Source organism: Massilia sp. CT11-137 (assembly GCF_047302885.1).
GTDB classification, from domain to species: domain Bacteria; phylum Pseudomonadota; class Gammaproteobacteria; order Burkholderiales; family Burkholderiaceae_D; genus Telluria; species Telluria orientalis.
In genome coordinates, this window is the sequence record NZ_JBKYMP010000002.1 from 2,966,737 (window position 1) to 3,024,407 (window position 57,671).

The window sequence follows — 57,671 nt, forward strand, 5'->3', positions numbered from 1 at the left end:
GAGCACGACCCCCATACATACCGCGTGATGTCGATGGCGTCGATGCGCAAGGACATCGAGCTGATGAAGCGGGCCAATGTGAACGCCGTGCGCGCGTCGCATTATCCGAACGATCCGCGCTGGTACGACCTGGCCGACGAATACGGCCTGTACATCATGGACGAGGCGGACCTCGAGTCGCACGGCTACATGGAGAAGGGCGACCAGGCGGGCGACCCGCAGAAGCGCGCCGCGATCCAGCTGGGCTACAAGCCGCACTGGCGCATCGCCCACCTTGACCGCATCTCGCGCATGGTGGAACGCGACAAGAATTCGCCGTCGGTCATCTTCTGGTCGCTGGGGAACGAGGCCGGCACGGGGCCGAACTTCGAGAACGCGGCCGCCTGGATCCGCAAGAACGATCCGACGCGTTTGATCAGCTACCTCGGCCACGGCACCATCGGCGAGGAACACCTGCCGAACGCCTACGTCGACATCTACGCGCCCATGTACGACGACATCGAGAAGATGGCGGACTACGCGCTCGACCCGAACTTCCGCCAGCCGATGATCCAGTGCGAATACGCCCATGCGATGGGCAATTCGCTGGGCAACCTGGAGGACTACTGGCAGGTCATCCGCGCGCACCGCAAGCTGCAGGGCGGCTTCGTGTGGGACTGGGTCGACCAGAGCATCATCGCGAAGGACGACAAGGGCCGCACGTACTGGGCGTCCGGCTTCGACCTGAACCCGGAGCGGGGCGACAACAGCGTCGTCGGCGACGGCGTCGTGCGCTCGGACCGCACGCCGGATCCGGAATACTATGAACTGCAGAAGGTCTATTCGCCCGTCGTGTTCGAAGGCGACCCGGCAGCAGGCAGCATCGAGGTCGTGAACCGCTACGATTTCCGCGACCTGTCGCATCTCGCGTTCGACTGGGAGCTGGCGCGCGACGGCGTCGTCGTCGCCCGCGGCACGCTGGCCGATGCGGCCACGCCGGCCGGCGCCCGCCAGAAACTGGCGCTGGCATTGCCCGATGTCGCACCCGGCGGCGAGCGTGTACTGACCGTGCGGGCGAAGAGCCGTGCGGCGCTGCCGGGCGTGGAGCAGGGCGCCGTCGTCGGCTGGTCGCAGTTCGTGCTGGCGTCGCCGCGCGCCCCGCAGAAACAGCTCGCCACCGTACCGCCCGTCCGCACGGACGGCGCGGTGGAGCTGCGCGCCGCCGACGCCGTACTGCGCGTCGCGCCGGACACGGGACTCGTGACCTACGCGGTGGCCGGCCGCACGGTCCTGAAGGGCGGTTCGCCGAACTTCTGGCGCGGCCTGACGGACAATGACGAAGGCTCCGGCGTGGACAAGAGCCACGGGGTGTGGCGGACGTTCACCGACCAGCGCAAGGTGCGCGACGTGACCGCGACGGCCGATGGCGTGCGCGTGCTGTTCAGCTTCGGCGCCGGCGCGGCGCACTGGGAAAACGTCTACCGCATGCGCGCCGACGGCAGCGTCGACGTGCAGGCCAGCTTCACGCCGCTGCGTGACGACCTGCCGGATCCGCTGCGCCTGGGCCTGCGCTTCGACAGCCTGCCGGCGCTCGATGCGCTGTCATGGTACGGCCGTGGCCCGTACGAATCGTACGCGGACCGCAAGACCGGATCCGCGCTGGGCCTGTACGCCGGCAAGGTGGCGGACCAGTACCACGGCTACATCCGCCCGCAGGAAAGCGGCAACAAGACGGACGTGCGCTGGTTCCAGCTGCAGGACGGCGCCGGCACCGGCATCCGCGTGGACTTTGATGCGCCGAGCGCGTTCAATGCGCTCGCGTTCCCGTACGAGGACCTGTACCTGCGGCCGCGCGGCACGTGGAAGAGTTCCGAGATCGCGCCGCATGGCGACGGCTCGGTGCTCGTCGACATGGCCCAGGCGGGCGTGGGCGGCGACACCGGCTGGAGCCTGGACGGACGGCCGCACGTGAAGTACCGCATCCCGCTCGCACCCGCAAGCTATCGCTTCGTGCTCGCCCCCGTGCGTGCCCAGCGGGTGGCGGAGGAGTGATCGATAACCGGGGCATTCGCGTCCCGGACCACGACGCCGGCCGCCCGTCAAGCGGCGGCGTCGTGTAAATACCACATCAACAATGATATTTCGCAAAGGTATTACCACGAGGAAGGACGCGGCCTATAATTCAACCTAGATTTGTTATCGATACCTAAAACGCCGGCCGTACAGAGCCGGGGAAAACCATGCCAAATCGGATTACAGAGGAGAACCAAATGAAGCACAATCACCGCAATTTCGGACCGAAGATGTCGGTCGTCGCCGTGGCGCTCGCCCAGGCCTTCGCAGGCCACGCCTGGGCGCAGCAGGCGGACGCCAACACCGTCGTCGTGACGGGCATCCGCGCCAGCGCGCAGTCGTCGCTGGCGATCAAGCGCGACACGATGGAAGTCGTGGACTCGATCACCGCCGACGACATCGGCAAGCTGCCGGACCCGAACGTCACCGAGACCATGACGCGCATCCCGGGCGTGCAGGGCTACCGCTACGGCGGCGAGGGCGCATCGCCCGTGGGCACCGGCTCCGGCGTGACGATCCGCGGCCTGTCCGGCCAGACGGCGTCGGAAGTGAACGGCCGCGCCTATTTCACGGCCGGCAGCCGCGAATTCAACCTGGAAGGCGCCATCCCCGGCATGGTGGCCGGCATCGACGTCTACAAGAACCCGTCGGCGGAACACATCGAAGGCGCGATCGGCGGCCTGGTCAACATCCGCACTCGCAATCCGAGCGACTTCAAGGGCCTGACGGGCGCCCTGAACATCGGCGGCCGCTACAACGACCTGGCCAAGAAGGGCAACCCGGAACTGTTCGGCATGATCGCCAACCGCTGGAACCTGCAGGGCGGCGGCCGCATCGGCGTGATGGCGGCGGCCGTGTTCCAGCAGAGCACCGGCCGTTCGGACAACAACCCTGCCAACGGCGGCGCCAACTACAAGCGCGCCGTCCGTGCCGACAGCGCCGAATACGCGACCCTGGCCGGCGCCAACACGGCGAACGACCCGTCCAAGCCGATGTCGCAGTACATCGGCCGCACGGATGTCTCGTACCTGGCCGGCGTGCCGACGCTGCCGACGTCGACGACCGCCGGCGCCTACATGCCGAACCTGGCGGGCCTGACTCCGGAACAGGTCAGCAACGTGATGGCGGCGCCTGCGCTCACCAATAACGTGTTCCAGGAAACGATCATGCGTACCCGGCGCGGCCTGAACCTGGCTGCGGACTGGCGCGTCGACAACACGCTGCGCTTCTACGTCGACGGCAACTACACCTATTACCTGTATCACCAGAACTACCGCGGCCTGAACTCGTCGGACAACAACAACCAGGCCAACAACGTCCAGAACCTGCAGACGGCGCCGTTCAACCTGACCGAACAGCTGGCCAACGGCAACCTCAACGGCGGCAGCAACGACGTCCTCGCCACCAAGCGTTTCCTCAGCGGCAATTTCCTGAACACGAGGATGACCACGACCGGCGGCGACGAGCACCGTCCGTACACGACGTGGATCGCCGCGACCGGTGCCGAATGGCACCCGACGCCGGCCCTGTTCCTGAAGGCCGACATCAACTTCATCAAGGCCGACCAGACCCAGGACAACCGCTCCGTGACCTTGCTGTCCAATCCGGGCCTGTACTGGACGGCCAACCGGATCAGCGATGGCGCACCGCACCAGTTGACGTTCACCGGGCCGAACCTGTCCGATCCGTCCAACTTCATGTACCAGGCGTACAGCAACGGCACGCACCAGAGTTACCACGACACCGGCGGCGCGGTGGCCCTGGATGGTACGTACTCGCTGGACGACGGCTGGTTCTTCAGCCGCTTCAAGTTCGGCACCCGCGCCGCGCGCCAGTCGAGCAGTTACAACAACTTCGCATTCGGCGGCCGTCCGCTGACGAGCGACGGCCTCGCGCTGGCTGCCGACGGCAGCAACGGCATCTCGGCGGCGACCGGCGGCCATACGCAATCGTCGCCGACCAACTTCATGGACGGCCTGGCCGGCTATTCGGGCGGCTACGTCGTCTACAACCCGGACCAGCTGCTGGGCAACCAGGTGAGCGGCGCCTTCCCGAAAGCCGGGATCCTGCCGGAGAACGGACTGACGGAACAACTCCTGTCCCGCCGCTATACGAACGAGAAGACCAAGGCGATCTACCTCGTGGGCGAGTTCGCACTGCTGGATGACCGTCTCAAGGGTAACGTCGGCGTGCGCGTCGTCCGCACCAATGGCGAATTCGTGGCGCAGGTGGCGGACCCGATCACCGGGGCCATCGGACCGTACCGCCGCACGACGTCCTACACGAACGCACTACCTTCGTTCAACCTGACCTACGACCTGGCGAAAGACTTCCTGGCGCGCTTCGGTTACGGACGCGGCATGACCCGTCCGGGACTCGACCAGCTCAATCCATCCCTCACCGTCAACTCGACACAGGGCACGTTACAGATCGGTAATCCAGATCTGCGTCCGCTGACCGCGAACAGCTTCGACTTCTCGCTGGAGCGCTACTTCAGCAAGACGAACTACCTGGCAGCGGGTCTGTTCGACAAGGAAATCAACGGCTTCTTCAACGACGTCCAGAATTGCGAGACCGTCTCGATCGCGACGGGCTATAGCGGCGCCGTTTCGAACGGTTGCCCGAGCGGCCAGCTGTTGGTGTCGAAGACGCTGAATTCCGAGAAGGGTTATGCGCGCGGCCTCGAGCTGTCGGGCCAGTACTTCTTCGACAGCGCTCCCGGCATCCTGAAGAACTTCGGCGTGTCCGGTTCGTACACCTACGTGAAGACGGATAATCCGTTCAACGTGGGGACGAAGGCCGCGCCGAACATCATCTCGACGCCGCAACCGTTCGCCTCGAAGAACAGCTACAGCGTGAGCGCCCTGTACGAGGACAACAAGGCGTCCGCGCGCCTGGTCTACACGTGGCGTTCTCCGTCGGTGCTGTTCGGCTTCTCGCCGAACCCGATCGACGGCCGCTACATCGATGCCTACGGTATCCTGGACGGCTCGTTCAACTACCAGCTGACCGACAACCTGGCGCTGTCGCTGATCGCGTCGAACATCACGAACAAGACGCTCAATCGTAACGTCGGCGGCCTCGGGAACGAGAGCGGCATCGAACGCCAGCACTACGAGAACGGCCGCTTCTTCGGTTTCAGCTTGCGCTACAAGTTCGGCAACCTGTAATCTTCTCTCTCGTCGCGGGCCGCGTGCCCGCTTTCGCCCCGCCGCCGGTGTTTGCCGGCGGCGTTTTTTTTACGAAAGGCTGTTCGATGTCGTTCACCCGCCGTTCGATGCTCAAAGCCACCCTCGCGGCATTCCCGGCGCATGGTGTCGCCCGCGACCTTGGCCCGCTTGCGCCACCCGTGCCCGTCGATGCGGCGCGTGCTTTCCTGGCCAATCAGGTGCGCCTGCTGCCGGGAAGTCCGTTCCACGTACGGCAGGAGCTGCATCGCACAGGGGTGCTCGCGTCCTATGATCCCGACAAACTGCTTTACCACTACCGGGCGTTGGCGAAACTTCCCCAGAAAGCAGGCATCGAGAAGGGTTACGACGGCTGGGACAGTGAATTCCTTCGTGGGCACATGACCGGGCACTATCTGTCCGCCGCGTCGCGCATGGCGGCGGCGACCGGCAGCCTGCTGTTTCGCGACCGGGTCGACTACCTCGTGGCCGAGCTCGCGGCATGTCAGAAGAGCCTGAATCAGGATGGCTACCTGGCCGCGTTTTCCACGGCCGCCTTCGACCAGCTCGAAGGCAAGCCCAGGACCGACGCCGGGGGCATCGGAGTGCCTTACTACACAATCCAGAAGATCATGTCAGGCCTCATCGACGCCCATGCCTATGTCGGCAACCGGCAGGCACTCGACGTGGCCACCCGGATGGCCGACTACTTCGGCAAACGGCTCGCGCGGCTCGATGCCGCGCAGGTCGACCGGATCTTCCGCACGGACGGCAGCCGCAATCCGCAAAACGAATTCGGTGCGATGAGCGACGTGCTGACGGAACTCTACAAGATCGACAAGAATCCCCGGCACCTCGACACCGCCCGCATGTTCCACCGCGCGTGGTTCGTCGGCCCGCTTGCCGACGGCGAGGACCGGCTGGGCGGCTTGCACGCCAATACGCATATCGCGCAGGTGGTGGGCCTGGCCAACGCCGCCAACGTCGATGGCGACCCGCTGGAACTGAAGGCGTCCGAGAATTTCTGGCGGCTGGTCGTGCACAGGCATTCGTTCGCCAACGGCGGCACGTCGGTGAACGAATGGTTCGACCAACCCGGCGTGGAGGCCGGCCCGTCGATCGACAACCAGAAGGTATTGCCGCCGACGACCGCCGAGACGTGCAACACCCACAACATGCTCAAGCTGACGACAAGGCTGTTCGAGCGCAACCGCCGTGCGGACCTTGCCGACTACTACGAGCGTGCGCTGTACAACCACGTGCTGGCGTCGGTGGCGCCCGATTCCGGCGCGATGACGTATTTCACGCCGTTCCATGGGGACTTTCGCACCTATCTCAACGGCAGCTTTTGCTGTACCGGCTCCGGTATCGAAAACACCGCACGCTACAACGAAGGCATTTACTTCCACAAGGACGATACGCTCTGGGTGAACCTGTATATTCCGTCCGAGCTCGGTTGGCGGCAAGCCGGGATCGTATTGCGGCAGCAAGGGGACATCACGCGCGGCGACCCGGTGCGCCTGACGGTGGTGAAGCCGGGAGCCCGCGCCGTCACGGTGAATCTGCGCGTTCCCGCATGGGTCGCCGGACCGGTCACGGTCAGGATCAACGGCAAGCCGCAAGGTGTGGACGCTCAGCCCTCAACCTATATCGCGTTGCGGCGGCAATGGAAGGCCGGTGACGTGATCGACCTGACGCTGCCGGCGGGGCTGCGGCTGGAGCACGCCATGGACGACGCCTCGACGGTCTCCCTGTTCCATGGTCCCGTCTTGCTGGCCGGAGAACTCGGCAGGGACAACATGCCCGCCAGCGACGTGGGCGACAAGGATGCCTGGCTGAAGATCGCGGCCGTGCCGGTTCCGGATATCGTCGGCAACTCCGGCAATCCCGCCGATTGGCTCGCGCCGATCCCCGGCGATCCGTCCGCGTTCAGGTTCAAGGATGCAGGTCCGGCCAGCGGCATCGTCGTCCGGCCGCTGTTCGACCTGCACCATCAGCGCTATGCCGTGTATTGGCGCCTGAACGCGGCCGGTCAGTACGGCCCGGGCCCCGGCGCAGTCACGTTGAAATAATCGGCTTCGAGGTACGACGGCTGCGTGCGCGCCCGCGCACCGACGCTGAACAGGCCCACCTGCGCGCCCACCCACGTGCCGCGCGTGACCGGGAACGGATCGCCGGCCGGCTTGAACGCGCGGCCGTCCACGCTGTACGAAAAGCCGACGAACGCCGTTTCGTACATCGACATGCGCAGGACCACCTCGTCCGGCGCGTCCGGCAGCACGACGGTGGACTCCTCGCGGCAGCGCGGTCCGAACGGTCCGCACACGGTGCGCACGAGTTCCGTCTTTCCGCCGCTGCGGCGCAGGCCCACCCAGCCATACTGCATGGCGTTGACGATCAGGCCGGCCCGGTCGCCGTCGACGGCACCCTTGAGGCGCACGCGGGTCTCCACGACGAAGCGCGACGCGGGCACCTTCTGCGTGAGGATCGCGCCCGCGGCGCGCACAAAGCCGTCGGCTTCCGGCACCACCTGCGTGGCGAGGCGCAGGTGGCCGGGGTTGTCCGTCAGCGAGTACCAGCCGGGCGCCGGATTCGCGCCCCATTGCCATTGCAGGCCGAGGGCAGGGCCATCGAACGCATCGCTTGTCGCCGGCGCCGCCGGGCCGAAGCCTTGCACCGGTTTCGCGTACGTGTTCACGGGTTCGCCGACGCCCGGCGTGCGGCCCGGTGCGCCGATGACGGGCCAGCCGTCCTGCCAGCGCATCGGCTGCAGGTGCACGACGCGGCCATACGCCCCCTTGTCCTGGAAGTGCACGAACCAGTCCTTGCCGTCCGGGGCATCCACCCACGCGCCCTGGTGCGGCCCGTTGATCGGGGTGTCGCCCTGGTCCATCACGCGGCGCGCCTCGTACGGTCCGTCGATCGAGCGCGAACGGAACACGGCCTGCCAGCCCATCTCGACGCCACCGGCGGGGGCGAACACGTAGTAATAGCCGTTCGCCTTGTACACCTTCGGCCCTTCGACCGTGTGGTAGCCGGGGTAGCGGCCGCCGTCGATGATGATCTTGCCGCCTTCGTCCAGCAGGCGGGTCGCCTGCGGATCCATGCGGCGCAAGGTCAGCACGTTGTTGATGCCGGCGCGGCTCTTCGCCCACGCGTGCACCAGGTACGCCTTGCCGTCGTCGTCCCACAGCGGCGCGGGGTCGATGATGCCGCGCCCGGCCAGGAGCAGCCGCGGCGGCGTCCACGGGCCCGCGAAATGCTCGGCCGTCGTCACGTAGACGCCGTAGTCCGGGTCGGGGTAGAAGATCCAGAAACGGCCGTCGTGCCAGCGCAGCGTCGGCGCCCACACGCCCTTGCCGTATTGCGGACGGTCGAACACGTTGGCCGGTTCCAGCCGGGGCAGGGCGTGGCCGACGAGCGTCCAGTTCACCAGGTCCGGGGACTCCAGCAGCGGCAGGCCGGGCGCGTTGTTGAAGCTGGACGCCGTCATGTAGAAGGTGTTACCGACGCGGATCACGTCCGGATCGGAATAATCCGCATGCAGGATGGGGTTGCGGTAGCGGCCGTCGCCGAGGTCCGCGCTCCAGGGCGCGGCGGCGAGGCCCGCGGCCGCTTGCTGCTGGGCGGGCGCGGCCATGGTGCGGCAACCCGCGACGGCCGCGGCGGCGAGCAGCACGGCGATGGTGAGGCGAGAGGCAGGCAAGACAGTCTCCTTGTTCATTCGGTGAAGCTTGGGGTTGTTATCGATCTCATGGTAGCATTGTTGAATTGATGCAATCAAGGCATCCTTGCTGCATGATGAGCCGCAAGACGGGCTGCCATGCCGCGTTGTCAGAAGTGGCATTTCCCCTGGCGCGGCGGTATCATGTGACATCGTGTGCCGGGAATGAAATCGATAACAAAGCCAGGCCATCAGACTACAGGACAATAATTCAATGGGTAGTGAAACCAAGCAGGGCGACCGCCCGGCCGCCGGTGCGACCGTCTGGGACGTGGCGCAGAAAGCCGGCGTGTCCGCGATGACCGTGTCGCGCGTCATCAACGGCAACGCCAGCGTCAGCGACAAGACGCGCGAAAAGGTCAACCGCGCCATCCAGGAACTGAACTACCAGGTCAACGTGGCGGCGCGCGCGGCGCGCATCGGTACGTTGCGCGTCGGCCTGTTGTACAGCAATCCCAGCGCGGCGTTCCTCAGCGCCTTCCTCGTCGGGGCCCTGGGCGAGTGCAGCCAGACGGGCGCGCACCTGATCCTCGAGAACTGCGACAACCTGCGCAGCCAGCGCAAGGCAATCGACCGCCTGATCGCGGACGGCGCCGACGGCATCCTCGTGCCGCCGCCGCTGTGCGACTCCAAGGCCGCGCTCAAGCAGCTGGCCGAGATGGGCATTCCGTCCGTCGCGGTCGCGCCCGCGAAGCCGTCGCCGCAGATGTCGGCCGTGCGCATCGACGACTACGAAGGCGCGCTGACGATGACCAGGCACCTGCTGGCCCTGGGCCACACGGACATCGGCTTCATCAAGGGCGACCCGGAACACACGCCGGCCCAGCTGCGCTACCAGGCGTTCATCGACGCGATGCGCGACGCCGGCCACCACGTCCCCGCCGAGCGGGTGGCGCAGGGCATGTTCACCTACCGTTCCGGCCTGCTCGCCGCGCGCGAACTGCTGGCGCAGCCGACGCGGCCGACCGCGATCTTCGCCAGTAACGACGACATGGCGGCTGCCGTCATCGCGGTGGCGCACGGGCTGCACATGCAGGTGCCGGACGACATCGCCGTCTGCGGCTTCGACGACACGCCCGTCGCGACGACCGTGTGGCCCGAGCTCACGACGGTCCACCAGCCGATCACGGAAATGGCGCGCAGCGCCGTCGCCCTGCTGGTGGAACACATCCGCGCGCGCCGCGCCGGCCAGTCGTACATGCCGCAGCACCGGCTGATGCCGTTTACGCTGGTCGAGCGCGAATCGACGGAAGCCCACGAGTAATTACCAATAGGGGCGCCACGTGCGGGTCAACCTCACGAGGGCCTCGAGGTAGAAGTAATCGCCCCAGATGCAGGCCTCGTCCACGCCGACGCCGTTCGGCTTGTGGTACACGCCGTGCTTCAGGAGGCCCGCGCCCGGCGTGCCGCTCGTGTCGGCGTAATCGCCCGCGAGCGTCAGTACGGTGCCGGCCGCGGCGCGTTCGTAGGCCGGGCGCAGCGGATCGGCCAGCGGCAGGTTGCGCGCCAGTTCCAGCAGGCCGCAGGCGGCGATGGCGGCGCCCGAGCTGTCGCGCGGCTCCGGTCCGGACGTGAACACGAGATCCCAGTAGCAGATGCCGTCCGCCGGCAGGCGGTTCAGGTAGTAGTTGGCCAGCACCTTCGCCAGGTCGACGAGGCGGCCGTCGCCGTTGTGGCGGTACACGAGCGGGAAGCCGGAGATACCCCACGCCTGGCCCCGCGCCCAGCACGAATCGTCCGCGTAGCCCTGGTGCGTCTTGCCGTGCAGCGGCGCGCCGCTGCCCGGGTCGAAGAAGAACGTGTGGAACGTGGAGCCGTCGGGACGCACGATATGGCGCGCGGCCGCCTCGATGTGGCGGTCGGCCGCCGTGCGGAACGCCGGGTCGCCCGTGAAATCGCTGGCCCAGTACAGCAGCGGCAGGTTCAGGTTGCAGTCGATGATCATGCGGCCGCGCTGGGCCGGGTCGGACAATTCCCCCCACGCCTGGATGATGCCGGCGCCCGGCAGGTAGCGCTCCAGCAGCATGCGCGCGGCGCCCAGTGCCGCTTCGGCCGCGAGCGGTTCGCCCGTCAGCTGGTAGCCGGACACGCACGAGAGGCTGTACAGGAAGCCGAGGTCATGGTGGTTGACGTTGATGCGGTCGCGCTGGCGCGCGTGGAAGCTCGCCACGTGGCGCAGGCCCGCGTCGCGGTAGCGGGCGGCGCCCGTCAGCTCGTAGGCGAGCCACAGCATGCCGGTCCAGAAGCCGTTCGTCCATTCCGTGTTGTCCATCGCCTCATAGACGCCGCCCTTCGACGACGGCATCGGGAAGGCGTCGCCGAAGTGCGCCAGGTTGCGGTCGACGGCGTCCAGCGCGCGCGCGATCGCGCGGTCGATGGCGGCCTTGTCGATGGCGCGGTTCCAGTGGGCCGGCAGCGCGCCGGTGTTCAGCGGCTCCAGTGCCGCCGCGTTCAGGGGTGGGGTCATGCTTGCTCCTTGTTGGATCATTTGGCAGGTTCGGCGAGCGGCGCGGCCTGCTCGCCGGACGTTTCCGCCGGCGTCGGCAGCAGGAACACGGCGGACAGGATCAGGAAGACGAGGCCGAGGCCCGCCAGGATCAGGTAGGTCGCGGAAAAACCGATGCGGTCGTAGCCGATGCCGGCCAGCGACGACAGCGCGAAGATGCCGATCGAGTGGCCGAAGCTCACGCCGACCATGTAGACGGTCGAGGCGAGGCGGTTGTCGAAATGGCGCGCGATGTAGCGGAACAGCGAGACGGCGAGGATCGGCAGTTCCACCGAGTGCAGCAGCTTCATCGCCGAGATCGAGACGGGACCGACGGCGAGGCCGGAACCGGCGATCCGCACGAGCATGATGGAACCGGCCAGCAGCAGGCCGTTCTTCGCGCCGATGCGGCGCACGAGCAGCGGCGCGAGGAACAGGCCGCCCGCCTCCAGGAAGATCTGCGCGGAGTTCAGGTAGCCGAACATCGCGACGCCCGTCTTCGGGTCCGGGAACAGCGACGCGAAATAACGTGAGAACTGCTGGTCGAACACGAGGTACAGGTTCGTCACGCCCAGCACGAACACCATGAAGCGCCAGAAGCCCGGCATGCGCAGCAGCGCGAAGGCGTCGGCCAGCTTGACGCCGTCCTTGCCGCGCACGCCCGGTTCGGCCGGGCCGCCACGCGTGACGGCCAGCAGCGCGAGCATCACGCCGCCCGCCAGCGACGCGAGCGCGAAATTGATGCCCGGGTCGACGTTGTAGATGCGGCCACTGAACGCGGCGGCGCTGGCGAAGCCCAGCGAGCCCCACAGCCTCACGCGGCTGTATTCGAAGCCGTCGCGGCGGCCGATGCGGTCCACGTACGATTCGATCGCGTAGCTGCCGGCATTGAACGTGATGCCGAGGTACAGCCCGCCCACGACGGCGCCCAGCAGGATGTTCGTCTTCAGCAGCGGCGCGTAGAGGAACGGGAAGAACAGGCCGGACAGGGCGACGAGCGCGGCCACCGTCCACAGGATGTTGCGGCGGGTGCCCACGCGGTCCGACACGAAGCCGTAGATCGGCTGCGAACACATCGCGGCAAAGGCGTTGGCGGCAAAGACGATGCCCGCCTCGGTCCCCGACAGCTTGAGCGTCTGCCCCAGCCAGACGGCGAGCAGCGAGATGCTCATCGCCTGGGCGAAGAAGTAGATGTAGACGTAGCCGCACAGGAAGCGGAATTGCGATGTGCGCGTTGCCATGGTGTCTCCTGGTTATCGTTATAACTGCTTGCCGAAATACTGTTGGCGGGACGCCGCGAAGTCAAGGGCAAGATTGCTTCCCTCCTCGCGCCGGACCACGATGGTACCCGCCAGCGCGAGCACGGCGTCGAGCGCCGGCGGCTGCGCACCGGCCGCCTGGCAGGCCGCGGTACCCGCTGCGACGGCGACGCGCAAATGGCTGCCGCCGGCCCGCTCCGGCCACGTCATGAGGCTGTACAGCAGGCCGCCGATGCTGGCGTCGCCCGCGCCCACCGTGTCGACGACGTCCACGGCAGGTGCGGCGGCGCGCCAGGTGCCGTCGGGTCGCACGAGGAGGGCGCCGTCGGCGCCGCGCGTGAACAGGTACGTCGCGGCCGGATTCATGGCGCGCAGGGTTGCGAACGCCGCGTCGGCATCGTCGATGCGGAACAGGCCGCGCACGTCCTCGTCGGACACCTTGACCACGTCCGCCAGGCCCACCATCGTGCGCAACGTCTCGTCATAGCGCGCGTCCATCAGCGCGCGGAAGTTGGGGTCGTAGCTGATCTTCGCGCCGCGCAGTTTCAGGCCGCTGGCCAGCGCGACGAGCGTGCCGGCGAGCGGCGCGCGCGCAAGGCTGATGCCGCCGAAGTGGACCCATGCGGCGCCGTCCTGCCACCCGGCCGGCAGATGGTCCGGATCGAAGTGCAGGTCGGCGCTGTCCGTGCCGATGAAGAAGTAGCGGGGCGGGTGGCGTTCGTGCACGACGGCCAGCAATGGCGGGCGGTCGACCTGCTGCAGGAAGCGCTGGTCGAGACCCGCTGCCGCGTTGGCGGCGGCGAGTTCGAGGCCGAACACGTCGCGGCTGACGGCGCCCGCGAACGCGCTCGGGATGCCGAGGCGGGCGACGACGCGCGCCACGTTCCACGTCGAGCCGCCGGTCTGGCTCGTCCACGTGCAGGGGCCCGTCGCGAGCAGGTCCGTCAGCGCTTCGCCCGCCGCGACGAAGCGGGGCAGCGCGGTCATGGGTTCGCCTCCAGCGCGTGCAGCACGTCGTAGCAGGCGCCCATCGTGTGATAGTCCGTCTTGCCGGCCGGGCTCTTCTCGTTGGTCAGCTTGCGGTTGTCCTGGCCGAGGATGCGGTACCAGGCGCCGTGGTCGTGGTCGACGAAGTGCGCCCAGCTGTACGCCCAGATGCGGTCGTACCAGTTCCAGTAGGCCGGGTTCCCGGTGCGCACGGCCAGCAGCGCGGCGGCCGCGAAGCTTTCGGCCTGCACCCAGAAATACTTGTCGCCGTCGCAGATGCTGCCGTCCGGCGCGTAGCCGTAGCAGATGCCGCCGTGCTCCGCGTCCCACGCGCGCAGCAGCGCGGCGTCGAACAGTTGGATGGCGCGCGGCGCGAGCCATTCGGCGTCGCCCGCCAGGTGGGCGCGGTGGCGTTCGAGCAGCAGCAGCAGCTTCGCCCATTCCGTCAGGTGGCCGGGCTGGTAGCCCCAGGGCCGGAAGATGTTCGTCTTGTCGTCGCGGTTGTAGTCCCAGTCCACCGACCAGTCGGCGCGATAGTGTTCCCACACGTAACCGTCCGCGAGGGCGGCCTGGCGCAGCGTGATGTTGCGGGCCAGCGTCTCGGCGCGGTGCAGGTAGCGCACCTCGCCCGTCGCCTCGTACGCCGCCAGCATCGCTTCGCACGAATGCATGTTGGCGTTCTGGCCGCGGTACGCGTCGAGCACGGACCAGTCGGCGCTCGCCTGGTCCGCGTACAGCCCGTGTCCGGGTTCCCAGAAGCGCGCCTCCATCAGGTCGAACGTCTCGGCGAGGTAGCCGCGCGCCTCCGCGACACCGGCGCGCAGCGCATGCGCATACGCCAGCATGACGAAGGCGAGGCCGTAGCAGTGGTTGTCGCCGTCGAGGACTTCCTTGCGGCCCGCGTCCCACGCGAGCTGCCAGGCGTAGCCGCCCGTGCGCGGGTCGCGGTGGACGTCGCGCAGGAAGGCGACGCCGTGGCGCACGGCCGCGAGGTGATCCGCGCGCTTGACGCGGCAGTACGCCGTCGCGTAGTTGAAGACGAAGCGCGTGCTGCTGACGAGGTGGCGCGTCGCGCGGTCGTACACCGTGCCGTCGTCGCGAAAGAAGTGATAAAAACCGCCGCTCGGGTCGATGCAGCGCGGGTGATAAAACCGCATCGTATGGGCGATGTGGTCGAGCAGGAAGCCGGGAGAACGGAAGTCGGGTGCCATGGCGCGGTTCTCTATCGTTGGGTTGGGAGGGACGGTTGGGGCCAGGCGGCGATGCGGTACCGGGTTTCCCACGGCGCGTCGGGACCGATGGCGATCCCGAGGCGGTCCGCCAGCGGATGGTTCGCGGGCGCCGTCGCGACGCGGCCCAGGTCGAACAGGCTGTTCACGGGTTCGGCGCCCAGCGCCAGATGGCTGCTCATCCAGGGGAAGTGGATGCGGCCGCCGTTGCTCACCCAGAGCAGCAGGTCGGGCAGCTGCGCCGTGTCCCACCACAGGCCGACGCAGGCGTCGTAATCGAGGTAGTGCAGCGCGATCGGCGCGGCGCCGTCCTGGCCGCCGATCGCGCGCACCTGCAGCAGTTCCTCGGCCGGCCCGGCGAACGGCAGGTGCGCGAGGTCGATGGGGCCGTCGACGCCGGCCAGGCTGTCCAGCGATGCGGAGCGCGTGTCGGTCAGCAGCCGCGACACCGCGCCCGCCGGCTGGGCGGGATAACTGTGGATGCCGTCGTGCGGCCCGAGCACGATGCGCACGCGCCCCGGTGCCGGCGGCAGGCGGAACGTCGGATGCAGGCCGGCGGGCACGCGCGCCGCGCGGCGGGCCCATACGCGCAACGTGATGTCGACGGCCGGCGCGTGCGGGTCGGCCGCGATCTCGCGTTCGATGTGTTCGATCGGCGAGCCGGCGGGATAGTCGATGGCCAGGCGGATGCGGGTGTCGGTCGCCGACACGCAGCGCCAATGGTGGTTGGCCGCAAAGCCGTGGTCCCACGCATCCTCGGGCGCGCGCGGGCCCCAGCCGGCGCGCAGGCCCGGCGGCGCTTCCGTGCAGCCGAACGGCAGGCAGGGCCACTCGCCGCGCAGGCGCCGCATGATGCCGGGCAGGGTGCCGGCGCGCGTCATGCCGGCCCAGGGGGCCACGTGCATGATCTCCAGTTCCCGCTCGTCGCCGATGCGCAGGCTCAGGGGGCCGAGCATCGCGCCCAGCGACTGCACGTCCGCGCTGCCGTGGTCCCAGGTAAGACGCCAGCTGCCGGTCATGCGGACGTTCCCGTGTGTGCGGCGTTGAAGTCGCCTGTGATCGCGTGTTTCATGGCAGCGGCGGCCAGCGCGAACCCGGCCACGTCCGCCGTCGCCATGCCGGACTGGAGTCCGTGCAGGACGCCGGCCGCGAAGGCGTCGCCGGTGCCGATATGGTCGACGGTGCCGGACAGCCGGTAGCTGCCGCCGGTCACGGACTTCGTGCGCGTGTGCAGCACGGCCGACAGCTCGTGCTCGTCCGTCCGGTGCGCCACGCGGCCGGTCCAGGCCAGCATGGCCAGGTCGGGAAATGCGGCGAACGCGCTTTGCACCGCATCCCGCTCGCGCGCGGGATCCGCCAGTTCGGGGCGGTCGAGCACGAGGGCGATGTCGCGCGGAGCGGCGAACAGCACGTCGGCCATGCGCATCGCCTCCGGCAGCGGCGGCTGCGCCGTGCCGTCGAACGCGACGCGCACGCCCGCGGCGCGCGCCGCCCGCATCGCCGCGAGTACGGCCTGGGCGGGGCCGTCGCCGGCGGCCGGCGCGATGCCCGACACGTGCAGCCACCCCGCGCCGTCCAGCAGCGCGGGCCAGTCGTACAGGCCGGGATCGGCCAGCGCGTATGCGGAGCCGGCGCGGTCGTAGATGATCTCGGACGGACGCGCGACGGCATCCGGCGTGATGAAGTACAGGCCCATGCGGCCGGGGCGCAGGCGGATGCCGGCCGTGTCCACGCCGTGCGCGCGCAGGCTGTCGAGCGCGGCGCGGCCGAGGGAGTTGTCGGGCAGGACGCTGACCATCGCGGTGCGGTGGCCGAGCAGGGCGAGCGCGACGGCGACGTTCGCCTCGGCGCCGCCCGCGCACGCGTCCAGCGCCGGCGTCTGCAGCAGCATGCGGCCCGGCGGGGCGGCGAGGCGCAGCAGGATCTCGCCGAAGCAGACGATGCGGCCCGCCAGGTCGGGACGGGCGCTCATCGGGCGAGCCAGCCGCCGTCCACCGGCAGGACGATGCCGTGGACGTAGTCGCTGGCGCGGCTGGCCAGGAACACGGCGGCGCCGGCCAGGTCGCCCGGCTGGCCCCAGCGGCCGGCCGGGATGCGCGCGAGGATGGCCGGCTCGCGCACCGGGTCCGCGCGCAGGGCCGCCGTGTTGTTCGTGTCGAAGTAGCCGGGCGCGATGGCGTTGACGTTGATGCCTTGCGCGGCCCATTCGTTGGCCAGCGCGCGCGTGAGGCCCGCGACGGCGCTCTTGCTCGCCGTGTAGGCCGGCACGCGGATGCCGCCCTGGAACGACAGCAGCGAGGCGATGTTGACGATCTTGCCGCCGCCGTTTTTCGCCATGTGGCGGGCCGCGACCTGGGACACGAAGAAGACGGATTTCAGGTTGGTGTCGATGACGGCGTCCCAGTCCGCCTCCTCGACGTCGAGGCTGTCGGCGCGGCGGATGATGCCGGCATTGTTGACGACGATGTCGAGCCGGCCGTTCAGGCCGACGGCGGCGGCGACGACGTCGCGCACGGGCGCCGTGGACGACAGGTCGGCGTGCACGTCGAGGAAGCGGCGGCCGAGCGCGCGGACTTGCGTGGCCGTGTCGTCGGCGGGAGTGCGACCGGCCGCGACGATGTCGGCGCCGGCCGCGGCCAGCGCGAGGGCGATGCCCTGGCCGAGGCCCGTGTTGGCGCCCGTGACGAGCGCCGTGCGGCCGGCGAGGTTGAACAGGTCGAGCATGGGGGGCCCCTTCCTTATTTCAGCTGGCAGATGTCGAGGACCTGCATGTCCGTGTAGTCCAGGTTCTCGCCGCCCATCGCCCAGATGAACGCATAGTTGGCCGTGCCGGAGCCCATGTGGATCGACCACGGCGGCGACACGACGGCCTGCTCGTTGGCCACCACGATGTGGCGCGCCGAATCGGGTTCGCCCATGAAGTGGAACACGCGCTGGTCGTCGTGCAGGTCGAAATAGAAATACACCTCGGACCGGCGCTCGTGGACGTGCGGCGGCATGGTGTTCCACACGCTGCCCGTCTTGAGGATCGTGAGGCCCAGCAGCAGCTGGGCGGACTTGCAGACGCCCGGGATCACGTACTGGTAGATCGTGCGTTCGTTCGACGTCGCGGCGCTGCCCCGTTCCAGCGGGATCGCCTGGGCGTGCGTGATCTTGACGAGTTCGCAGCGGACGTGCGCGGGCGTCGACGCGAGGTAGAAGCGGGCGGGGTTGGCCGCGTCCAGCGATTCGAAGACGACTTCACCGCTGCCCATCGGGACGTACAGGCCGTCGCGCGGGGCCAGCTCGAACGCCTGGCCGTCGACGGTGACACGGCCCGCGCCGCCCGCCACGTTGATGATGCCCAGTTCGCGCCGCGCCAGGAAGGGCTGGCCGGCCGCGGAAGGCGGCTCCGTGTGGGTGGGCAGGGCCAGCGGGCCGGCGACGGGCGCCGCGCCGCCGATGACGAAGCGCTCGTCGTGGCAATAGTTCAGCGTGACGGCGTCCGGCGCGAACATCCGGTCGATGAGGTAGCGCTGGCGCAGCTGCTCGTTGCTGGCGCCCGCCATCATGTCGGGGTGGGTGGCGTAATACGTCTTGTCGAACACGGAGGTCTCCTCGCGATGAATATCGGTTATCGATAACAATCATATCAGGGTATTTCGAAAAGTAAAACCCCGCGGGAGGCGCGCCGGCGCAAAAAAAATGACCCGCCCGACGAAGTCGAGGCGGGCCGAATACGGGACTGGAACGTACCCGCAAGGAGATCGCCATACCGGCATGAACCGGCTATGCCCGAGCGTACAGCGCAAGTTAACGATAACAAACCTTGTCGTCGAGATCAACAGGTTTTGTTGCGTCCCGATTTCCTTCCCGGCGGCGGGGGGTTTGTCGCGGACGCAACACGTGGAGGTAACGATAACAAATCTTCATCCATTTCGTTGTGCTCGTGTTACGATCGCCAGCGCTATCGATAACACAACAGTCGAAGGAGGAGGCAGCGTCGTCGGTGGCATCCATTGAACTGGTTAGCAAACATATAAGGACAATCATGTATAACCATTCGCGTCAGAGGTGGAATGCGTTGCGCGGCAACGCAAAAGGAAAGATGGTGGCATTGGCACTGGCGTCCGCGCTGGTGCTCGTGGGGAGCGGCGCCAGGGCCGTGACCTTCGTCGCCACGCCGATGGTCCAGCCGGTCGTAAGCGGTACCGGCTTCCGCCATCCGGGACTCGGCTTCACGCCGGAGCAGCTGGAGTACGTACGCCAGCAGATCCGCGCCGACGTCGAGCCCTATAAATCGTATTACAACACCCTCGCGACCGTGTGCTGCAACTATGCGAACATCAACTTGCAGCCCACGAACCGCGACGCCACGAAGGTCGATACGCCGAACACGCCGAACTACAACAGTACGACGGCACAAACGCGCATGATCAACGATTCGCAGGGCGCGTTGACGCAGGCGATCCTGTACTACGTCACGGGCCGCAACGAATACCGGCGCAACGCGATGCGCATCCTGCGCACGTGGAGCAACATGAACCCGAACGGGTACGCCTATTTCCCGGACGCGCACATCCACAACGGGGTGCCGCTGTCGCGCATGCTGATGGCTGCGGAGATCATGCGTTATACGCCGGCCGATCCGACCTATACGGATTACCCGCTCGCGTGGACCGACACCGACACGCAGAAGCTCAAGGACAACCTGGTCGATCCGATGGAGCGTACCTTCTTCTCCAGTAACGAGCGGTTCAGGAACCAGCAACAGTATTCGCTCGTCGGCCGGATCGCCGGCGCGATCTTCACCGACAACCGTGCGCGCTACGACGAGTCGGTCGAATGGCTCACCGTGAACGCCACCTCGACGCGCCAGGACATCAACGGCGCGATCATGTCGGCGATCGCGCGCATCGACGCGGACGACCCGCTCAACAAGACGGGCAAGACGTTCTACGAAGTGCAGGAGATGTCGCGCGACGGCGCGCACGCGGGCGACAACGTCGACATCCTCGGCGGCCTGCTGCGCCTCGTGACCGCGCAGGGCACGAAGGTCGATCCGTTCACCGGCAAACCGTCGTCCGGCGGCGACGCCGTGAGCGTCTACCGGTTCGGCGACGACCGCCTGCTGCGTGGCGCGAACGCCTACGCCGAATACATGCTCGGCTACGACACGCCGTGGGCCGACACGACGGGCGGCACGTCCGGCATCTCGCCCGCCTATCGCGGCCGCCTGTACGAGGTCGACGCGATCGCGGAGATCTACAACACGTACAAATACGTGGAAGGGGTGGACGTCGACGCCGAAGCGCCTTACCTGGCGACGGCGGCGGCGCATGCGAACGGCCCGGCCATCCCGTGGGGACCGGCGACGCCCAACAACAAGGACATGGGCCCGACCGCCATCTTCACCTTGCCGCAGGCGCTCACCGGCGTGCAGCTGCCGGCCAGTACGGCGGGCATCCTGGAGACGGAGCGCAAATCCATCTTCCTCGACGGCGGCTGGGCGATGCAGACCGAGGGCGACCGCACCTTCGGCCATGCGGGCGTGACGCCGGCCGGCGCCACCATCGTGTTCCACGACGTGCAATACGCGGACCGCTCGAAGTACGCGCCGGTCGGCATCATGGTGCGCACCAGCGCACCGGTCACGCTGTCCGCGAGCGCCAGCCGCGACGCCAGTCCGTGGTCCGTCATGACGGTCCCCGACACGCACGGCGCATGGCGCTACATCGTGCCGGACACGTCGGCCGCCGCCATCGGCAGCCGCGCGCTCGGCGACAACATCATGTTCTTCAAGTTCTCCGGCCCCGAGGGCGCGACGGTGGACATCGACTATGTGAACATGGCCGCGCCCACGCAACTGACGCCGCCGCGCTTTGCCATGCCCGTGTTCCCCGTCACGGAAATCGTCGTGCAGGGCATGCCGTACCGCGCGACCTATGCCGCGGCGGACGCCAACACGGCGGACAGCGTTGCGTACGAGGCCGTCCGGCTGCCGGCCGGGGCGACGGTGAACACGTCCAGCGGCGCGTTCGACTGGACGCCGGCGCCGGACCAGGTGGGCGTGCACGACATCGTCGTCGCCGCGACTGACGGCGTCGCCGTCAGCACGATGACGGCGCGCATGGACGTGCAGCCGGACCGCGCGTCCGCATTCCAGGCCGCGCTCGACGGCTACGATCCCGCTGCCGCCTACACGACGCCGTCGCTGGCCACGTTCAAGACGGAGCTGGCGCCGCTGCAGCAGCAGATGGCGACCGTATCCGATGCCGATTTCCCGGCCCTGCTGAAGGCCGTGCAGGCGGCCGTGCGCAAGCTGGAGCTGGTCAATCCGAAGGTCGCCTCCGACGGCAGCCTCGACTGGAGCAAGAACATGGTGACGACGATCGGCTTCGGCGCGGACCGTCCGGCGCTGCTCGTCGACAATAACTACAACAGTTATTCCGGCGACCTGCGCGCGCCGATCACCATCGACTTCGGCGAGAACTACCGCGTGGCGGTCGGTGCCTTCGGCATCCAGGCCCGCTACATGTTCGGCAACCGTTCGCAGGGCGCCAACGTGTACGGGTCGAACGACAACGTGAACTGGACCTTGCTCACGAGCCGCGAGACGACGGACACGAGCGGCCGCAACTTCGAGATGGAAGTCATCCCCGTGCTGCCCGGCCTGGAGACGCAACAGTACCGTTACTTCATGGCACGCGTCGACCACCCGGGCCCGCCGACGGATCCGGCGTATCCCGGCATTTCATCGTATGGCGAGTTCCACTTCTACGGCACCCGCTATGACCTGCTGGCGCCCGTGGACCTGACGGGCAACGTCCGGATCGCGCGGTCCGGCCTGACGATGAACCGCTTCACGCAGAAGTACGCCGGCACGGTGACGTTCACGAACACGGGCGGTACGGCGCTCAAGGGACCGCTGCAGTTCCGCCTCGCCGGCCTGACGAGCGGCGTCACGCTCGACAACGCGACTGGCGTGAAGGACGGCGTGCCCTACGTCACCCTGAACGAAGCGGAACTTGCGCCGGGCCAGACGGCGACCGTGACCACGACGTTCTCGAACCCGGCGAAGGCCACCATCGCCTATACCCCACAACTGTTCAAGGCACAATACTAGGAGACACACCATGCAGTCCATCACTCACCGCGCGGCCCGGATGCTGGCCGCAACCTGGATGTACCTGTGCGCCGGCGTGGCGCTGGCGGTGCCGGTCCACCACGTCGACATCGATACGTCGGCGCTGGGCACGGGGACCGCCTACCTGGGCATGTCGTTTCTCAGCGTGGGCGGCGCGACGCCGGCCAGCGCGTCGGTCACCAATCTCGCGGCCGACCTGCTGGGCATGCCCGTCGGCACCGGTTCCGTGGCAGGCGGACCGCCGGGCGCGCTGACGTTCACGAGCGAGGCGGGCGGCGGTGACTGGTTCCAGGCGATCCAGCTCGGCGGCCACGTCGGCTTCGACGTCAGCTTCCTGTTCGGCGACGGCACCGACGGCAGCACGTTCAGCTGGTCGCTGTTCGACGACACGCACTACCTCGGGGTCGACGGCGACCTGGGCAGCATCGCCCTCCATCCGGACGCGGCGCCGGACGGGCGCCTGACCATCACGCCGGACAATGCGTTCACAGCCGTGCGCGCCGTTCCGGAGCCATCCACGCTGCTGCTGGTGGCGCTGACCGGCTGCATGCTGGCGGCAGTGCGGCGCCGGCCGGCCTGACCGTGTGCGGTGGCGCGCCGTTGGGCGCAGCCACCGCGTTCGGGCCTGGGAACCCGCGCGGGCCCGAACGCGCCGCTACCGTCCGCCCGCCTTGCCGCTGCTTCCGGCCGGCGTCGGCGGACTGCCGAGTACCTTGCGCAAGGCGTCGGCCTGGGCGTTGGTCTCCTTGCTGTCGATCGCCTGCAGCGCGGTCATCGGCTTGCCGTAGTAGGCCTCGGTCAGGCGCTGGTTGTAGCGGACGTCGTTGATGCCCACCGTGGCCGCGTTGCCGAACAGGCCCTTGCTGCCCGACCACGCGACGACGTCGCCCGCCGTGGAGCCCTGGGCCATGCGCGCGAAGTTGACGACCGTGAGCCCGGCGTCGGCGCTGAGCGAGAAGTTGTTACGGTTGCGGAAACTGTCGACGGCTTTCTGGTTCAGCAGCACCAGGGCGATCGGCCCGCCTTCCACGCCGGCCTGGAGTCCGATGCTGAGGCCGCCGGTGTCGAAGAACACCGGGTTGCCCCAGGCGCCATCCGCGCGCCGGGCCATCAGCACGCCCGCGCCGCCGGCACCCCCGACGCCGAGCGCGGCGCGGCCATAGGTGGGCACGATGAAGACGCCGCGCGCGCGGCCCAGCAGGGCCGCCATGCCGGTCTCGTTGCTCATCGTATGGACGACGCCCACGGCGTCGCTGACGTGCTTGACGGCGGCCTGCTGGCGCCGCGTGGCGGAGTCGTTGTCGGTGCCGTGCGCCGCCTGGCCCGCCGCCGCCGTCGCGGACCGGGACGGCTGGGCATCCTGTGCGGTGGCGGCCGGCAATGCGAAGGCGAGCATGAGCAGGGCGGCGGCGCCCAGCAGGGCATGCCGCAGGGCGGACCGGCGCCGGCCCGCACGAGGCGGCGGCGTCGTGCGTGGCATCGCGTGCATCATGTTGTTCTCCTCGGTTCGGCCGAACGGATCGGCGATGAAGGTGGAGAATAGGAGCACCCCGGGGGCGGGCTTGACATGTATCAGTCGTGCGCCGGTCGGTATCATGGGCCATGGTCTATCAATTTTTCGCCGCCATGGTGCTGTTATTGCACCTGGGCTTCATCCTGTTCGTCGTCGCGGGTGCCGTACTCGTCGCGCGCCGGCGCCGGCTGCTGCCGCTGCACCTGGGCGCCGTCGCCTGGGGCATCCTGATCGAGGCCACCGGCGCGGCGTGCCCCCTGACCGGGCTGGAGAATCACCTGCGCATGCTGGCCGGGACGGCGGGCTATGCGGGCGGTTTCGTCGACCATTATCTTGTCGGACTCATCTATCCGTCCGGTCTCACGAGCGGCATGCAATGGGGACTGGCCGCGGCCGTGCTGGCGCTGAACGCCGTGCTGTACATCCGCATCGTGCGCGGGGGCCGGGACGACCGCGATTGATCCGGATCCGCGGCTGGAGCGGACGGGACGCACTTGCACGGGACCGGGCGGCATGAGATCGTAGGGGGCCACGACAGGAGAAAACATGCCGACAGCCATGAAGACACCCGGTCCCGACCATCCGATCACGATCACGCCGGCGCCGGGCCGCGTGACGGTGCGCGCCGGCGGTACCGTGCTCGCCAGCAGCGACCGCGCGCTCGCGCTGCGCGAAGCGGATTATCCGGACCGCGTCGATGCGATCGAGACCCGTTGAGCCCGGCGGTGAGGGGCCCGGCGGCGTGCCGTTCGACGAGTTCACGCTGACGGGACGCGCACGCACGCATGTCCAGCATTACGGGCAGATGCCGGGACAGCCCCGTTTTGCGGCGCGGCCCGAGGTCGCGGCGGCGTTTCTCGCGATGCGCGCGGCGGCCGGGAGGACGGTATCGACATGCTGCCGATCGCGTCGTGGCGGCCGTTCGAGGCCCAGGCCCGCAACTGGAACCGCAAATTTTCCGGGCAGGCGACATTGTACGATTGCGCGGGCGGTGCGCGCGACCACGGGGCGCTGGCGCCGCCGGACATCGTCCGTGCGATCCTCGACTGGACCGGGTTGCCGGGCGCGACGCGGCGCCACTGGGGCACGGACATCGACGTGTTCGACCGCGCCGCGCACCCGCCCGGCTACCGGACGAAGCTGCTGCCGCACGAGGCCGGACCGGACGGCGTGTACGCACGCCTGCATGCCTGGCTCGACATGCACGCGGCGCGCTTCGGTTTCTTTCGTCCGTACCGCACCCGCCGCCGCGGGATGTGCCCGGAACCATGGCACCTGAGCCATGCGCCGTCGGCACGGGCGGCGCTGGCGGCCATCGATATCGACATGGTCGCGCGCGCGGTCCGCGGTGCGGATCTGCTGGGCCGCGAGCTCGTGCTGGAGATGTTGCCGGACATTTTCCGCGACCACGTGCTGGACGTGGACCGCCCGGACGCGGGGATCGGCGGCGGTTAGCCGGCGTCCTGGCCGGCCGTGCGGGCAAGGCGGTGCACGCCGCCCGCATCGGCGCGGTCCGCGCGCACGGCGGGCGGCGCCAGGTGCAGGGTGGTGCGGGCGAGCGCGTCCATGCGCACGCCGAGCGGACGCCGCATCGGACCGGGTTCCAGGCGGGTAGCGAACATCCACAGGACGGGGTAATCGAGGGTCGTCGGCACGACCACGTTCAGGATCATCGCGAGTTGCCAGTCGGCGCACTGGAGGTCGTCGATAGAGATAAGCAACGGCTGGTTCGCCGCGCGATGCTGGACCAGCGCGCACAGGGCGGCCGTCTGCAGCAGCTGGGTGGCCGGCAGGGGCCACTCGGGCGGGGCGTCGATCAGGCCGACGCACGCGTCGACGTGGACCGGCGCCACACCCAGCGCGGCGCAACGGCTACGCACGAGGTCGGCCAGCGGGACGGCGTCCGTGCCGGCGCCGGCCTGAAGGCCGAGCAGGCCGAGCATCAGGTCGGCGGCCGTGTGGACGGCGGGGATGCGGGCGCGACCGCCGTCGAGTACGACGCAGGTGTAGCCGCGCGTCCGGGCGTCGCGGACGCCGAAGGACAGCAGCGGCGATTTGCCGGCGCCGGCGACACCCTGCACGTCGATGATCCGCCCGCGGCCGCCGGCATGGACCGCGTCGATGACTGCACGGCATTGCAGGCGCTCGACGTCCGAGATGTCCGCCGCGTCCGGCACGGGACGCGCGCGCGGCGCCTGGCGGGTCGGCTCCGGGTCGATCAGGGTCTCGACGCCGATGCCGTAGAACGCGGCCAGGTGGCGCACGGTGCGGTAGGGTACGGGCCTGCCGGATTCGGCGCGCTTGATGGCGGCGCGGGTGAGGCAGAGTCTGCGTTCCTGGAACTGTTCGGACAACGCCTCGCGTCCGCTGCGGCGCTGGCGCAGGGCTTTCAGGCTGTGCACGTCGAGCATGACGCGGGCGTCAAAGGGCTGGATGGGCGAGGAAGCGAGGTTGAATGTCATTGCACGTCCGGGAAAAGGCACCGCCCCGATGGCGGCGCTACTCATATTGCAAACGCCGTGCCATGGCGAAATCCGGGGAGACGGGCCCGATTTCGGCCCATCGGATGTTTCTGCGTGTAAAATTGCCATGTTTTTTACATGTAAAGCGATAACGTCGACGTTCCGCGCATGCTTGACTCCACCGAATATACCCAGACGTTGCAGCTGTCCGCGCAGGGGATGCCCGGACGGCCGCTGCTGGCGCTGACGATCCTCTGGCATCCCGACCCGGCGCGCATCGGCGAACAGTTCGTCGGCGATCCCGGCACGCTGGAAGTGAACCGCTACGCGCCGCTGTTCTATCGTCCGGGCCAGGCCGGCCTGCCGCTGGGCCACGGCACGATCTCGCGCGACCCCGTGCGGATCGTGCGCGGCGGCGATGGCGAGGGCGTCGTGGTGTATTTCCCGGCGACCCGCATGCCGGTCGAGCTGAACGGGCGGGCCGCGACGGGGCCGGTCCGGTTCGACGCGGCCGACGTCGCGCGCGGCCAGGTCCTGACGCTCGGCCGCGCCGTCGTCCTGTGCCTGCACTGGATGGACTGCCTGCCCAAGCACAACCCGGTGCCGGGGCTCGTGGGCGTGGGCGCCGCGGCGATCGCGCTGCGCGACCAGATCCGCATGGTGGCGCCGACCGACATCCCCGTGCTGCTGCTGGGCGAGACGGGCACCGGTAAGGAAATCGCGGCGCGCGCGATCCACGCGCTGGGCCAGCGCGCGCAGGCGCGGCTCGTCGCCGTCAACATGGCGGCGCTGAACGAATCGTTGGCGGCGGCCGAGCTGTTCGGCGCGGCGCGCGGCGCGTACACGGGCGCGCAGGAGCGCCGTGGCCTGTTCGCGGAAGCGGACGGCGGCACCCTGTTCCTCGACGAGATCGGCAATGCGCCGGCCAGCGTCCAGCCGATGCTGCTGCGCGTGCTGGAAGGGGGCGATTTCCGCCCGCTGGGCGCGAGCCAGGACCGCAAGACGACGGCGCGCCTGATCGCGGCGACGGACCAGGACCTCGACACGGCCGTATTCAACCAGGCCCTGTTGCGCCGGCTGGAGGGATTCGCGCTGCAACTGCCGCCGCTGCGCGCGCGGCGCGAGGACATCGGCGTGCTGATCGTGCACCTGCTGCAGGCGCATGGCGCGCAGCCGGTGCTGCCGCTGGAACTGGTGGTGGAGATCGCGTGCCACGACTGGCCCGGCAACATCCGCCAGCTGGGCCACACGTTGCGCCGCGCCGCGCTGCTGGTCCAGCACGGCGGCACGCCGCAGCTCGAACAACTGGTGCGCCTGACGCCGGCCCCGGCCGGCAGCGCGGCGCGCCTGGCGCCCGCGCCGGAAGCCCCACCGGCGCCCGCCGCCGCGCCCGGGACGCCGCGCCGCAAGCCGTCGGACATCACGGAGGCCGAAGTATTGCGGGCGATGGCGGCGAACGAGTGGAACATCCAGGCCGCGGCGCGCGACCTGGGCATCTCGCGGCCGACGATGTACAAGCTGCTCGATGCCCACCGCGAGATCCGCTGGGCGGAGCGGATTCCCGCCGATGAGATCGAACGCGCATTGGCCGCGTGCGCGGGCGACGTCGGGCGCTGCGCGGAAGTGCTCAGGACGCCGACGGAGTCGTTGCGGCGGGAAGTGCGGCGCCTGACGCTGGATCGCCTGACGCCAACGTAGACGACGCGATTAGTCGCACATCGGCGGCATCGTGCCGACGTCCACTTCCGGGTCCGGAAGGAAATAGAACGAACTGGTCCCGTCACTGTTGCTAGTCGAGAACGATACCGTGAATCCCCAAAGACCATGTTGCTGACCGACAACGACAGTCGAGTTCGCCTTAAGGTTGATGCGGTTGCCTTCGGTAAACGGCGACCCGCCATGGCATTTTGTCTCCATCTTCCCGCTGATCAGCACACATTCAGCGATGTCATCAGGTCCATCGAACTGGAATGTGATTTTGTCGCCCGACTGAACCTTGAGCGCGTCGCCATCGTGATGCGGGACGCCGTCCAGGCTCCAGGTGGCCGTGGTCTGGCCTTTGACGTAGGTGACCACAAGTTGATGGGTTTTTTGGGGCATGGTGTTCCTTTCGTTTGAACTGTGAGGCGATCAGTCTGGGTGGTAATTGGGATCGCGGCGTAGCGCCAGTAGATCTGGTTCCGCTTCGACGTACTTTGCCGGATAGCCGAGGCGGAGTGCTTCTGTGATTGCCGCGAGCGCCTGCTTACGGTCACCAAGCAGTTCATAGGCGAGGCCGGCGCGGAAATGAGCGTCGGCGTTCGCGGGAGCCAGTGACAACGCCCGTGTTATCAATGTCCGCGCCTCTTCCTGGTGGCCAGAGCGGGCCGCATACAGTCCCATGCGGGATACGAGCAGCACATCGTTCGGGGAGTGCTCGAGCCGTTCGGCCAGCAGGCGTCGTGCCTTGTCGTATGCCTGACGTGCCTCGTCGCCTCGTCCAGGGATCCACAGCAGAGTGTCAGCCAGGTTGGCCCAGTTCAGGTAGGATCCCGGCGCGCCGCGGGTCGGCGAGACGGCATTTTCGAACGCGCCGGCAGCACCGACGTAGTCGCCGCGTTTAAACAGGATGTTGCCAAGGGTTGCATAGAGATCGGCGCACGGACGTACTTGCAGACCTTGTTGAAGTACGCGCAACGTCTCGTCAGAGCGATTCTGGCGCATCAAAACGGCGGCCAGATTGGAATAGGATCTCACCGCATCCGGCTGCAGCGCAATGCTGCGACGAAATGCCTCTTCGGCGGCGGGAAGATTAGATTGTTCGTAGTACACAGAGCCCAGCGCGTCGAGGAAGACACGTTCGCGTGGAAACTGGCGGATCGCTTCCGTGATCGCGGATTCCGCAGTTGCATAGCGCCGGGCGTGGCGCAACGTTTCGATCTTACCCCACCACGCGAAAAAGTTGGAGGGATCGAGGCGAAGTGCTCGATCGTAGCTTGCGACAGCGTCATCCCGACGGCCCTGGAAGTCGCGCACCCAGCCTTGGGCGATGTACCCGAGCGCTAACTGATCGTTCAGTTTCAACGCCTGCTGCGCACCGGCATCAGCCTTGCGCAACCATGTTTCATCCTGGCGATCACCGCCATAGCGGATAATACTGACGAGCGATAAGCCGGCAACTGCCGCAGCACTATCAGGGCTCTGTTTCAAGATCCGGTTGAAATGCGTTTCTGCGTTCTCGAGGCTCCCGGGAAGATCCAGCAATTTGAGTGCGGCCAGGCCCTGTTCCATCTCCACCGCTTCAGAATAGGGGGCCAGCGCTTCGCTGAGCATCCCGAGCCTGGGTGCAACCTGCCACCACAGCCCGCCTGCAATCGCGAACCCGATCGTTGTGGCGATACCAATGTGCACGGCACGGCGGGAAAGGCGGTTCTTGAGCTGAAGAGTGTGCTCTTCTTGTGGGCTGGCCGAGCCGGGCTTGCCCCTCTTTTCTCTTAGGCGCCGCAGTGCTTCATCCATGGTTGTTACCCGCTGCTCGGGCTGTCGCGCCGTCATCGCCCGTATCAATGCGATCAATCTCGTATCGAGGCTGTCCGGATAATCCCACCCATCCGACGACGTCTGGATGAGAACAGCGGCAAGTGCCAGCCCATGCAGGGCCGCGAACGGCCGCTTGCCGCAGACGAGTTCGTACAGGATGACGCCGAGCGCATATACGTCCGCGCGCGGATCGGGCGTCGCGCCCTGCAGCCGTTCGGGCGCCATGTAGGCGATCGTGCCCTGGGGATCGGTCTGGCCGGTAGCTGCGACCTCGCCCAGCGACACGGTCTCGGTGGCCAGCGCGTCCTGGCGTAGCGCGAGACCGAAGTCGAGGATGCGCACGCGTCCACCGTCTTCGATCATCAGGTTCGACGGCTTGATATCGCCATGCACGAGACCGGATGCATGCGCGTCGCGCAGCGCCTCCGCCACCTGGCCTACCCAATCGAGAGCAGTCGCGAGATTGACTGGGCCTCCCCGCAGAATCTGTGTCAGCGTGCGGCCATGCACCAGTTCCATGACGATGAATTGACTAATGCCGTCATCCTCAATGGCGTGCACCTTCACGAAGGCGGGATGATGCAGCGACGCGGCCAGGCGCGCTTCACGCACGAGGTCCGCGCTTGCCATCGAGCCGTGCCGTATGGTCTTGATCGCGACGCTGCGGTGCAGGCGAGTGTCCCATGCTTCGTAGACTACGCCGAATCCGCCCTCGCCGAGTCGGGCGCGCAGTTCGTAGTGTTCGGGACGACCGGAGCCGGGAACGACGTTCGATGTGCCAGTCGTATCAGGATGAGTAGACGCTGCCATGACCCGCAAAAGTGATGTTTGGAAACATTATAGCGACAAGGCAACTCTTTGAAAGCAGTTTCGCGATTCGTCCGATAACCACGTAGAAGAGTGCCCGTCCACCCGGTGTTGAAGTAGAGGGATTGCAAGTGGGCGTTACGCCTCGGCACCGGAAAACGCCATGTTTGGCAGCGCCGATCGTGTCGGGCGGAATCGGCCGACCGCGCTTGTGCTAGCAGCCGATTCTGTACCAGATGAGATCCGATTGGGAAGGAAATTTGTCCGGTTGCCGTTCCACCAGCTCAATGAGGCGGAGTGAGCAGCGAGAAATGCCGAGCCGGGAACGATGGGCATCGTTGCGGGCATAGCGAATCGTCTATTTATCGATTGCCTTGTTCAGGTTGAACATGTCGTCATGGCGTCTATACATCAAGTTGCCATATAGAAATATCACATCAGATAATGAACGAAATGGTGTAGCGATTTCTTCGACGCGCTCACCCGCGCGGCGCCCGCTCCGGCGCCACGAACGCCAGCGCTTCCTCGAACGAGCGCAACACGATGTCGACATGCTCCTCGACCGTCGGCTGCGGCACGGACGACTGGTCGAACGGCAGCTTGACGGTGGCGAGCAGCGCATCCGGCAGGTGGGTGCGCAGTTCCGTGACGGCGTTCAGCCAGTCCCCGAGCCGGTCCTCGACGGGGTACGGCAGGATCACGGTGGAGATGAGCTCCGCCTTTTCCGGACCGGGCCGGTCGGCCGTGCCCAACAGGGTGCTGCGCGCATCGATGTTGGCGTCCCGCAGCGCCGACACGAGCAGTTCGGCGAGCAGTTCGTCCCGTTCCGCCGCGAGGGCGGCGCACAGCACGACGGAGTGCGCGGGCACGTCCAGCGAGCCCTGCCAGCGGCCCTGGCGGGTCTCGCGCATCTGGCGCAGGTAGGCGCCCAGGTTGGCGTCGAGCAGCGAGACGTCGCGGCGGCGCCGCGTGCGCGCGGGCGTGCGGCCTTCCGGGTTCAGGGTCGCCGCCACGCGGCCCATGGCGGCGCGCATGGTTTCCATCTGGCCCGCGTCGATGCGGCCCGCGCGCATGTCGGCGCCGGCCAGGGCGAGGCCCGGCAGCAGCACCTTGTCGCAATAGCGCGCGAAGCTGGCGCGGCGCAGGTAGGCGTGGGCGTCGCGCACGATCGTGTCGCTGTCCGCCGTCAGCAGGCGCTGGTACAAACGCTGGGCGCCCGAGACGTTGGGGGCGTCGCCCAGCAGGATCGTCACCGGTTCCAGCCCGCGTACGTGGCGGCCCGCCACGACGAAGCACAGGGTCAGCGGCGTCGACAGCAGCAGGCCCACCGGCCCCCACATCGCGCCCCAGAACACGGCCGAGACGATCACGGCGAGCGGCGACAGGCCCGAGCTGTGGCCGTAGACCTTCGGTTCGACCACGTTCGCGACGAACAGTTCCAGCGCGACGAACAGGGCGATGCAGGACAGGGCCAGCTGCCAGCCGGGGTCGATGGCGGCGACGAACACGGCGATGACGGCGCCCGCCGCCATCACGCCCAGGTAGGGCACGAAGCGCAGCATGCCGGACAGCGCGCCCCACAGGCCCGCGTGCGGTACGCCGGCCAGCCACAGCAGCACGCCGATGAGGGTGCCGAACGTCAGGTTGACGGTGAATTGCGACAGGAAGAAGCGCGACACGCCTTGGGCCGCGTCGCCCAGGGTGCGGATCGTGCGGTTGATTTCGGTCTGGCCGGCGAGCCGGATCAGGCGGTCGCGCAGCGATTCGTGTTCGAGCGAGATGAAGACGAGCAGCACGAGCACGAGGCCCGCTTCGCCCAGCGGTCCCCACGCCATCGCGAACAGGCGCGCGAGCGAATCGCGCGTCGTCAGGCGCGGCTGGCGGATCTCGACGGGCAGCGGCTGCGTCGGGCTGACGGTCACGGTGCTCATGCCGCGCCGGCTGCTGACGGTGCCGCTCTGCTGCGCCTGCGGCTGCACGGCGCTGATCTCGGCCTCGATGCGGGCGAACGGCCGCTCCGTCATCTCGCGCACGGCCGCGACCTTGGTGCGGATCGCGGCACGGTATTTCGGCAGGTCGCCCGTCACGGCGACGAGCTGGAACGCGAGGACGATGCCCAGGCCGACCACGCACGTGCCCACCATCAGCACGGACAGCATCGTCGCCGGTACCTGGCCCAGGCCGATGCGCCGCAGCGTGCGGATCAGCGGGGCGATCACGAGGCTGAGGATGACCGCCAGCGCGAGCGGTTCGAGGACGTCGCGCCCGAAATACAGCAGACCGAGCACGCAGCAGGCGGTAACGATCGAGCTGGAAGTCAGGTGCTTGAACAGAGTGGATTCGCGCATTCGCGGCCGCAAGCGGGAATGGCAGCCATCCCGAAGAGATAAAACCGCCAATGTAGCAAAAAACGTGGCCGGCAATCAAATTTCTATGCAGAAATTTCCATTTATCGTGAGAGGCGGGGTCAATCTGTCCTCGCGTAGCCCGCCTGGCGCTTGTCCAGCCGCCGCGCGAAGCGGTCGCCCGTGAGCTGGATGACCTGCACGAGCGCGACCAGCACGACGACGGTGAACACCATGATGTCCGTCTCGAAGCGGTAGTAGCCGTAGCGGATGGCGAGGCCGCCGATGCCGCCGCCGCCCACGACGCCGGCCGCCGCGGCGTACGAGAGAAAACCGATCGCGAGGGCAGTCAGCGCCAGCACGAGGCCGGAGCGGGCTTCGACCAGCAGCACGCGGGTGACGATCTGCAGCTCGGACGCGCCCATTGCCCGCGCCGCCTCGATCACGCCGCGCGGCACGTCGCGCAGGGTCTGTTCGACGAGGCGCGCGAAATACGGGACGGCGGCGATCGACAGCGGCACGGAGGCCGCGAGCGGCCCGATCGAACTGCCGGCGATCAGCCGGGTAAGCGGCACGAGCGCGACGAGCAGGATGATGAACGGGAACGAGCGGATCGTGTTCACGGTCCACCCGAGCAGCAGCGCGAGGGGACGGTTGCGCAGCGACTGGCCGGCGCCGACGACGAACAGGACGACGCCGAGCGGGCCGCCGAACAGCACGGCGGCGCACACGCCGATACCGAGCATGGCCAGGGTCTGGCCCAGCGCGACGGCCAGGTCGGGCAACAGGTCGATGAGACTCTCAAGCATGGAGGACTCCTGGATGGAACAGCGCACCGGCTTCGGTGGCGTGGAACGCGAGTTCGCGGCCGAGGGGTGTGACGCGCGGGGCCGTCGTGTCGGCGGGGGCGAACGTTTCCGCGACGACGCCGTGTTCGATCACCGCCACGCGGTTGCACAGCGCCGCCAGGGCGGGCAGTTCATGGCTGACGATGACGATCGTGACGCCGAGATCCGCACTCACGGTGCGCAGGGTGGCGAGCAGGGCCCGCGTCGCTTCCGCATCGAGGGCGGACGTCGGCTCGTCGCACAGCAGGACCTCGGGCTGGCTTGCGATTGCACGGGCGATGGCCGCGCGCTGTCTCTGGCCGACGGACAGGCGTGCCGGATACTCGTCCGCCCGCGCCGCCAGGCCGACGAGCTCCAGGCACGCCTGCACGCGCCGGCGCAGGCGCGGAGGATTCAGCATGCCGTGCAGGCGCAGCGGGAACGCGACGTTGTCGAACACGGTCAGGTTCTGCAGCAGGTTGTCGTGCTGGAAGATCATGCCGATGTTCTGGCGCGCGGCGCGCAGGTCGCGTTTCGACAGCCGCGCCAGGTCGCGGCCCGCGACGACGACGGCGCCGCTGTCCGGCCTCTCCAGCAGGTTGATCGTGCGGAGGAGGGTCGATTTGCCGGCGCCGCTCTGGCCGGCGATGCCGAAGACGTCGCCGCCCGCCACGTGCAGCGATACGTCGCGCAGCACGGGGTCGGCACCGAAGGATGTGCGCACGCGGTCGAGACGGATGATGGTCATGGCGGCCCCCGTCACGGGTATGCGGCGGGTTCGGGCAGCGTGCCGCCGAGGGCGTGGCGGCCGATCCCGATCGCGGCCTTGTGCGCGACGACCTTCGCTTCCGCGGCCGCCAGCGCGACCTGGCGCCGTTCGCGTCCCGTCAGATGGTGGCCGCGCGCGAACGCGTCGTCCAGCGCCGCGGCGGCGCCTTCGGCCAGCACCTGCGCGGGTCGCACAAGCATCTGGAACCACGGCTGCGCCTCGCCGCGCGCCGCCTCCAGCGCGCCCTCGGCGAGGCCGACGTACACGTTCGCGACGATCATCTGCGCCACCTGCGCGCGCAAGGCCGCCCGCGGCGTGGCTGCGCGGGCGGCCGGCTGCAGCACGTCGTCTTCCGTCAGCTGCACGCCGGTGAACGTCACGGTGCCGCTGGCGGCGTGGCGCAGGCCGAACGCGTTCCAGTCGGCGTGGACGGCGACGCCATCCCGCTGCGTGGGCAGCACGGCGACCAGCGTGCCGTGCGCGAGCGGGTCCCAGGCGCACACGGTGAGCCGGTCTGACCCGACCGAACTTGCTGCACAAGCCTTGGCGCCGTCCAGCACGTAGCCGCCCGCCGTCGGCCGGGCGACGAGGCGTTGGTCCAGCGGGTTCAGGGTCTCGCCCCAGAACACGTCGTGCTCGATGGTCTCGAACAGCAGGCGGCGCTGCTGGCGCGCGTTGCCCGTCAGGCGGATGCCGGCGATCTGGAGGTGGTGGAGGCCGAGCCGGTGGGCGAGGGCGCCGTCGGCACGTGCGACGATGCGCACGACCTCGCCGATCGTCTTCCAGCTCGCCCAGAGGCCGCCGTATTCGCGCGGCACCGGGAGGGCGAGCAGGCCGGAAGCGCGGATCCACTGCCGCCCGCGCGCCGCCAGGTCGTGGGCGGCGGCAATGGGGTCATACGGGTCGGACGCCAGGGCCGGGTGGGCGTAGCCGTCCGACGATGCGGGAACCGGGTGTAGTGCCAGATGCATGGTCGATCTCCTTCAGCAGAGTCGGCCCAGTATGGCAAACGGGGGACTCCGCGTGAACGAAGATATTCGCCGTTCGATATATGACGAACGTTAAAACGAAAAGCGACTATGTATCCGAGGGATGCCGTCAGCGCGCCACGATCAGGCGCAGGCCGAGGGCGATGAAGATCGTGCCGGCGATGCGGTCGAGCCATTGGCCGGCTTTGGGGCGGCGCGCGAGCCACTGGCCGATGGCGCCGGAAAAGAAGCCGAGCAGGCCGAACAGGACGACGGCCTGCAGGGTGAACGTGAGGCCCAGCAGCGCCGTCTGCAGGTTGGCGTCGCCGCGCTGGGCAACGACGAACTGGGGCAGGAACGACAGGAAGAACAGGGCGACCTTCGGATTGATCGCATTCGCCACCAGCCCCTTGAAGAACAGCGCGCGGGCCGGGTCGGCGGCGGCATGCGCCGTGTCGACGCGGGCGCCGCCGCGCTGCGGATGGCGTGCCAGCCCATCCACGCGAGATACAGGCCGCCGCACACCTTGAGCGTCGTGAACGCCAGCGGCGACGCGGCGATGAGGGCGGACACGCCCACGACGGCCAGCAGCGTGTGCGACAGGCACCCGAACGCGCATCCGAGCCCGAACGCGATGCCGCGCACCCGGCCCTTCGCCACGCCCACGCTCAATACCATCATGTTGTCCGGCCCCGGCGACAGGGTCAGCAGGATGGCGGCGGCGAGGAAGGCGAGGAACTGGTCGGGTGTCAGCATGGTAGCCCTGGGCAAAAAGGCAATGTTACCTCACCGGGGGCGCAGTTGGTGTAAAGTGCGGGTCCTATGTCCAGTCACAAGCACGAGCAACCTCTGCGCAATGCGTTCGAACGCGTCCTGAATGCCGCCCTGCTGAGGGGCTTCGTGGCCGGGATGAGCTACCGGCTCGGCGGCCTGGGCAAGGTACGGGTGACGCGCCAGCAGGTGGAGCTGGGCCCGGAACGCCGGCTGGCGCAGCCGCTGCGCATCGGTTTCGCGTCCGATTTCCACGCCGGCCCCACGACGCATCCCGCCGTGTTCGACGACCTGCTGGCCGCGATCCGCGCGGAAGCGCCGGACGTGATGCTGCTGGGCGGCGACTACGTGTGTTTCGATGCGGAGAACGTGGCCGTCCTGGCGGACTTCATTGCGGGCGCGCGGGCCCCGCTGGGCACCTATGCCGTCATCGGCAACCACGACACCTGGAACGGCCGCGGCATCATCGAGGACGCGCTGCGCGCGGGCGGCGCCGAGGTGCTCGTGAACCGCAACGTCGCGCTGCCGGCGCCGTTCGGCGGCGTCAGCGTGTGCGGCATCGACGATCCGTGGACCGGGGCGCCGTCGGCCGGCGCCACGTTCGCCGGCGCGGGCGCCGTCCGGATCTACCTCACGCATTCCCCCGACGGCTTGTACCGCCTGCAGGGCCAGCGCTTCGACGTCGCCTTCGCCGGCCACACCCACGGCGGCCAGATCGCGCTCCCGGATGGTGCGCCGCTGTTCCATCCCAGCGGCCCGTGCTCGCGCGATTTCTGCTACGGCCGCTACGACGTGCCCGGCAACGGCCCGCTGATCGTCAGCCGCGGCATCGGCTGTTCCGGCATTCCGCTGCGGCTGAATGCCGATCCGGAACTCCTCATTTGCACGTTGCGCTAGGCGTTCCTGGCCGTTTTTTGCGGTTTCCCAGCTTCTACACCTTGAAATATTGAGTATTTCCTTTGATTCTGGATAACAGAATGGCGATAATGTGACGCCGCCAGGCTGGCGACCGGCATTGTTCTTGCATGCCAGTCCCGGCGGCCCGAGCCCAGGAGGAGACCCCCTTCGGCGGATGTATGTGCAGGTTATCGCCTGCCCGCCGCGCATAACAATCAGGGACCGGGATCTATCTACTATCGATTGGAGAAAGCAGTGAGTCTTTTCAGAACCAAGAATCTCGACAACATGGTCGCAGCCTCCCGTACCCCGGGCGGGCTGAAGAAAGTGCTGGGGCCAACCGACCTCATCCTCATGGGCATCGGGGCGATCGTCGGCACCGGTATCTTCGTGCTGACCGGTACCGGCGCATTGACGGCCGGTCCGGCGTTGACGGTGTCGTTCATCGTCGCCGCCATCGCGTGCGGCTTCGCGGCCATGTGCTACGCGGAGTTCGCGTCGACCGTGCCGATCGCCGGTTCGATCTATACCTACAGCTATGTCGTCCTCGGCGAACTCGTCGCCTGGATGATCGGCTGGGACCTCCTGCTCGAATACGGGCTGGCGACGTCGGCGGTGGCCGTCGGCTGGTCCGGCTATTTCCAGTCGCTGATGGGCGGCTTCGGCATCACGATTCCCGAGATCCTGTCCGCCGCGCCGGGCGCGGTGCCGGGCGTGCACAGCGTGATGAACCTGCCGGCGCTGGTCATCATGCTCGTGCTGACCGCGATGCTGTCGTACGGCGTGCGCGAATCGGCCCGCGTCAACAACGTCATGGTCGTCATCAAGATGATCGTCGTGCTGCTGTTCATCGCCGTCGGCTTCAAGCACGTCACGCCGGCCAACTGGCATCCGTTCGCGCCGTTCGGCGGCACGGGCATCATGAGCGCCGCCGCCGTCGTGTTCTTCGCGTTCATCGGCTTCGACGCCGTCACGTCGGCCGCCGAGGAAGTCAAGCGTCCGGAACGCGACCTCCCGATCGGCATCATCGGCTCGCTGACCATCTGCACGATCCTGTACGTGATCGTCGCCGCCATCATGACCGGCATCGTCCCGTTCCAGATGTTCAAGGGCATCGACCACCCGGTGTCGCTGGCCCTGCAGCACGCGGGCGAAAACTGGTTCGCCGGCTGGATCGACCTGGGCGCGATCCTCGGCATGACCACCGTGATCCTGGTGATGGCCTATGGCCAGACCCGCATCATCTACGCGATGTCGCGCGACGGCCTGCTGCCGGCGAAGCTGTCCACCGTGCACCCGAAATTCGGCACCCCGTTCTTCGCGACGTGGGTGGTCGGCATCCTGTTCGGCCTGATTGCCGCGTTCGTGCCGCTGAACGTGCTGGCCGAGCTCGTCAACATCGGCACGCTGGCCGCGTTCTGCCTCGTCTCCGTCGCCGTCATCGTCCTGCGCAAGAAGCGGCCGGACCTGAAGCGCGCGTTCCGCTGCCCGGGCGTGCCCATCGTGCCGGGCATCGCCGTCGTGTTCTGCCTGGCGCTGATGTCGTTCCTGTCCGCGATCACGTGGGTGGCATTCCTCATCTGGCTGGTGCTGGGCCTGCTGGTGTATTTCGGCTATGCCCGTTCGCGTTCCTTGCTGAGTGGCGTGACGCAGCCGTAATTCGGCGTGACTTTGCAGAAGCGGCGCTGCGGCGCCGCTTTTTTATTCTGCAACGATATATTTTTTGTAATCCCTGTCCGACATTCTGGAGGGAAGCGTACCGATTACGCCAAGTTGGCCGGGTCCGCATAATCTTGGTAGAACATTTACCAAAAGATTTGTTATGACCTCCACTTTTGTCGTCGACAGCCCGGCCCGCGCGACGGGCCGGGACACCCGCCCGGTCCAGGTATCGTCCGCCAGGGATTTGTACTTCGCGCTGATGGACAACCCGGCCGCGGCCCTCGAGGCGTCCCGCGCATTCCTCGCGGCACAGATCGAAGTCGCGCGCGCCGAACCGTGCGAACTGCCGGATGCGGTGTGGCAGCTGCAGGGCTGGATCCAGGGCCGTGCCGAATCGGTCGGCATCGCGTACCGCGAATACCTCGCCGCGCGCAAGAATGGCGCGCCGCGCCGCTATTTCACGAACAAGTCGCATGCGCTGTACTTCCTGAAGGGCGTCGCGCCCACGAAGCTCGTCGACGGCGCCTGGCTGTACGGCACCCTGTCGCGCTGGGAGAATCCGGACTTCCACCCCCTGATCAAGACCTATCTCGAAGAGCTGGGCGACGGCGTGCCGGACAAGAACCACGTCACGCTGTACCGCCGCCTGCTCGCGGCGCACGGCTGCGAACACTGGGAGACGCTGCCGCCGGACCACTTCGTGCAGGGCGCCATCCAGCTCGCGCTCGCGTACAACGCCGACGCCTTCCTGCCGGAAGTGGTGGGCTACAACCTCGGCTACGAACAACTGCCGCTGCATTTGCTGATCACGTCGTACGAGTTGAACGAACTCGGGATCGATCCGTATTACTTCACGCTGCACGTCACCGTGGACAACGCCGGCAGCGGCCACGCGCACAAGGCCGTGCAGGCGCTGCGCCACCTGATGGCGCAGTCGGGCGACCCGGCCGCGTTCTTCCGGCGCGTGCTGGACGGCTACCGGCTGAACGACCTGGGCGCGTGCACGACCTCCGTCATCGGCGCCTTCGATCTCGAAGCCGAACTGGTCGAGATCTTCGGCGCCAAGGCGGCCATCGGCAAGAACATGCACTCGGATTACTGCCGCGTGGCCGGCCGCTCCGTCAACGACTGGCTCGGCGATCCGCAGCAGATCCCCGACTTCCTCACGAAGCTGGAGGAATCCGGCTGGATCCAGCGCGGCGAAGACGTGGAGCAGAGCCGCTTCTGGCGCCTGATCCAGGGCGAGCGGGCGGAGATGTTCGGCGTGTTCTCGAGCTACGAGCAGCAGGTGCTGCGCGACTGGATCACGACCCCGCGCGACGCCAGCGCCGCCGCGCGCACGACCCGCGTGCTGAGCCACCGCGCGCGCCAGCGCACGCTCGACAGCCTCACGCAGCATGCCCAGCGCAGCGGTTATCCGGAGCGGGGCCTGATCCGCCGCCGCCCGCGGGCACCGGCGGCGACTCCGAACTGCACCAGCTGGAACAGCGCGTGGCGGCGGCCGCCGGCAAGCCGGAGGCGATGGCCATGCTGGCGCAGCTGATGTCGCCGTCCGTGCACCACACGGCGATCGGCCTGATGGCCACGCGGATGTATTCGCAGCTGCTGGACGCTTGAAATGAACGCAGCGGCGCGCCCGCGCGCGCCGCGACGACCGACAAACAAGGGATTCCTGTGCACATACTCGAACAACGCTTCTTGCGCGGACCGAACATCCACGCCGCCACCCCCTGCCTGCTGTCCGTGCTCGACCTGGACGATCTGTACGGCGTCTCGACCCGCGACCTCCCGCAATTCAACGAGGCGCTGCTGGCCCTGTTGCCATCGCTCGCGGACTACCTCGTTCCGACGGGCCAGCCGGGCGGCTTCGCCCAGCGCCTGCGCGAGGGCACGTATCTCGCGCGCGTGATCGAGCATGTGACCCTGGGCCTGCAATGCCTCGCGGGCGCGCCCGTCGCGTTCGGGCGCACGCGTCCCGTGACGGGCGAGCCGGGCCAGTACCGCATCGTCTGCGCCTACCAGCTCGAAAAGGTCGCGCAGCCGGCGTTCGCGCTGGCGGTGGACATCGTCGACACGCTCGCGCACGGCCACGCATTCGACCTGGCGCCGCGCCTGGAAGAGTTGCGCGAGATCGCAGAGCACTACGCGATCGGCACGAGCACGGCCGCCGTGCTGGCCGCCGCGCAGGAGCGGGGCATTCCCGTCTCGCGCATCACGGAAGACGCGAACCTGTTCCAGTTGGGCTGGGGCGTGAAGCAGAAGCGCATCCAGGCGACGATCACGGGCGACACGGGCACCATCGCCGTGCGCATCGCCAGCGACAAGCAGCTCACCAAGCAGCTGTTGCACGAGGCGGGCGTGCCGGTGCCGCAGGGCGAGACGGTGACGACTGTCGAAGACGCGCTGCGCGTCGCCCATGACATGGCAAATAAGCTGAACGCGCCGGTGACCGTAAAACCGCTGGACGCGAACCAGGGCAAGGGCGTCACGGTCGCGTGCCGCACGGATGAAGAAGTCGAGCAGGCCTACGCGTACGCGCGCAAGTTCGGCCGCCACATCATCGTCGAACGCTTCGTCGAAGGCGCGGATTACCGCGTGCTCGTCGCGGGCGGCAAGGTGGCGGCGGCGTCGCTGCGGCGGCCCGCGCACGTCGTGGGCGACGGCACGCACACGGTGCGCGAACTCGTCGATCTCGAGAACCGCAATCCGGCGCGCGGCGCGGGCCACACGAACATCCTCACGCAGATCGCGCTGGACGCCCATGCGGAAGACCTGCTGCGGCGCCAGGACCTCGTCCCGGACACCGTGCCTGCCGCCGGCACGACGGTGTATTTGCGCGGGAACGCGAACCTGTCCACGGGCGGCACGGCCGAAGATGTGACGGACCTGCTGCCGGAATCCACGCGCCGCCTGTGCGTGCGCGCGGCCGCGAAGATCGGCCTGGACGTGGCCGGTATCGACATCGTCTGCCGCGACATCGCCCAGCCGCTGGCGGACCAGGGCGGCGCCGTCATCGAAGTCAACGCGGCACCCGGCATCCGCATGCACCAGCATCCCAGCGGCGGCACGCCGCGCGATGCGGGCGACGCCATCGTCCAGGGCCTGATGGGCGAGTCGGACGGGCGCATCCCGATCATCGCGTGCACGGGCACGAACGGCAAGACGACGACCACCTTGCTGATGGCGCACACGGTGCGCCTCGCGGGCAAGGTCACGGGCGTGACGACGACGCACGGGGTCTACATCGCCGGCAAGGAAGTCACGAAGGGCGATTGCACGGGCTACTGGTCGGCGCGCACGGTGCTCGCCTCGCCGGACGTGGAGTTCGCCGTGCTGGAGACGGCGCGCGGCGGCATCCTGAAACGCGGCCTCGCCTTCGACCGCTGCGACATCGGCATGGTGCTGAACGTATCGCCCGACCACCTGGGCCTGGACGGCGTCGACACGATCGAAGACCTCGCGCAGGTGAAGGCCGTGGTGCCGCTGTCGGCCAGCCGCGCCGTCGTGCTGAACGCCGAGGACCCGTTGTGCGTGGCGATGGCGCGCCGCGTGCATCCGGACGTGGAGATCGTGTACTTTGCGATGGAGGCGGACAGTCCCGTGCTGCTGCGCCACCTGGAAGAGGGCGGCCGCGCCGTCTACTTCCAGGACAATTCGATCGTCGTGGCGGATGCCACTTACCACCAGGAGCTGGTGCGCGTGGAAGCGATGCCGATCGCCTTGGGCGGCCGCGCGCGCTACAACATCGCCAACGGTCTCGCGGCGGCGGCGGGCCTGATGGCGGCCGGCTTCAGCAACCTGCAGATCGCGACGGGGCTGTCGACGTTCGTCAGCGACGGCAAGACGAACCCGCTGCGCACGAACGTGTTCGACGTGCGCGGCGTGACGGTCATCGTCGATTACGCGCACAATCCGGCCGCGTATGCCGCGCTGGCCGAGATGGCGCGCTCGCTGCTGCCCGGCCAGCTGGTGGGCATCGTGACGGCACCGGGCGACCGGCGCGACGCCGACCTGCTGGAAGTGGGCCGCGTGTGCGCCGGGCGCTTCGACGAACTGGTCGTGTACGAATCGTCGAGCCGCGGGCGCGCTTACGGCGGCGCCGTCGACCTGATCCTGCAGGGCGCCGAGGAAGTCGTCGGCAAGACGGATACCCTGCACCGCGAACTCGACGTGGGCGAGGCGATCCGCCTCGGCCTGTCGCTGTGCCGCCGCGGGACGTGCTCGTGTTCGCGTGCGGGTCGTCGCTTGACGTGTTCGTCGAGGCGATTCGGCAGACGGACCCGGAAAGCGCGGCGCGCATCGCGGCGCAGGTGGGGTAAAGCCGCTCAGCGCCAGTTGCGGTCGTGCCCGAGGCCGTATGCAAGCATGGCCACGCCGGCGCCGAACACGAGCGCCATCGTCGCCACGCCCAGCGCCACGCTGATCAACACCGTGTTCGCGTCGCGCCGCGTGGCGCCGCGCAGCTTGAGGAGGGGCGCGAGTACGGTGACCGCGCCGAGTAGGCCCAGCGCGGGCGCCGAGACGATCGTGGCCACGACGACGACCGCCTGGTGCACCAGCACGAAGCGGCCGCGTTGATATTGTGAGGGGCGGTCTGGTTCTGTCGACATGTCGTTATCTCCCGTTCGGCCGAGTCGCCGCCTGGCGCGCGATCTCGAGAAAATTCCCCACCTTCGTCGACGAATTCCCTTCGAGCGACGCCAGCGCCAGCTTCGAGCGGACTTTCGCATCCGCGATGTCCACGTACGTCACCCCTTCGGCGTGGAACTGGCTGACGGACGCCGGCACGATCGACACGCCGAATTCCGCCGCGACGAGGCTGACGACGGTGGACAGCTGCGGTGCCTGCTGGCCCGGCATCGGTTCGAAACCCGCGTGGCGGCAGGCCGACACGATCTCGTCGTGCAGCATCGGGCTGGCCGCGCGGGGAATCAGCACGAACGGTTCCTGCGCCAGCGCGGACAGGGGGATTCTCGCCCGCCGCGCGAGTGGATGCGTGACCGGCAGCACGGCCTTCATCGACTCGCTCGCGATGTCCTGCAGGACGACGCCGGCGAACGAGTGCACGCCCGGGCGCAGGAAGGCCAGGTCGATCCGGCCTTCCTCGAGTTGCGCCAGCAGGTGCGCCGTCGTGCCTTCGGTGAGTGTGAGGCCGACGCCGGGATACGCATTGCGGAATTCGCGCACCAGCGCGCGCACGATCGGGTGGAACGCGGCGGACGCGGTGAAGCCGAGGTGCAAATGGCCTGTCTCGCCGCGTCCGGCCCGCTGCGCGTTCAGGGTGGCGTGCTCCACGTCGCCCAGCAGGCGCTTGGCGTCGACGAGCAGCGCCTTGCCGGCGTCGGTCGGCACCACGCCGTGGCCGGTGCGGTGGAACAGCTTCACGTCGAGCTCCCGCTCCAGCGCGTGGATCTGCTGGCTCAGCGGCGGCTGGCCGATGCCGAGCCGTTCCGCCGCGCGGGTGATATTGCCTTCCTCGGCGACGGCGACGAAATAGCGTAAATGTCTGAGTTCCATGCGGTATCTGTGAAAAGTATGGATCCTAGATTATCCATATATTGGACAGCATAGTGAGATTTCGCGATAATACAGGTATCCCACGGACAAGTTTTTTGCGGCGAGAGCCGCATGGACGCGTTCCGGCGGGCCCATAACTTTAAATTTTGGAAGAGTGCTGGAATGTCAGAAGCGATAAAAAAAGTGCAGGAGCGAAGGCAGCCGATCCGTAACGTGAACATTACGGACATCACGATGAACTACAAGCAGCCGCCGTCGGCCATCGTGTCGATCCTGCACCGTATCAGCGGCTTCGTGCTGTTCCTGTTCCTGCCGTTCCTGCTCTACCTGTTCGAGCAGAGCATCCGTTCCGAGATCTCGTTCGCGCACTTCGCCGGGATCGTCAGCCATCCGTTCACGAAGATCGTCATCCTGGGCCTGTCCTGGGGCTACCTGCACCACTTCTGCGCCGGCATCCGCCACCTGTTCATGGACAACCACATGGCCCTGGACAAGGACGCGGCGCAGCGCACCGCGCGTTACGTGCTCGTCGTCGCCCTGGCGCTGACCCTGCTGGTCGCCCTCAAACTGTTCGGAGTGTTTTAATCATGGCTACCCCCAAGAATATCGGACAGCGCCGCCTCGTCGTCGGCGCGCACTACGGCATGCGCGACTGGCTCGCCCAGCGCGTCACCGCCATCGTGATGGTCATCTTCACCGTCATCCTGCTGGTCTCGTTCCTGACCGGCCAGAATTTTACGTACGAAGGCTGGGCCGGCCTGTTCGCCCGCCAGTGGTTCAAGCTTTTCACGATGGTCACGTTCTTCGGCCTGTTCTACCACGTGTGGGTGGGCATCCGTGACATCTGGATGGACTACGTCAAACCGGTCGGCATCCGCCTGACCCTGCAGATCGCCACGGTGCTCTGGCTGCTCGCCTGTGCCGCCTGGACTGTGCAAATTCTCTGGAGCGTGTAATCGTGGCAGCAATCAACACCAACATCCCCGTCCGCCATTTCGACGTCGTCATCGTCGGCGCCGGCGGTTCCGGCCTGCGCGCGGCGCTGCAACTGTCCGAAGCGGGCCTGAACGTGGCCGTGCTGTCGAAAGTGTTCCCGACCCGTTCGCACACGGTCGCGGCGCAGGGCGGCATCGGCGCATCCCTCGGCAACATGAGCGAGGACGACTGGTACTGGCACATGTTCGACACCGTCAAGGGGTCGGACTACCTGGGCGACCAGGACGCCATCGAATTCATGTGCCGCGAAGCCCCGAAGGTCGTGTATGAGCTCGAACACTTCGGCATGCCGTTCGACCGCAACCCGGACGGCACGATCTACCAGCGTCCGTTCGGCGGCCACACCGCGAATTTCGGCGAGAAGCCGGTGCAGCGCGCCTGCGCCGCCGCCGACCGTACCGGCCACGCGCTGCTGCACACGCTGTATCAACGTAACGTCCGCTCGCGCACGCACTTCTTCGTCGAATGGCAGGCGCTGGACCTGGTCCGCAATGCCGACGGCGACGTCCTCGGCGTGATCGCGCTCGAAATGGAAACGGGCGACGTCATGATGCTGCAGGCGAAAACGACCGTGTTCGCCACGGGCGGCGCGGGCCGTATCTTCGCCGCGTCGACCAACGCCTTCATCAACACCGGCGACGGCCTCGGCATGGCGGCACGTGCCGGCATCCCGCTGCAGGACATGGAGTTCTGGCAGTTCCACCCGACCGGCGTGGCCGGCGCGGGCGTGCTGATCACGGAAGGCGTGCGCGGCGAGGGCGGTATCCTCATCAACAGCAACGGCGAACGCTTCATGGAGCGCTACGCGCCGACCCTGAAAGACCTGGCGCCGCGCGACTTCGTCTCGCGCTCGATGGACCAGGAAATCAAGGAAGGCCGCGGCGTGGGCCCGAACAAGGACCACGTGCTGCTGGACCTGCGCCACATCGGCGCGGACACGATCCGCAAGCGCCTGCCGTCGATTCTCGAGATCGGCCACAAGTTCGCCAACGTCGACGCGACCAAGGAACCGATCCCCGTCGTCCCGACCATCCACTACCAGATGGGCGGCATCCCGACCAACATCCACGGCCAGGTCGTCACGCCTGACGGCACCGGTTCGCAAAAGGTCGTCAACGGCCTGTACGCGATCGGCGAATGCTCGTGCGTGTCGGTGCACGGCGCGAACCGCCTGGGCACGAACTCGCTGCTCGACCTCGTCGTGTTCGGCCGCGCGGCCGGCAACCACATCGTCGCGCAGAACCTGAAGGAGCAGGGCAACCGCGCGCTGCCGAAGGATTTCGCGGACTACGCGCTGGGCCGCCTGAACCGCCTGGAAAACTCGACCGGCGGCGAGAAGGTGCAGGACGTGGCCAACGCGATCCGCGCGACGATGCAGAAGCACTGCGGCGTGTTCCGCACCCAGGCGCTGATGGACGAAGGCGTCAAGGAAATCATGGCCCTGGACGAGCGCCGCAAGCACGTCTCGTTCAAGGACAAGTCGAAGGTGTTCAACACGGCGCGCATCGAAGCGATCGAGCTGGACAATCTGATCGAAGTGGCCAAGGCGACCGTCGTGTCGGCCGCGGCGCGCAAGGAATCGCGCGGCGCCCACGCCCACAGCGACTACGAGCAGCGCGATGACGTGAACTGGATGAAGCACACCCTGTTCTACTCGGAAGGCAACCGTCTCGACTACAAGCCGGTCGTGACCAAGCCGCTCACCGTCGACACGTTCAAACCGAAGCCCCGCACGTTCTAAGAACCTGTCTCGGTATGCGCGAACCGGTAGGGTGGGCTCCCCGAGCCCACGCGGAAGCTGGCAGATCGCAAACGTCGCGCGTGGGCGGAGGGCCGCCCACCCTACGATTTAAGAATATGAGGTAACACATGGCACGCACAGTCCACCTGAAGATTTACCGCTACGATCCGGACAAGGATTCGAAGCCCTATATGCAAGACGTCACCGTCGAGCTGAAAGACACCGACAAGATGCTGCTGGACGCGCTGCAGCGCATCAAGGCCGACGTCGACGACTCGCTGGCCCTGCGCCGCTCGTGCCGCGAAGGCGTGTGCGGTTCGGACGCGATGAACATCAACGGCAAGAACGGCCTGGCCTGCACGACGAACCTGAACGAGCTGACGCAGCCGATCGTGCTGCGTCCGCTGCCGGGCTTGCCGGTCATCCGCGACCTGATCGTGGACATGACCAACTTCTTCAAGCAGTACCACTCGATCAAGCCGTATTTGATCAACGACTCGATCCCGCCGGAGAAAGAGCGTCTGCAGTCGCCGGAAGAGCGCGAAGAACTGGACGGCGTGTACGAGTGCATCCTGTGCGCGTGCTGCTCGACGTCGTGCCCGTCGTTCTGGTGGAACCCGGACAAGTTCGTCGGTCCGGCCGGCCTGCTGCAGGCGTACCGCTTCATCGCCGACTCGCGCGACGAGGCGACCAACGAGCGCCTGGACAACCTGGAAGACCCGTACCGCCTGTTCCGCTGCCACTCGATCATGAATTGCACGGACGTGTGCCCGAAGGGTTTGAACCCGAACAAGGCCATCGGCAAGATCAAGGAATTGCTGGTACGCCGCGCGATCTGAGTGGGTTGGGCGGCCTCCGCCCACGCGTGACGTCGACAAATCGCATCCGTCGCGCGTGGGCACGGGGTGCCCACGCTACGACGAAATACGGGCCCGCGGGCCCGTTTTTTCATACCGCTTCCGCTTCGATGCGGCTCGCCGTCGCGGGCGATGTCGGCCGGATCGCTTCCGTCAGCTCGGTCAGCGCCGAGCCGCAGCCGAACACCAGCACGTCGCCCGGCTCGCAGCGCGCGAGGCCAGCGCGGATCGCTTCGTGCACGTTCAGTTCCACCTGCAGGTGATCCGTCTCGTACTTGCCGAGGCGCGCGCCCTGCACGAGCAGCGCGGCCACCTCGCCGGATGCGCGCCCGCGGTTCTCCGTCTCGTACACGACCAGCTCGTCGAAGCCGGCCGCGCACGTCTCGCCGATGGCGACGAGGTCTTCGTCGCGGCGGTCGCCCGGCGCCGCGACGACGCCGACGAGGCGGCCCGGCGTCAGCGCGCGCGCCGTCTCGGCCAATGCGGCATAGGCGGCCGTGTTGTGGGCGTAGTCGAAGATGACGGTGACGCCGTCGACGTCGAACACGTTCGAACGCAGCGGGTTGTGCTTCCAGTCGGAGACGAACGTGCGCAGGCCGGCCGCGATCTCGATGTTGCCGAAGCCCGTCGCGCTGAGTGCGGCGGCGGCGGCCAGCGCGTTGGCGATGTTGTAGCGCGCCGCGCCTTTCATCGTGCAGGGCATCGTGCGCACGTCCAGCAGCGCGTCGTGGCGCGTGCCGGTCGCCAGCACGATCATGTTGTCTTCCAGGTAGACGCCGCGGCCGCCGTTTTCCAGGTGGCGCAGCAGGACAGGGTTGTCCGCGTCGAGCGCGAAGTACAGGATTTCCACGCCATGCGCCAGCTCGGACGACATCGCGACGCAATGGTCGTCCTCCGCGTTCAGCACGACGGCGCGGCGCGCGCGCTCGGCAATCACGAATTTCACGCGCGCGAGTTCCTCGACCGTGTCGATGCCGTCCAGGCCCAGGTGGTCGGCCGATACGTTCAGCACGACGGCGACGTCGCAGTGGTCGAACGCGAGGCCGCGTTTCAGGATGCCGCCGCGCGCCGTCTCCAGCACGGCGAAGTCGACGTCCGGCGATGCGAGGACGGTGCGCGCCGAGCGGTAGCCCGTGCAATCGCCTTTCACGATCCGTTCGCCGTCGATGTACACGCCTTCCGTCGTCGTCACGCCCGTGCGCAGGCCCGCGAGGCGCGTCGCGTGCGCGATCATGAGGCTCGTCGTCGTCTTGCCGTTCGTGCCCGTCACGGCGATGACGGGAATGCGGCCGTCGTCCGCGCCGAACAGCGCTTCGACGATGGCGGCGCCCGCGTCGCGCGGCGTGCCGCGGCTCGGGTACTGGTGCATGCGGATGCCCGGCGCCGCATTGACTTCGATGATGCCGCCTTTCTGTTCGCGCAGCGGGCGCGCGATGTCCTGGCAGACGATGTCGATGCCGGCCACGTCCAGGCCGATCGTGCGCGCGGCGCGGATGCAGATGTCGCGCGTTTCTTCCGGCAGCAGGTCCGTGACGTCCTCGGCAGTGCCGCCGGTGGACAGGTTGGCGTTGCCGCGCAGGTCGACCACGCTGCCTTCCGCGGGGACCGAGTCCAGGTCATGACCCTGGCTCGCCAGCACCTGCAGCGCGAGGTCGTCCAGCGGGATCGTCGTGAGGATGTTCGTGTGGCCGTCGCCGCGCGCGGGGTTGCGGTTTTCGATCTCGACCAGTTCGCGCACCGTCGATACGCCGTCCCCGGTCACGTGCGGCGGCCGGCGCCATGACGCGGCGGCCACCTTGCGGCCCGCGACGAGCACACGGTAGTCGCGGCCCTGCAGGAATTCCTCGACGATGACGTGGCGCCCGTACTTGCGGGCGAATTCGAACGCACGCGCGATCTCGTCCTGCGTCCCGCAGTTGACCGTCACGCCCTTGCCCTGGTTCGCGTCCAGCGGCTTCACCGTTACCGGACCCTTGATGCGGCGCGCCTCGCGCAGCGCCTGTTCGAGCGTGGTGACCGTGGAGCCCGCCGGCACGGGCACCCCGGCCTGGTCGAGCAGCGTCTTCGTCAGCTGCTTGTCGCTGGCGATGCCGACGGCCACGTGGTTCGTCGCGCCCGTGATCGTCGCCTGCAGGCGCTTCTGGCGGCTGCCCCAGCCCAGCTGGAACAGATTCGCTTCCTCGGTCAGGCGCAGGCTCGGGATGCCGCGCCGGTGCGCGGCCGCCAGCACGGCCGCGGTGCTCGTGCCGATGGCGTGGCGGTGCGCGGTGTCGCGCAGGTCGTCCAGCGCGGCATCCAGGTCGAACGGGACGTGGCTCGCGCACGCATCGATCAGCGCGGCGGCCGTGCGCAGCGCCTGGCCCGCCACCTGTTCCACCGTGTAGCCGCAGACGACGCGGGCCTGTCCCGGCCTGGCGGGATCGGTCTTCGTCATGCCGAAGGTGCCGGACGCGCCGGCGAGGCGCTGCAATTCCATCACCACGGGTTCGAGCGCTTCGTGCGCGGCCTGGCAGTCCGACAGGCGCGCCGCCGCTTCGGCCGGCATCGCGGGCAGCAGGGCGAGCAGGCGCGCGCCCAGGCCGGCCGCGTTCTGCTGGGCGGCGAGGTCGATCACGGCCAGCAGGCAGGGCGCCGCGGCATACAGGCTCGGGCCGCGCAGGAAGCGTTGTTCTACGATGTTCATCAGGTACTCCGAGAAAGCCCGTCCTTCAGGGCGGGGAGGAAAGCAGCCGATTGCGCGGCAATCGATGCCTTTCGGTTGCTAAAAACGCTGCCTATAATCACAGCATGATTCTTGTTTATCGTTACCGGGTAAAGTCCCTTAACGGGCTGCTCAACAGGCAGTCGCGGGCCTGTAACTTCGTCTGGAATTACTGCAACGATCGGCAAAAGGATGCGCTGCGTTTTGGCCGCCCCTGGCTGTCGGGTTTTGACCTGAACAAGTTGACGACAGGCAGCAGCAAGGAACTGGGCCTGCATTCCGGGACCGTAAATGCGGTCTGCGAACAGTATGCAAGATCGCGTTCGCAAAAGAAGCGACCTTATCTTCGCTATCGCGGCAAGCGGTCTCTGGGCTGGGTGCCGATCAAGGGACGGGAACTGAAGCGGGAAGGTGATGCGTTTCGTTTCGCGGGCAATACCTTCCGCGTTTTTAACAGCCGGCCCCTGCCCGAAGGGAAGATCAAGGATGGCACCAACTTTTCGCGCGACACGCGAGGGAACTGGTACCTGAACATCGTGATCGATGTGGTCACCCCCGAGATCCATGCTCGTCAGCCGTTGCGCGGTGTCGGTATCGACCTCGGCCTGAAGGACTTCGCAACGTTTTCCACCGGCGAAAAGATCGAAGCGCAGCGAATCTATCGTGGTGCGGAGCGGACTCTGGCGCTGGCGCAGCGCGCCCACAAGAAGCGGCGTGCCAAGGCTATCAACGCAAAGATTGCGAGCCGTCGCAATGACTTTCTGCACAAATTGTCGGACCGCATTGTCCGGCAATTCGACTATATCGCGGTCGGCAACGTGACTGCCGCCAGACTCGCCAGGACCGGCATGGCGAAGTCCGTTCTTGATGCCGGCTGGTCGAGCTTCCGACATCAACTGGCGTACAAGGCTGTTAAGCATGGCGCGTGGTTCGAGGAAGTTGATGAGAGATTGACTTCCCAAGTCTGTTCGAATTGCGGCGCCATGCCCGATTCGCGGCCGAAAGGTATCGCAGACCTTGGAATAAGAGAGTGGCAGTGTCGTGTTTGCGGTTGTAAACATGATCGCGATATCAATGCTGCGATAAACATTCTCCGTCGCGGACGTGCGACGCTGGCTGCAGGAAGCCCCGTCCTTTAAGGTGGGGAAGACGTCAAGAGATTGGATTCCGTTTCGTGATGTTTTCCAAAAACTCGAGCAACGGCGGCGGGATGCGCTTTGCGTCGTCGCCGCCGGGTAGTGCGTATTTGCTGCCGGCAGGCAGCAGGTGGAGGCGGACGTCGATCAGTTCCGGCGTCTCGTGGTTCGCGATCTCCGCCACGTTCGTCGACATCGTCCGGCCGTCGACGATGGTGACGGCGCCCTGGCCCACCACTTCGATGCCGACGCCGCGCTCGACGACGAGGGCCGTGTCCTCGTCGATCCCGATCCCCTGCAGATACGGGTTCTGGGCGACGACGGACAACAGCCGCGACAGGCGCTGGCGTTCGGAGAAATGCTGGTCGATGACGACCTTGTGCAGGAAGCCGAGGCCCGCGCCCAGGCTCACGGAGCCCTTCTCGGGATGCAGTTCGGCGCGGCCCTGTGCCAGCATGTGGCCGGACATGGCGGAAGCGCCGGCGCTCGTGCCGCCGATGCAGGCGCCGCGCAGCTTGAGCGCGGCGTGCATCCCCGCGTCCAGCGCCGTGCCGCCGATGATCGCGAGCAGCCGTTTCTGGTCGCCGCCCGTCATGAAGATCCCGTCGGCGTCGGCAACGTCGCGGATATGCGTTTCGTCGTTCGCGTCATGGCGGCTCTGCAGGTGCAGGTGCGAGTGGCGTGTGACACCCAGGTCCGCGAAAGCGCGGTCGTACGTTTCCCACATGTTCTCCGCGACGCTGCTCGCCGCCGTGATGACGACGATCTTCGCGGCCGGCCCGCCGGACAGCTCGACGAAGCGCTTGAGGATCGCCATGTCGTTCTGCTTGTCTTCGCCGCCGCCGATGATGACGAGGTGGCCGTGGCTCTTGGCGACCCGTTCCGCCTGTTCGGCCTGGGCGCTGGCGTTCTTGTCCTGTGCGGTCATGGTGCGACTATCCTTGCGTGGGGCATGTCCTGGTTGCTGTGCGACGCGGCTTCCGTACGGGTGACGGCGATCAGGCCGACGGGCACTTTCGGGTCGAACAGGTCGACGCCGCGCTTGAGGGCCTGTTCGAGCGGCATGCCGTCCTCGATCCAGCCATAGACGGTGCGGGCCAGCAGGTGGCGCACGATCTGTTCGCCGATGCCGGTGGCCGCGACGGCGCCTTGCGGACCGGCATAGAAGCCGCTGCCGATGATCGGCGTGTCGCCCACGCGGCCCAGCAGCGACGGCGCCGAGCCTCCGGTGGACAGCGCCACGGCGAAGTGGCCGTCCGGTCCGCGCACGACGGCGCCGACCGTGTCGCATGCGGCATGCGCGGGCAGGTCGAGTGGCGTCTGGTAATTCCAGAAGCGCAGGAAGGCTTTCGCTTCTTCCGGGATCCCGGGCATGGCGGGCACGCTGCCCGCCAGTTCGCGCACGACTTTCTCGTGTGCTTGTCGCTGGTGGTCGGAGATGGTGGTGTGCGTCGGGTGGCCGATGGCGGCGGCGAAGCGGGCGGCGCCGTCGCCGGCCAGCAGCCAGTGCGGCGTCTCGGCGACGGCCCGCGCCAGCAGCACGGGGTTCTTGACGCCCTGCACGCAGGCGACGGCGCCGAGGCGGCCGCGCGTGTCCATGATGGAGGCGTCCATCTCGACGGTCGCGCCGTCCAGGCACAGGACCGATCCGCTGCCGGCATTGAAGCGGCCGTCGTCTTCCATCGATACGACCGCCGCGATGGCGGCCTCGAGCGCGTCGGCGCTGATGGCCAGCTCCTCGACGGCCCGCTGCGCCGCGCGCTCGCAGCCGTCGTCGTACGCGCGCGGGCTTCCGGCGCCGCCGTGCACGACGATTGCATATCCTTGGGTAACGCTCATGTTGTGCTTCTCTCCTGGGAAACTTGTGCGATGCGCGCACCAACGCGGTGCGGCAAAGCGGATACCGCATTATGCAAAACATAAAAAAATAGAAACATCGGTCGCGTCGCCGTGTGGTTGTCGGACGCGGCTTACACGGATCAGGTTGACGAGAGAGCTGTCCGTAGGAGTGGGAATACGGGTATGCCGGCGCGCTTCGTTTCAGCCGGGAACGCGTTTTGACAGCGTTGCGCTACCGCATCGCGGATACGCTGCGCAGCGCCTGGCGCAGTTCGCGCGCCACCTGGCGGCGCCGCGTATCGTCCACGAAGCGCCCGATCTCGACCTTCACACCGCGCGATTCCAGCTGGATCAGCGTGCGGCGGCGTTCGTCCGGCACGACGACGCGGGTCCACAGTGGATCGAGCCGCACGAGTTCCCGGTGGTCGGCCTGGACGCAGGTGACGAGCAGGCCCGACTCGGACAGGGCGATGCGCTCGTGGTCCGTCGCGTGGCGCGCATAGACGAGGAGGGCGAGCCCGACGAGTGCCAGCTCGAGCAGGGAAAACGCGAGGACGAACCAGATGCCGTGAAGGAGAAAGCCGAGCGCGACGGCGAGCGAGCCGGAACACAGGACGGCATACGCGCGCGCGACCTGGCGCGGGGACAGGGAGCAATTGCGCCGCAATGTCCATTCGCGCGTCATGGAGGCACTCCCCGGTTCACTTGACGAGCGGCGGCGTCTCGAACGTGTGGAAGGGCGCCGGGCTGGGGACGGTCCATTCGAGGCCTTCCGCGCCTTCCCATGGCTTCGGCGGTGCGGGCGCGCCGCCGCGGATGTTCGGGATCACGACCCAAAAGAGCCAGTACACCTGCGACAGGCCGAACAGCAGGGCGCCGACGGACGTGATGGCGTGGAAGTCCGTGAACTGGACGGGATAGTCGGCGTAGCGGCGCGGCATGCCCGCCAGCCCGAGGAAGTGCATCGGGAAGAAGGTCACGTTGACCCAGACGAGCGAATTCCAGAAGTGAAAACGCCCCCGTCGTTCGTCGATCATGTGTCCGGTCCATTTCGGCGCCCAGTAGTAATAGCCGGCGAACAGGGCGAACAGCGACCCCGCCACCAACACGTAATGGAAGTGCGCGACCACGTAGTAAGTATCCTGCACCTGGACGTCGATCGGCGCCACGGAGAGGATGAGGCCCGTGAACCCGCCGATCGTGAATACCCAGATGAAGCCGACTGCGAACAGCATCGGCGTTTCGAAACTGAGCGACCCCTTCCACATCGTGGCCACCCAGTTGAACACCTTCACGCCGGTGGGGACGGCGACCAGCATCGTCGCATACATGAAGAACAGCTGGCCCGTGACGGGCATGCCCGTCGTGAACATGTGGTGCGCCCACACGATGAACGAGATGATGGCGATGGCGGCCGTCGCATAGACCATCGACGCATAGCCGAACAGGGCCTTGCGCGAAAATGCGGGAATGACCTGCGAGATGATGCCGAAGCCGGGCAGGATCATGATGTAGACCTCGGGGTGGCCGAAGAACCAGAAGATGTGCTGGTACATGACGGGGTCCCCGGCACCGGCCGCGTTGAAGAACGTGGTGCCGAAATGGCGGTCGGTGAGGATCATCGTGACGGCCGTCGCGAGCACCGGCATCACGGCGATCAGCAGGTAGGCGGTGATCAGCCACGTCCAGCAGAACATCGGCATCTTCATCAGCGACATGCCGGGCGCGCGCAGGTTCAGGATCGTCGTGACGATGTTGATGGCGCCCATGATGGACGACACGCCCATCATGTGCACGGCGAAGATCGTCATGTCCATGCCCGGCCCCATCTGGACCGACAGGGGCGGGTACATGGTCCACCCGGCCGCGTTGGCGCCGCCGGCGGCGAAGAACGAGCCCACGAGCAGGATCGCGGCGGGCGCCAGCAGCCAGAACGAGAAATTGTTCATGCGGGCGAACGCCATGTCGGCCGCGCCCACCTGCAGCGGGATCATCCAGTTCGCGAACCCGACGAAGGCGGGCATGATGGCGCCGAAGATCATCACGAGGCCGTGCATGGTGACGAACTGGTTGTACAGCTCCGGCTGGAAGAATTGCAGGCCGGGCTGGAACAGTTCCAGCCGGATCAGCAGGGCCAGCACGCCGCCGACCATGAACATGGTGACGGAGAACCACAGGTACAGCGTGCCGATGTCCTTGTGGTTCGTTGCGAACAGCCAGCGGCGCCACCCGCGCGGGTGGGCGTGCCCGCCGGCATGGCTACCGGGGGTGTAATCGGAACTGCCTGCCGTCGTCGACATCTCTGCTCCGTTTGGCGTCGTTTGCATGAGACAAGCCGGGCCGGCGTTGGTTCCGCGCCCGGAATCTGGTAACATCTCGCCCCTTTCATCGAGAGACTTCCATGGCCAACGCTTGCGGCGTCGATTTCGGCACGTCCAATTCCACCGTCGGCTGGGTGCGGCCCGGCCAACCCACGCTGCTGCCCCTCGAGGACGGCAAGGCGACCCTGCCGTCCGTCGTGTTCTTCAATGCCGACGACGAGCAGGTGCGCTATGGCCGCGCCGCGCTGGCCGACTATCTGGAAGGCTATGACGGGCGCCTGATGCGGTCGCTGAAGAGCCTGCTGGGTACCAGCCTGATGGATGGCCAGACGGAGGTCGCGGGCCGCGCGTTGCCGTTCCGTCAACTGCTGGGGCATTTCATCGGCGAGGTCAAGCGCCGCGCCGAGTGCGAGGCGGGCCGCGGGTTCGACCGTGCCGTGTTCGGCCGCCCCGTGTACTTCGTCGACGACGATCCGGAGGCGGACCGCCTCGCCGAGGACACGCTGGCCGACATCGCCCGTTCCGTGGGCTTCACGGAGATCGGCTTCCAGTACGAACCGATCGCGGCCGCGTTCGACTACGAATCCCGCATCGAGCGCGAGGAACTGGTGCTGATCGCCGACATCGGCGGCGGCACGTCCGACTTCTCGCTCGTGCGCCTGGGGCCGGCGCGCGCGAACCGCCTGGACCGCCGCGACGACATCCTCGCCACCGGCGGCGTGCACATCGGCGGCACGGACTTCGACAAATACCTGAGCCTCGCGTCCGTCATGCCGCTGCTGGGTCATGGCAGCGCGCTGCTGTCCGGCGCTTCGGTGCCGTCGAGCTATTATTTCAACCTGGCGACGTGGCACACGATCAACCAGGCTTATACGCGCAAGAGCGTCGCGCAGCTCGCCGACCTCGTGCGCGACGCGGCCGAGCCCGACAAGCTCAAGCGCCTGCAGCGCCTGATCGACGACCGCGCCGGCCACTGGCTCGCGATGCGCGTGGAAGAAGCGAAGATCGGCCTGTCGGACACGCCCGAAGTGGCGCTCGACCTCGACCGCCTCGCCCCGCCCGAACTGCTGCGCGTCCACCGCGACCTGTTCACGGACGCGATCGCCGGCATGATCGACAGCGTCGGCGCGACCGTGCAGCGCCTGCTGGACGAAGCGGGCATCGGGCCGGAGCGCGTCGATACCGTGTTCTTCACGGGCGGTTCCAGCGGCGTGGCGAGCCTGCGCGAGCGGATCGCCGCGATCGTCCCGGACGCGCGCCGCGTCGAAGGCGACCTGTTCGGCAGCATCGGCGCCGGGCTGGCGATCGACGCCGCCCGAAAGTTTGGTTGAAGCGATCTGGTCAAGGAAAGGATCACCGTGTTCGAACGCCCCATCGTCATGCTCGACTTCGAGACCACCGGCCTGTCGCCCGACGGCGGCGACCGCATCACCGAGGTCGCGGCCCTGCGCATCGCGGACGGCCGGATCGTCGAGCGCTACGTCTCGCTCGTGAACTGCGGCGTGCGCGTGCCGTCGTTCATCACCCAGCTGACGGGCATCACGCAGGCGATGGTCGACGGCGCGCCGCCGGCCGCCGAGGTCGTGCCCGCGCTCATCGACTTCATCGGCGACGACGTGCTGGCCGCGCACAACGCGAGCTTCGACGAGAAATTCCTCAAGGCGGAGGGCGCGCTGCTGGGACACGGTTGCCGGCATGCCGGGCTCGTGTGCTCGCTGAAGCTGTCGCGCCGCGTGTTCCCCGGCATGGCGAGCTACAAGCTGGGCCAGCTGTCGCGTGCGCTCGGCATCGTGTTCAAGGGCAACGCCCACCGGGCCGAGGCCGACGCCGAAGTGGCCGCCCAGCTGCTGCTGCACATCGGCCGGCACCTCGGCGACGCCTACGGGCTGGCGGGCGTCGACCCGGACCTGCTCGTCTCGCTGAACCGCGTGGCGGCCGCGAAGGTCGACGCATTCATGGGCGTGTACGCGGCCGGGCGGCGCGTAACGGCCTGA

Annotated in this window: 44 protein-coding genes and 1 pseudogene (1 of these 45 running past the window's edge); 21 read left to right on the top strand and 24 right to left on the bottom strand. The window is 67.6% G+C overall.

Translation table 11 applies throughout. From position 1 onward, the window contains the following. The 3 genes from ACEN98_RS30105 to ACEN98_RS30115 form a co-directional block, all read left to right on the top strand. A protein-coding gene (locus tag ACEN98_RS30105) for a glycoside hydrolase family 2 TIM barrel-domain containing protein (RefSeq protein ID WP_413388493.1) crosses the window boundary here: on the top strand, positions 1-2,031 show its 3' portion. The gene continues 1,095 nt to the left of window position 1, outside the view; only the last 2,031 of its 3,126 coding nucleotides appear in the window; its start codon lies beyond the left edge, outside the window; its stop codon occupies positions 2,029-2,031. A gap of 218 nt (positions 2,032-2,249) precedes the next feature. Further along, positions 2,250-5,222 (top strand): TonB-dependent receptor, encoded by a 2,973-nt coding sequence (locus ACEN98_RS30110; RefSeq protein WP_413388494.1) that lies wholly within the window; start codon positions 2,250-2,252, stop codon positions 5,220-5,222. Positions 5,223-5,245: 23 nt separating this feature from the next. After that, the gene (locus tag ACEN98_RS30115; protein WP_413388495.1) at positions 5,246-7,291 is read left to right on the top strand and encodes a beta-L-arabinofuranosidase domain-containing protein; all 2,046 of its coding nucleotides are present in this window, start codon (positions 5,246-5,248) and stop codon (positions 7,289-7,291) included. Here ACEN98_RS30115 and ACEN98_RS30120 read toward each other — a convergent pair. After that, positions 7,252-8,925: a glycoside hydrolase 43 family protein gene (locus tag ACEN98_RS30120; protein WP_413388496.1), complete on the bottom strand. Its 1,674-nt coding sequence runs from the start codon at positions 8,923-8,925 to the stop codon at positions 7,252-7,254. The genes ACEN98_RS30115 and ACEN98_RS30120 overlap by 40 nt on opposite strands. 232 nt (positions 8,926-9,157) lie before the next feature. Here ACEN98_RS30120 and ACEN98_RS30125 point away from each other — a divergent pair, with 232 nt between their 5' ends. Beyond that, positions 9,158-10,207 carry a LacI family DNA-binding transcriptional regulator gene (locus ACEN98_RS30125; RefSeq protein ID WP_413388497.1) on the top strand — a complete coding sequence of 350 codons (1,050 nt, stop codon included), beginning with the start codon at positions 9,158-9,160 and terminating at the stop codon, positions 10,205-10,207. Here ACEN98_RS30125 and ACEN98_RS30130 read toward each other — a convergent pair whose 3' ends face one another. Genes ACEN98_RS30130 through kduI form a run of 8 tightly spaced genes read right to left on the bottom strand, consistent with a single transcriptional unit; the run spans position 10,208 to position 18,490 of the window. Beyond that, positions 10,208-11,410 carry a glycoside hydrolase family 88 protein gene (locus ACEN98_RS30130; protein WP_413388498.1) on the bottom strand — a complete coding sequence of 401 codons (1,203 nt, stop codon included), beginning with the start codon at positions 11,408-11,410 and terminating at the stop codon, positions 10,208-10,210. It abuts the gene before it with no gap. Positions 11,411-11,427: 17 nt separating this feature from the next. Beyond that, positions 11,428-12,669 (bottom strand): oligosaccharide MFS transporter, encoded by a 1,242-nt coding sequence (locus tag ACEN98_RS30135; protein ID WP_413388499.1) that lies wholly within the window; start codon positions 12,667-12,669, stop codon positions 11,428-11,430. A gap of 18 nt (positions 12,670-12,687) precedes the next feature. After that, positions 12,688-13,674, bottom strand: a complete 987-nt coding sequence (locus ACEN98_RS30140; RefSeq protein ID WP_413388501.1) for a carbohydrate kinase family protein — start codon at positions 13,672-13,674, stop codon at positions 12,688-12,690. After that, a complete protein-coding gene (locus ACEN98_RS30145) occupies positions 13,671-14,885 on the bottom strand; it encodes an AGE family epimerase/isomerase (protein ID WP_413388503.1) in 1,215 nt (404 codons plus the stop codon). The genes ACEN98_RS30140 and ACEN98_RS30145 overlap by 4 nt, the downstream gene beginning before the upstream one ends. A gap of 11 nt (positions 14,886-14,896) precedes the next feature. Next, positions 14,897-15,922 (bottom strand): hypothetical protein, encoded by a 1,026-nt coding sequence (locus tag ACEN98_RS30150; protein ID WP_413388504.1) that lies wholly within the window; start codon positions 15,920-15,922, stop codon positions 14,897-14,899. Continuing rightward, positions 15,919-16,875 (bottom strand): sugar kinase, encoded by a 957-nt coding sequence (locus tag ACEN98_RS30155; protein WP_413388505.1) that lies wholly within the window; start codon positions 16,873-16,875, stop codon positions 15,919-15,921. The genes ACEN98_RS30150 and ACEN98_RS30155 overlap by 4 nt, the downstream gene beginning before the upstream one ends. Then, positions 16,872-17,627 (bottom strand): 2-dehydro-3-deoxy-D-gluconate 5-dehydrogenase KduD, encoded by a 756-nt coding sequence (kduD, locus tag ACEN98_RS30160; RefSeq protein WP_413388506.1) that lies wholly within the window; start codon positions 17,625-17,627, stop codon positions 16,872-16,874. Before kduD ends, ACEN98_RS30155 begins: the two co-directional genes overlap by 4 nt. A gap of 14 nt (positions 17,628-17,641) precedes the next feature. Continuing rightward, positions 17,642-18,490, bottom strand: coding sequence for a 5-dehydro-4-deoxy-D-glucuronate isomerase (gene kduI, locus ACEN98_RS30165; RefSeq protein WP_413388507.1), 849 nt, complete (start codon positions 18,488-18,490; stop codon positions 17,642-17,644). 503 nt (positions 18,491-18,993) lie between these two features. Here kduI and ACEN98_RS30170 point away from each other — a divergent pair. After that, positions 18,994-22,008 carry a putative Ig domain-containing protein gene (locus tag ACEN98_RS30170; RefSeq protein ID WP_413388508.1) on the top strand — a complete coding sequence of 1,005 codons (3,015 nt, stop codon included), beginning with the start codon at positions 18,994-18,996 and terminating at the stop codon, positions 22,006-22,008. Positions 22,009-22,018: 10 nt separating this feature from the next. Next, on the top strand, positions 22,019-22,609 hold the full coding sequence (locus ACEN98_RS30175; protein WP_413388509.1) for an NF038129 family PEP-CTERM protein: 591 nt from the start codon (positions 22,019-22,021) through the stop codon (positions 22,607-22,609). A 75-nt stretch (positions 22,610-22,684) separates the two neighbouring features. On the opposite strand, the gene ACEN98_RS30180 is transcribed toward ACEN98_RS30175, so the two are convergent. Further along, on the bottom strand, positions 22,685-23,521 hold the full coding sequence (locus ACEN98_RS30180) for a lipid-binding SYLF domain-containing protein (RefSeq protein WP_413380434.1): 837 nt from the start codon (positions 23,519-23,521) through the stop codon (positions 22,685-22,687). A 110-nt stretch (positions 23,522-23,631) separates the two neighbouring features. On the opposite strand from ACEN98_RS30180, the gene ACEN98_RS30185 reads away from it, so the two are divergent. From ACEN98_RS30185 to ACEN98_RS30195, 3 genes are all read left to right on the top strand, one after another. Continuing rightward, on the top strand, positions 23,632-24,003 hold the full coding sequence (locus ACEN98_RS30185) for a DUF2784 domain-containing protein (protein ID WP_413380432.1): 372 nt from the start codon (positions 23,632-23,634) through the stop codon (positions 24,001-24,003). An 85-nt stretch (positions 24,004-24,088) separates the two neighbouring features. Continuing rightward, on the top strand, positions 24,089-24,259 hold the full coding sequence (locus ACEN98_RS30190; RefSeq protein WP_413345987.1) for a hypothetical protein: 171 nt from the start codon (positions 24,089-24,091) through the stop codon (positions 24,257-24,259). 177 nt (positions 24,260-24,436) lie between these two features. Then, positions 24,437-24,997 (top strand): M15 family metallopeptidase, encoded by a 561-nt coding sequence (locus tag ACEN98_RS30195; RefSeq protein ID WP_413388510.1) that lies wholly within the window; start codon positions 24,437-24,439, stop codon positions 24,995-24,997. On the opposite strand, the gene ACEN98_RS30200 is transcribed toward ACEN98_RS30195, so the two are convergent. After that, positions 24,994-26,004, bottom strand: a complete 1,011-nt coding sequence (locus ACEN98_RS30200; protein ID WP_413380429.1) for a hypothetical protein — start codon at positions 26,002-26,004, stop codon at positions 24,994-24,996. The genes ACEN98_RS30195 and ACEN98_RS30200 overlap by 4 nt on opposite strands. Before the next feature lie 168 nt (positions 26,005-26,172). On the opposite strand from ACEN98_RS30200, the gene ACEN98_RS30205 reads away from it, so the two are divergent. Then, positions 26,173-27,702 carry a sigma 54-interacting transcriptional regulator gene (locus tag ACEN98_RS30205; RefSeq protein WP_413388511.1) on the top strand — a complete coding sequence of 510 codons (1,530 nt, stop codon included), beginning with the start codon at positions 26,173-26,175 and terminating at the stop codon, positions 27,700-27,702. Between the two features lie 9 nt (positions 27,703-27,711). Here ACEN98_RS30205 and ACEN98_RS30210 read toward each other — a convergent pair whose 3' ends face one another. The 7 genes and pseudogenes from ACEN98_RS30210 to ACEN98_RS30240 form a co-directional block, all read right to left on the bottom strand. Beyond that, positions 27,712-28,104 (bottom strand): hypothetical protein, encoded by a 393-nt coding sequence (locus ACEN98_RS30210; RefSeq protein WP_413380425.1) that lies wholly within the window; start codon positions 28,102-28,104, stop codon positions 27,712-27,714. 30 nt (positions 28,105-28,134) lie between these two features. Beyond that, a complete protein-coding gene (locus ACEN98_RS30215; protein ID WP_413380423.1) occupies positions 28,135-30,333 on the bottom strand; it encodes a protein kinase domain-containing protein in 2,199 nt (732 codons plus the stop codon). A gap of 476 nt (positions 30,334-30,809) precedes the next feature. Then, positions 30,810-32,678, bottom strand: coding sequence for an AI-2E family transporter (locus ACEN98_RS30220; RefSeq protein ID WP_413380421.1), 1,869 nt, complete (start codon positions 32,676-32,678; stop codon positions 30,810-30,812). A gap of 119 nt (positions 32,679-32,797) precedes the next feature. Next, complete coding sequence (locus ACEN98_RS30225) at positions 32,798-33,484, bottom strand: methionine ABC transporter permease (protein WP_413380418.1); 687 nt, start codon at positions 33,482-33,484, stop codon at positions 32,798-32,800. Next, entirely contained in the window at positions 33,477-34,250 is a 774-nt protein-coding gene (locus tag ACEN98_RS30230; protein WP_413380416.1) for an ATP-binding cassette domain-containing protein, read from the bottom strand. The genes ACEN98_RS30225 and ACEN98_RS30230 overlap by 8 nt, the downstream gene beginning before the upstream one ends. A gap of 11 nt (positions 34,251-34,261) precedes the next feature. Next, positions 34,262-35,242 carry an acyl-CoA dehydrogenase family protein gene (locus ACEN98_RS30235; RefSeq protein WP_413380414.1) on the bottom strand — a complete coding sequence of 327 codons (981 nt, stop codon included), beginning with the start codon at positions 35,240-35,242 and terminating at the stop codon, positions 34,262-34,264. 127 nt (positions 35,243-35,369) lie between these two features. Continuing rightward, positions 35,370-35,995 (bottom strand): annotated as a pseudogene (locus tag ACEN98_RS30240) (LysE family translocator). Positions 35,996-36,061: 66 nt separating this feature from the next. Between ACEN98_RS30240 and ACEN98_RS30245 the strand changes: the two are divergent. From ACEN98_RS30245 to cphA (ACEN98_RS30260), 4 genes are all read left to right on the top strand, one after another. Further along, positions 36,062-36,907 carry a metallophosphoesterase gene (locus ACEN98_RS30245; protein WP_413380410.1) on the top strand — a complete coding sequence of 282 codons (846 nt, stop codon included), beginning with the start codon at positions 36,062-36,064 and terminating at the stop codon, positions 36,905-36,907. A 255-nt stretch (positions 36,908-37,162) separates the two neighbouring features. Then, positions 37,163-38,566, top strand: a complete 1,404-nt coding sequence (locus ACEN98_RS30250) for an amino acid permease (protein ID WP_413380408.1) — start codon at positions 37,163-37,165, stop codon at positions 38,564-38,566. A gap of 163 nt (positions 38,567-38,729) precedes the next feature. Next, complete coding sequence (locus ACEN98_RS30255) at positions 38,730-40,112, top strand: iron-containing redox enzyme family protein (protein WP_413388512.1); 1,383 nt, start codon at positions 38,730-38,732, stop codon at positions 40,110-40,112. A 131-nt stretch (positions 40,113-40,243) separates the two neighbouring features. Continuing rightward, positions 40,244-43,147, top strand: a complete 2,904-nt coding sequence (gene cphA, locus ACEN98_RS30260; RefSeq protein ID WP_413388513.1) for a cyanophycin synthetase — start codon at positions 40,244-40,246, stop codon at positions 43,145-43,147. Between the two features lie 36 nt (positions 43,148-43,183). Here the strand turns inward: cphA (ACEN98_RS30260) and ACEN98_RS30265 are convergent, their stop codons facing one another. Continuing rightward, complete coding sequence (locus ACEN98_RS30265; RefSeq protein WP_413380400.1) at positions 43,184-44,086, bottom strand: LysR family transcriptional regulator; 903 nt, start codon at positions 44,084-44,086, stop codon at positions 43,184-43,186. 162 nt (positions 44,087-44,248) lie between these two features. Between ACEN98_RS30265 and sdhC the strand changes: the two genes are divergently transcribed. The 4 genes from sdhC (at position 44,249) to ACEN98_RS30285 (ending at position 47,662) form a co-directional block, all read left to right on the top strand. Then, positions 44,249-44,671 carry a succinate dehydrogenase, cytochrome b556 subunit gene (gene sdhC / locus ACEN98_RS30270; protein ID WP_413388514.1) on the top strand — a complete coding sequence of 141 codons (423 nt, stop codon included), beginning with the start codon at positions 44,249-44,251 and terminating at the stop codon, positions 44,669-44,671. A gap of 2 nt (positions 44,672-44,673) precedes the next feature. Beyond that, positions 44,674-45,042, top strand: coding sequence for a succinate dehydrogenase, hydrophobic membrane anchor protein (gene sdhD, locus ACEN98_RS30275; protein ID WP_036240800.1), 369 nt, complete (start codon positions 44,674-44,676; stop codon positions 45,040-45,042). A 2-nt stretch (positions 45,043-45,044) separates the two neighbouring features. Continuing rightward, entirely contained in the window at positions 45,045-46,823 is a 1,779-nt protein-coding gene (gene sdhA / locus ACEN98_RS30280) for a succinate dehydrogenase flavoprotein subunit (protein WP_413383971.1), read from the top strand. A 128-nt stretch (positions 46,824-46,951) separates the two neighbouring features. Next, complete coding sequence (locus tag ACEN98_RS30285) at positions 46,952-47,662, top strand: succinate dehydrogenase iron-sulfur subunit (RefSeq protein ID WP_413342144.1); 711 nt, start codon at positions 46,952-46,954, stop codon at positions 47,660-47,662. Between the two features lie 109 nt (positions 47,663-47,771). Here ACEN98_RS30285 and cphA (ACEN98_RS30290) read toward each other — a convergent pair whose 3' ends face one another. Next, positions 47,772-50,363, bottom strand: coding sequence for a cyanophycin synthetase (gene cphA / locus ACEN98_RS30290; protein ID WP_413388515.1), 2,592 nt, complete (start codon positions 50,361-50,363; stop codon positions 47,772-47,774). Positions 50,364-50,467: 104 nt separating this feature from the next. On the opposite strand from cphA (ACEN98_RS30290), the gene ACEN98_RS30295 reads away from it, so the two are divergent. After that, the gene (locus ACEN98_RS30295) at positions 50,468-51,520 is read left to right on the top strand and encodes an RNA-guided endonuclease InsQ/TnpB family protein (RefSeq protein ID WP_413389113.1); all 1,053 of its coding nucleotides are present in this window, start codon (positions 50,468-50,470) and stop codon (positions 51,518-51,520) included. A gap of 13 nt (positions 51,521-51,533) precedes the next feature. Here the strand turns inward: ACEN98_RS30295 and ACEN98_RS30300 are convergent, their stop codons facing one another. From ACEN98_RS30300 to ctaD, 4 genes are all read right to left on the bottom strand, one after another. Then, positions 51,534-52,445 carry a cyanophycinase gene (locus ACEN98_RS30300; protein WP_413388516.1) on the bottom strand — a complete coding sequence of 304 codons (912 nt, stop codon included), beginning with the start codon at positions 52,443-52,445 and terminating at the stop codon, positions 51,534-51,536. Further along, the gene (locus tag ACEN98_RS30305) at positions 52,442-53,356 is read right to left on the bottom strand and encodes an isoaspartyl peptidase/L-asparaginase (RefSeq protein WP_413388517.1); all 915 of its coding nucleotides are present in this window, start codon (positions 53,354-53,356) and stop codon (positions 52,442-52,444) included. The genes ACEN98_RS30300 and ACEN98_RS30305 overlap by 4 nt, the downstream gene beginning before the upstream one ends. 232 nt (positions 53,357-53,588) lie before the next feature. Beyond that, the gene (locus ACEN98_RS30310; RefSeq protein ID WP_413388518.1) at positions 53,589-54,041 is read right to left on the bottom strand and encodes a DUF2244 domain-containing protein; all 453 of its coding nucleotides are present in this window, start codon (positions 54,039-54,041) and stop codon (positions 53,589-53,591) included. A 16-nt stretch (positions 54,042-54,057) separates the two neighbouring features. Then, positions 54,058-55,656, bottom strand: a complete 1,599-nt coding sequence (ctaD, locus tag ACEN98_RS30315; protein WP_413388519.1) for a cytochrome c oxidase subunit I — start codon at positions 55,654-55,656, stop codon at positions 54,058-54,060. Positions 55,657-55,757: 101 nt separating this feature from the next. Here ctaD and ACEN98_RS30320 point away from each other — a divergent pair, with 101 nt between their 5' ends. Both ACEN98_RS30320 and ACEN98_RS30325 read left to right on the top strand, forming a co-directional pair. Next, positions 55,758-57,008 carry an Hsp70 family protein gene (locus ACEN98_RS30320; protein ID WP_413388520.1) on the top strand — a complete coding sequence of 417 codons (1,251 nt, stop codon included), beginning with the start codon at positions 55,758-55,760 and terminating at the stop codon, positions 57,006-57,008. Between the two features lie 27 nt (positions 57,009-57,035). Beyond that, positions 57,036-57,671, top strand: coding sequence for a PolC-type DNA polymerase III (locus ACEN98_RS30325; RefSeq protein ID WP_413388521.1), 636 nt, complete (start codon positions 57,036-57,038; stop codon positions 57,669-57,671).

What these genes read in the sequence shown, in the direction of transcription:
- ACEN98_RS30310 (WP_413388518.1), bottom strand. Translation starts at nt 54,041, where the DNA reads ATGACGCGCGAATGGACATTGCGGCGCAATTGCTCCCTGTCCCCGCGC.
- ACEN98_RS30140 (WP_413388501.1), bottom strand. Translation starts at nt 13,674, where the DNA reads ATGACCGCGCTGCCCCGCTTCGTCGCGGCGGGCGAAGCGCTGACGGAC.
- ACEN98_RS30190 (WP_413345987.1), top strand. Translation starts at nt 24,089, where the DNA reads ATGCCGACAGCCATGAAGACACCCGGTCCCGACCATCCGATCACGATC.
- cphA (WP_413388515.1), bottom strand. Translation starts at nt 50,363, where the DNA reads ATGAACATCGTAGAACAACGCTTCCTGCGCGGCCCGAGCCTGTATGCC.
- ACEN98_RS30210 (WP_413380425.1), bottom strand. Translation starts at nt 28,104, where the DNA reads ATGCCCCAAAAAACCCATCAACTTGTGGTCACCTACGTCAAAGGCCAG.
- ctaD (WP_413388519.1), bottom strand. Translation starts at nt 55,656, where the DNA reads ATGTCGACGACGGCAGGCAGTTCCGATTACACCCCCGGTAGCCATGCC.
- ACEN98_RS30300 (WP_413388516.1), bottom strand. Translation starts at nt 52,445, where the DNA reads ATGACCGCACAGGACAAGAACGCCAGCGCCCAGGCCGAACAGGCGGAA.
- ACEN98_RS30230 (WP_413380416.1), bottom strand. Translation starts at nt 34,250, where the DNA reads ATGACCATCATCCGTCTCGACCGCGTGCGCACATCCTTCGGTGCCGAC.
- ACEN98_RS30255 (WP_413388512.1), top strand. Translation starts at nt 38,730, where the DNA reads ATGACCTCCACTTTTGTCGTCGACAGCCCGGCCCGCGCGACGGGCCGG.
- ACEN98_RS30265 (WP_413380400.1), bottom strand. Translation starts at nt 44,086, where the DNA reads ATGGAACTCAGACATTTACGCTATTTCGTCGCCGTCGCCGAGGAAGGC.
- ACEN98_RS30130 (WP_413388498.1), bottom strand. Translation starts at nt 11,410, where the DNA reads ATGACCCCACCCCTGAACGCGGCGGCACTGGAGCCGCTGAACACCGGC.
- sdhC (WP_413388514.1), top strand. Translation starts at nt 44,249, where the DNA reads ATGTCAGAAGCGATAAAAAAAGTGCAGGAGCGAAGGCAGCCGATCCGT.
- ACEN98_RS30285 (WP_413342144.1), top strand. Translation starts at nt 46,952, where the DNA reads ATGGCACGCACAGTCCACCTGAAGATTTACCGCTACGATCCGGACAAG.
- ACEN98_RS30175 (WP_413388509.1), top strand. Translation starts at nt 22,019, where the DNA reads ATGCAGTCCATCACTCACCGCGCGGCCCGGATGCTGGCCGCAACCTGG.
- ACEN98_RS30145 (WP_413388503.1), bottom strand. Translation starts at nt 14,885, where the DNA reads ATGGCACCCGACTTCCGTTCTCCCGGCTTCCTGCTCGACCACATCGCC.
- kduD (WP_413388506.1), bottom strand. Translation starts at nt 17,627, where the DNA reads ATGCTCGACCTGTTCAACCTCGCCGGCCGCACGGCGCTCGTCACGGGC.
- ACEN98_RS30295 (WP_413389113.1), top strand. Translation starts at nt 50,468, where the DNA reads ATGATTCTTGTTTATCGTTACCGGGTAAAGTCCCTTAACGGGCTGCTC.
- ACEN98_RS30150 (WP_413388504.1), bottom strand. Translation starts at nt 15,922, where the DNA reads ATGACCGGCAGCTGGCGTCTTACCTGGGACCACGGCAGCGCGGACGTG.
- ACEN98_RS30320 (WP_413388520.1), top strand. Translation starts at nt 55,758, where the DNA reads ATGGCCAACGCTTGCGGCGTCGATTTCGGCACGTCCAATTCCACCGTC.
- ACEN98_RS30195 (WP_413388510.1), top strand. Translation starts at nt 24,437, where the DNA reads ATGCTGCCGATCGCGTCGTGGCGGCCGTTCGAGGCCCAGGCCCGCAAC.
- ACEN98_RS30245 (WP_413380410.1), top strand. Translation starts at nt 36,062, where the DNA reads ATGTCCAGTCACAAGCACGAGCAACCTCTGCGCAATGCGTTCGAACGC.
- ACEN98_RS30215 (WP_413380423.1), bottom strand. Translation starts at nt 30,333, where the DNA reads ATGGCAGCGTCTACTCATCCTGATACGACTGGCACATCGAACGTCGTT.
- ACEN98_RS30135 (WP_413388499.1), bottom strand. Translation starts at nt 12,669, where the DNA reads ATGGCAACGCGCACATCGCAATTCCGCTTCCTGTGCGGCTACGTCTAC.
- ACEN98_RS30205 (WP_413388511.1), top strand. Translation starts at nt 26,173, where the DNA reads ATGCTTGACTCCACCGAATATACCCAGACGTTGCAGCTGTCCGCGCAG.
- ACEN98_RS30125 (WP_413388497.1), top strand. Translation starts at nt 9,158, where the DNA reads ATGGGTAGTGAAACCAAGCAGGGCGACCGCCCGGCCGCCGGTGCGACC.
- ACEN98_RS30180 (WP_413380434.1), bottom strand. Translation starts at nt 23,521, where the DNA reads ATGATGCACGCGATGCCACGCACGACGCCGCCGCCTCGTGCGGGCCGG.
- sdhD (WP_036240800.1), top strand. Translation starts at nt 44,674, where the DNA reads ATGGCTACCCCCAAGAATATCGGACAGCGCCGCCTCGTCGTCGGCGCG.
- ACEN98_RS30110 (WP_413388494.1), top strand. Translation starts at nt 2,250, where the DNA reads ATGAAGCACAATCACCGCAATTTCGGACCGAAGATGTCGGTCGTCGCC.
- ACEN98_RS30220 (WP_413380421.1), bottom strand. Translation starts at nt 32,678, where the DNA reads ATGCGCGAATCCACTCTGTTCAAGCACCTGACTTCCAGCTCGATCGTT.
- ACEN98_RS30225 (WP_413380418.1), bottom strand. Translation starts at nt 33,484, where the DNA reads ATGCTTGAGAGTCTCATCGACCTGTTGCCCGACCTGGCCGTCGCGCTG.
- ACEN98_RS30200 (WP_413380429.1), bottom strand. Translation starts at nt 26,004, where the DNA reads ATGACATTCAACCTCGCTTCCTCGCCCATCCAGCCCTTTGACGCCCGC.
- ACEN98_RS30305 (WP_413388517.1), bottom strand. Translation starts at nt 53,356, where the DNA reads ATGAGCGTTACCCAAGGATATGCAATCGTCGTGCACGGCGGCGCCGGA.
- ACEN98_RS30155 (WP_413388505.1), bottom strand. Translation starts at nt 16,875, where the DNA reads ATGAGCGCCCGTCCCGACCTGGCGGGCCGCATCGTCTGCTTCGGCGAG.
- ACEN98_RS30235 (WP_413380414.1), bottom strand. Translation starts at nt 35,242, where the DNA reads ATGCATCTGGCACTACACCCGGTTCCCGCATCGTCGGACGGCTACGCC.
- ACEN98_RS30185 (WP_413380432.1), top strand. Translation starts at nt 23,632, where the DNA reads ATGGTCTATCAATTTTTCGCCGCCATGGTGCTGTTATTGCACCTGGGC.